Genomic DNA, 55,049 nt, shown 5'->3' with positions numbered 1-55,049 from the left:
GTTCATCACCGGTTCACGGCTGGTCTTCTGGTTACAGGCCAGCACCAGGGCGTTGAGGGTCAGCGGGTAGGTTTCCGGGCTGGTGGCTTGCTTTTCGATCAGTGAACCGAGCACGCGGATCTCGATGCTGTTGAAACGGCCTTCGCCTGCGGTTTCGTATTCTGACATGGCCCTGTCTCATTGCGAGGAAAAGGCCACTAGCCTAGGTAATGCGGCAGGCTTAATCAATCAGTCAATACTGCGGGAAAGCCCGCTCCGGTTGCCGGAGCGGGCTGGTGCCTCAGGCGTTGCGACGCTCCTGCCCCAGGCAAGCCGCTGCGGTGAACAGCACATCGGTCGAGGAGTTGAGCGCGGTCTCGGCCGAATCCTGTAGCACGCCGATGATGAAACCGACCGCCACCACTTGCATGGCGATCTCGCTGGGGATTCCGAACAGACTGCAGGCCAGCGGAATCAGCAGCAGCGAGCCACCGGCCACGCCCGAGGCGCCACAGGCGCACACGGCAGCCACCACGCTGAGCAGCACGGCGGTCGGCAGGTCCACCGGAATGCCCAGGGTGTGTACGGCGGCCAGGGTCAGCACGGTGATGGTGATTGCTGCGCCCGCCATGTTGATGGTCGCACCCAGCGGGATCGATACCGAATAGGTGTCCTCATGCAGTCCGAGCTTTTCCGACAGCGCCAGGTTGACGGGAATGTTGGCCGCCGAGCTGCGGGTGAAGAACGCCGTGATGCCGCTTTCGCGCAGGCACATGAATACCAGTGGGTACGGGTTGCGACGGATCTTCCAGAACACGATCAGCGGGTTGACCACCAATGCCACGAACAGCATGCAGCCGATCAGCACCATCAGCAGGTGCAGGTAGCCAAGCAGGGCGTCCAGGCCGGACTGGGCCAGCGTCGAGGCGACCAGGCCGAAGATCCCCAGGGGGGCGAAGCGGATGACCACGCGTACGATAAGGGTGACGCCGTTGGACAGGTCCTCGACCACGGTGCGGGTGGTTTCCCCGGCATGACGGATGGCGACACCCAGGCCGATGGCCCACGTCAAAATGCCGATGAAGTTGGCATTGAGCAGCGCATTGACCGGGTTGTCCACGGCGCTCAACAGCAGGCCTTGCAGCACTTCGCTGATGCCGCCGGGAGCGGTGAGCGAGGCATCGCCGGTGCTGAGCACCAAGTTGGATGGGAAGGCCATGCTGGCGACCACGGCCACGACCGCGGCGGCGAAGGTGCCCAGCAGGTACAGCCAGAGGATCGGTCTGATGTGGGTTTCCTGACCGTGGCGGTGGTTGGCGATCGACGCCATGACCAGGATGAACACCAGTACCGGTGCCACCGCTTTCAGCGCGCTGACGAACACTTTGCCGAGAAAGGCCAGGTCACGGGCCACGGCCGGGGCGAGCAGGGCCAGGGCGATGCCGGCCACCAGGCCGATGCAGATTTGCGTCACCAGACCGGTGCGGTTGATGAGACGAAGGACGGGGGTCATGTGCAGCGGAATCTCGTTTTTGTAAAACCGGCAACTTTAACACAGAGCTTTATAGGCCTGGTCTGAGCTCGGACGTTCGGGCCGCTTCGCATACTGCCGCGAGCTCCACGTTCTACCGGCTAATCCGTATTTCCCGTGGTGTGGGATCACCAATGAAACAGATCTCGCCGCGCCCCCTCGGTAATCGCCACGATCCCTGGATGGGTCACCTTGCGCTCCACCGAGATGGCATAGAACGACTCGTTCACCGCCTCGGTCTGCCCGATCAGCTCGACGCCATACTGGCGGCACACTTCCTCGGCGATCACGCTGGGCGCCACGAAAATCCCGCTACCGGACTGCCCGAAGGCTTGCATCAGGGCGCTGTCATCGAATTCGCCGATGATCCGTGGATGCAGCTGCTGTTCGGCCAGCCAGCGCAGCAACCGGCTGCGGACCACGGTCTCCTGGCCCGGGATCAACAGCGGGGCATCGTCCAGGCAGGCCGGGAAGGGCTGGGCATGCTGGCGCGCCAGCGCCGGGGTGGCGAAGAAGCTCAGGCCACACTCGCCCAGTTTCTGGCTGTAGCCCTTGATGTCCAGGTGGCTGGGCATCGGGCTGTCGGAGATCACTACGTCCAGCCGCTGGATGGCCAGGTCGGCCAGCAGGCGTTCGAGTTTGTCTTCGCGGCAGTTGATGCGCAGCACGTTGTCCAATTCCATGGTCGGGGCCAGCAGGCGATAGACGATGGATTTGGGAACGACGTCGGCGACACCCACGCGAAACAGGATCTGCTCCTGAGGCCCTGCGCGCAGCAAGGCTTCCAGTTCACCGCCGATCTGGAACATCTGTTCGGCATAGCCCAGCGTCTGGCGGCCGGTCTCGGTCAGCTCCAACTGCCTGCCGACACGCTGGAACAGCTCCAGGCCGTAGGCTTGTTCGAACAGGCTGATCTGCCCGCTGATGGTCTGAGGCGTCAGGTTCAGTTGCTCGCTTGCGCGGGCGATGCTGCCGGTCTTGGCCACCACCCAGAAGTAGTGCAGCTGGCGATAATTGAGCATCCGGCACTTTCCCGATTCGTAAAAACCGAAGTATAACCGCTGAAAATACGAATTTTCCTGATGTATGGCGTTCTCTAGAATGCCCACCCATAAGGCGCTGCAAGCAGCGCCGGAAATTGGACAAGCGAGGACCCCATGTTGCAACTCAAATCCATCGGCACGCCCTTGGTGCTGGCCTTGGCCCTGTTCAGCCTTGCTGGCTGCGACCAGGCCGAGAAGTCCGCCCAGCAGATGCTCGACCAGGCCGCCGAGTCGGCCAAGCAGGCGATCGACAAGACCAACGAAGCTGCCCAGCAGGCCCTGAGCGAGGCCATCGGCTCGGAGGGCGCCAAGCCCAAGGCTGCTGAAGACAAAAGCGACACCCAGGACATCTGACCCGGACCCGATGCAGGACTAAATCATGGAATATTTGCTGGAACTCGCTGCAAGCCCCGCTGCCTGGGTCGCCCTGGCCACGCTGGTGGCCATGGAAATCGTGCTGGGCATCGACAACCTGATCTTCATCTCGATCTTGACCAACAAGCTGCCTGAGGCCTACCGCTCCAAGGCGCGGCGTATCGGTATCAGCATGGCGCTGGTCATGCGCCTGGCGTTGCTCTCGACCGTGGCCTGGATCGTCCAGTTGACCGAGCCTGTAATCGATGTGTTCGGCCACAGCTTCTCGTGGAAGGACATGATCCTCATCGCCGGTGGCCTGTTCCTGCTATGGAAAGCGACCAAGGAGATCCACGAGAACGTCGACCCCCATGGCGCCAAGGAAGAAGCCAAGGCTGGATCCACCGTCACCCTGGGCTTTGCCGCCGCGATCGGCCAGATCCTGATGCTCGACATCGTCTTCTCGATCGATAGCATCATTACTGCCGTGGGCATGACCGAGCACCTGCCGATCATGATCATCGCCGTGATCAGCGCCGTGGTCGTGATGCTGGTAGCTGCCGACCCGCTGGCCAAGTTCATCAACGACAACCCGACCGTGGTGATGCTGGCGCTGGGCTTCCTGATCATGATCGGCATGACCCTGATCGCCGAGGGCTTCGGTGCCCATGTGCCAAAAGGCTACGTGTACGCCGCTATGGCCTTCTCGACCGCGATCGAAGTGCTCAACATCATGGCGCGCCGGGCTCGGCTCAAGCGCGAAGCTGCCGAGGGCTGATCGCTCGAAGCACAAACGAGGGGGCGCAGTGCGCCCCCTCTGCTATTCAGGGTTCAGGGGCTGGAGTTAGGGAGCGGTCTTTCCCGTGTGGGCCGCGCTGGCAGGCTGGGTTGAACGGTCAGTGCGCCCCTGCGTGCCGCCGCGCACGACGCGCCGGCTGTGGTTTGGGCAACGTTTGCGGTGGCAGGTGAGGGTGGGAATGCCGGCGCACGATGCGCAACACCCCCCACAGCATGGCGGCGGCGACGCTCAACCACATCCCCACCAACATCAGAAGCGCCATTGTCAGGCTCATGTGTGCCTCCTTCTCTCAGGCGGGCACGGGGCTCGCCTTCCAGACACTGCTTTAGTCTAGCCCGCCGGGCGGTGCGTTCCATTGACCGAAGGTCTATTCCCTTGGGCCATTTCGTTCCAAGCCGGTGACGGGCTATACCCAAACACGCGCCCAGCCTATGATCGGAACCCAGGGCCGGGCGCTGCCTGCCTGGCGACGGAACAAGCGAGTGCCCATGTTGCAAGAAACCTTCACTTCATCGCGCCGGCTGCTGGCTGCGTGCCTGGTCGCGGCCAGCTTGGTCGGTTGCGCCAGCGGTCCATCGCCTGTGGCGAAGGGCCAGGCGCAGCGGGTCGAGATCAGCAGCGTGCCGTTCTATCGCGGCAAGGCCAATCACAGCGGGGCCATGGCACTGGCGGCCCTGCTGTCGCAACAGGGCGTGGGCATCACGCCGGGCTTGCTTGAAAAGCCCCTCAACCTGCCACAGGGCGCCGACGCCCTGGGCACGGGCATTCCCAAGGTGGCGCGTGAGTACGGCATGGTCGTCTACCCGCTGGACAAGCGCCTGGAGGCCTTGCTGACCCAGGTGGCGGCAGGCAACCCGGTGCTAGTGCGTTACGAAGAAGGCTCGGCCTTTTGGAGTGAGCCACGCTACGCGGTGCTGATTGGCTATGACAGCTACAAAGGGCGGGTGCTGTTGCGTTCGGGGATGCAGCGTCGCCTGTTGATGGCGTTCGATGATTTCGAGGCCGCGTGGGCGAAGACGGGAAGTTGGGCAGTGCTGGTACAGCCACCGAAGCAGCTGCCGGCCCAGGTGGACCGTCAGCGCTGGCTGCAGGCCGCCGACGAACTGGCCCGGGCAGGCCAGGAAATCGCGGCGAAGCAGGCGGTCCGCAGCCTGGGCCAGTAATGCAATCGCGGGCCAAGCTCGCGCCTGCAGCCAGGAGCGGACTTGGCCCGCGATAGGACCGACAATACCTGGGGCGACGCTTTCGTCGCCCCGGCTCGTCTTAGATGCCCAGACGGTCGCGCAGGCTGTAGTACCAGGCGCCCAGGGCGCTGAACGGTACGCGCAGCAGCTGGCCACCCGGGAACGGGTAGTGCGGCAGACCGGCGAAGGCGTCGAAGCGCTCGGCCTGGCCGCGCAGGGCTTCGGCCAGAACCTTGCCCGCCAGGTGGGTGTAGGTCACGCCGTGACCGGAGCAGCCCTGGGAGTAGTAGATGTTGTCGCCAATACGACCCACCTGTGGCAGGCGCGACAGGGTCAGCAGGAAGTTGCCGGTCCAGGCGAAGTCGATCTTCACGTCTTTGAGCTGCGGGAAGGCTTTGAGCATCTTCGGACGGATGATTGCTTCGATGTTGGCCGGGTCGCGAGCACCGTAGACCACGCCACCGCCGAAGATCAGGCGCTTGTCGCTGGTCAGGCGGTAGTAGTCAAGCAGGTAGTTGCAGTCCTCGACGCAGTAGTCCTGCGGCAGCAGGGTGCGGGCCAGTTCCTCGCCCAGCGGCTCGGTGGTGATCACCTGGGTGCCGCATGGCATGGACTTGGCTGCCAGCTCTGGTACCAGGTTACCCAGGTAGGCGTTACCGGCAACGATGATGAACTTGGCGCGCACCTTGCCTTGCGGGGTGTGCACGACCGGGTTGGCACCACGCTCGATGCGCACGGCTGGGGTCTGTTCATAGATCACGCCACCCAGCGACTCGACCGCGGCAGCTTCGCCCAGGGCCAGGTTCAGTGGGTGAATGTGGCCGCCGCTCATGTCCAGCATGCCACCGACATAGTTGTCGCAGGCGACCACTTCGCGGATGCGCTTCTGGTCCATCAGCTCCAGCTGGGTGTGGCCGAAACGTTCCCACAGGCGCTTTTGCGACTCCAGGTGGCCCATCTGCTTGGCGCTCAGTGCAGCGAACACGCCGCCGTCCTTCAGATCGCACTGGATGTTGTACTTGGCCACACGCTCACGAATGATGCGCCCGCCTTCGAAGGCCATCTGACCCAGCAGTTGCGCCTGCTTGGGGCCGACAGTACGCTCGATGACGTCGATGTCGCGGCTGTAGCTGTTGACGATCTGGCCGCCGTTACGGCCCGATGCGCCGAAGCCAACCTTGGCAGCCTCGACGATGCTCACCTTGAAGCCGTTTTCCAACAGGAACAGGGCGCTGGACAGACCGGTGTAGCCGGCACCGATGATGCAGATGTCAGTCTCCACCTCACCCTGCAGCGCCGGACGTGGCGGCACCGGGTTGGCCGAGGCGGCGTAGTAGGACTGGGGGTAGGGGGTATTGGCCATGCTCGGGGAACCTCGTGTTTTATATTTTTAACGAATGTACCGATGCTATCAATAATAATAAACACCCGCTAGTCGTCTGTTGAAAATCCTTTACTCCCCCCGTCGCTTCGCGTCGGGTAAATATTTTTAAGATTCAGTGGGTTAGCGCGAAAAAAACAGTTGACAGCGATTTTGGAGCGCGTAGAATGCGCCCTCATCGACAGGCACATAGCTCAGTTGGTTAGAGCACCACCTTGACATGGTGGGGGTCGTTGGTTCGAGTCCAATTGTGCCTACCAAACAAAGCCCCGGGTTTCCGGGCACCGAAAAGGGCGATCCGAAAGGGTCGCCCTTTTTGCGTTTGCAAACCACCCGCCTGGAGCTTGTCCATGTCGACCTTGCCAGTCATCAGGTGGCGAGACAGGCGCTGTTCACCTGCGGCTCTGCGTATTGTCATGCTTCGCGGTGTTAATCGACTTACCTCGCTGCAAACCTGCCAGTGCCGAGGTCAGGGTCAGCATCGCACCGATGCCAAGGCCGATCTGGGGCACTGACTCGTGGCTGAATAGCGTGAACAGTGCGCTGATGATCACCCCGCCCGCAGATTGTCCGATCAATCGCGCCGTGCCTTGCAAGCCACCCATGGCGCCGCTTCGTTGGAGAGGGGCAGTCATGAACATGTTGCGATTGTTGGCCACGTTGAAGAGGCTGAAGCCAAAGCCACACAGCAGGCACAGTGGTACCAACACCAGGGCTGAGCCTGTTGTCTGGACCTGCGAAGCGGCGCCGAGCCCAATGGCAAGGCACAGGCCACCTAGCAAACACAGCGCTGTGGTGGGCGCTCGGTCTGCAAGGCGACCAGCGAACGGCGCCGTCAAGGCGACCATCAAGGGCCAGGGCGCCAAGAGTAGCCCTGCCATCCAAGCTCCCAGGCCAAGCGTTTGCTGCAGCAAGAACGACAGGGCGACCATGCCTGCCGTTTGGCCCGCGAAGCACAAGATCGAACTGACCACAGACACGCGCAAGGATCGGCAGGCCAATAGATCTAGCGGGAGTAGTGGTGCTGCCTTGGTCTTTTCTCTTTGCACTAACAACCACAGTTGAATGAGGGCGCCGGCCAGCAACGCACCAGCGGTCTGCGGGCTGCTGGTGACGACTCCGGCGGCGGTGATCAGTGTCGCGAAGCCCCCTGCGTTCAACAGCATGCTGATGAAGTCCAGAGGGTGCGATGTGCAGGACGAGTCGGGTAGCGCCCTGGTAGCGAACAACACGGCTGCCGCCAGTGGAAGGGGGGCTGCAAAGAGCCAGGGCCACTGCGCAATCGTTAGAAGGCCCGCACCGATCACCGGGCCGGTGGCCGATGACAGGGCAACGGCCAGGGCATTCCAGCCAATGGCGACACCCAGTCGCCGATGTGTGACCACTCGGCGTAGTAGCGCCATTCCCAAGGCCATCACCGCGGCCCCGCCCAGCCCTTGCAGTAAACGGCCAGCGATGAGGCATGGCAGGGAAGGGGAAAGGGCACAGAGCACGCTGGCGCCGGTGAACAGCCACACGCCCCAACCGAACACCCGACGATAACCAAGACGCTCCCCGAGTGCGGCGCAGGGCAGCAGTGCCATCAGCAGCGCTGCCTGGTAGGCGGTCAGTATCCACGTAGCGGTAGCCGGGGTGACCTGCAGGGCGTCGGCCATCGTCGGCAAGGCAACGGTTGCCATGGTCGTGTTCAGTACCACCAATACCATGGCCGCCAGCACGGCCCCGATCGCGATGGCGGGGGAAGGCTCAGGGCGGTTGCCATGTGCCATCGTGGCCGATGCGGGACCGTCCTGGTCGCAGGGGATGTTCACAGCCCTGTCTCGGGGATCCAGGTGCCAGCCTGGTCGACGTAGCGGGTCAGGCGGCCAGCCTCTTTTTCTTCTTTCTTCAGGTCTCTTTCGGTAAAGCGAAAGAGCAGCGCAGGGCCATCGATGCAGCGTGTGTCATGGATGTCTCCCGGCAGGTACAGCTGGCTCTGTCCGGCCCAGATCACCGTGGCTGCGCGCCTCACCAGCTTCATACTGCCGTCTGGGTCTTCAATCCGGGCATAGGTGGTCACTTCGATGGCACCTTGCTGGACTGCATAGATGACCCAAGCCCTGCCATGGTCATGAGGTGGGCGGTACAGTCCCGTGGGCTCGGTGTGTGCGAGCAGGACAAAGCCATGATCCGGGTCTCGGTGAAGCTCTCGTCGTTCGGAGGCTTCCAGGTGCAAGGTTGCCAGCCATGGCTCTGTCACAGGTGAGTTCACCAGGGTCTCCAAGTATTGCTGGCAGCCGGCAACCACCTCTGAACTCAACGGTCCCCATACGGACCGCACATCACCAATGAATTTTTCCAGCGTGTTCATATGGGCTCTCCAGGTCGATTTCGTTACGGATGTACCGATGGATCGACTGTAGGGAGCGCCAAGGGGTGGCGGAAGACGCACGGGTTGCACTTTATTGATGCACCAGACGCCATATCTGGACGTGGGTGCGCTAACATCCATCCATGACCACGCCAGACCTGAACTTGCTCATTACTCTCGACGCTGTCCTTGCCGAGGGCAGTGTGGCCGGGGCCGCCAAGCGCCTGCACCTGAGCCCTTCGGCCATGAGCCGTGCCCTTGCACGCCTGCGTGAGACGACAGGGGATCCGCTGTTGGTCAGGGCCGGGCGAGGGCTTGTGCCTACGCCCAGGGCGATCGAGCTACGCGAACGGGTCAGCCAACTGGTGAGCGAGGCGCAGACGGTCTTGCGCCCGTCCCAGACACTTGATCTTAAGGGACTGGTTAGAACCTTCACCCTCAGAACCAGCGAGGGCTTCGTGGAGTGTTTCGGACCTGCGCTCATTGCCCGAGTTGGCGAGCAGGCCCCCGGTGTGCGCTTGTGCTTCCTGCAGAAGCCGGACAAAGACAGCAAGGCGCTGCGCGAAGGCATGGTAGACCTGGAAACCGGTGTTATAGAGCCTTCGACAGCGCCTGAGCTATTCACTCAGGCGTTGTTCAGGGACAACCATGTGGGCGTCGTGCGCGCAGGGCACCCCCTGACTCGGGGCAAGGTCACCGCAGCCCGCTATGCCCAAGGCCAGCATATTCTGGTGTCGCGGACGGGAGCCGAGAGAGGGGAGATCGACGACGCGCTGCACGTGCTTGGGCTTGAACGCAAGGTGATGACAATCGTCGGCGGCTTTTCAACGGCGGTGGGGTTGGCCCGGGTGTCCGACCTTATCGCCAGTGTGCCCGAACGACATACTGCCAACCTACGCCAGGGCATGCACACATTCGCCCTGCCGGTACCCACACCAACGTTTACCGTGTCACTTCTCTGGCATCCGCGCTTCGCAGCGGACCCTGCCCATCAGTGGATGCGCAACGTGTTGCGAGAGGTCTGCGCTGACAGCGGTTGAACGCGGCGCTGTTCCACTTGAAGGTTCGGCTCCCATCCCATCGTGCCTTGGCCAACCCAAGGTGCACCGACTGATCAAGCGCAACCGACCTCGAGGTGCAAATACCTTTAACATGGTAGCGCACCGGTCCCCCATCGTTGAAAGAGACTTGTATGGAGTTACGCCAACTTCGCTATTTCCTGAGTGTGTTGGAGCACGGCAGCTTGGGCAGGGCTGCGCTCGAACTTGGGGTCGGCGCTTCTGCATTGAGCCAGCAACTGTCGAAGCTGGAGAGCGAGGTGAGTACCCGGCTTTTGACGCGTTCGAGTACGGGCGTCTCGCCGACGGCGGCGGGCCTGGCCTTCGAATACCATGCACGCCTGGCGCTTCGCCAGGCCGAGCATGCCGTTCTTGCCGCGCAAAGCGGGCGCATGAGCGGCTATGCCAGCGTGGGGCTTGCGCCGACCACCGCCTCGATTCTCGGCCTGGCCTTGATCGACAGGATGCGCGAACGCTATCCCGATATCCGTCTGCATCTGGTGGAAATGCTCTCCGGCTACCTGATGAACCAACTCAATGCCAGGCACCTCGACTTGGCGGTGCTGTTCCAGGCGGAGACGGGGCCGCGGCTGGATGTCCGGCCGCTTCTGAACGAGCGGCTGTTCGTCCTGATTCCCGCCCCGCTGGTCAAGGCCGATTGGGGCGAGTCCCTCACGCTGGAACAGATCGCTACGCTTGCGTTGGTGATGCCCAGCACACAGCATGGCCTGCGCACGACACTACGTTCGATCTTCGAGCGGGCCGGGCTGGAGGCCAACATCGTCATGGAAATCGATGGCCTGTCGCTGTTGATGGATTGTGTCTGTGCAGGTCACGCCGCCACCATCCAGCCCGGCGCGACGGTGGCCCGGGCGCACCAGGCGGGCTTGCGTGTGTTCGCCATCGATGAGGCTCAGGCGCAGCGGCGTAACGTGATCGTCAGCCTCACCGATGACGAACTCTCGCCGGCGGCGTTGGCGACCCGGATCGTCCTGCAGGAGCTCGCGCGGGAGCTGGTGGAGCAGGGGCGGTGGCCTGGCGCCCGGTTACTTTGAACCTGTGCACACCGTTGCCGTCGAGGACCCTTTAGCAAAACTGAATGCCTCCCCTCGGCGATCGCGTTTCGCCGTCCCTGTCCGCTCATTAGAGTCCCCGATCACGAGGAGCACCCGAACAGTCGGCTCCTCGTGATCTGGAGGCGAAATGATCGATGTGCTTGTCATCGGAGGGGGCAATGCCGCCCTCTGTGCCGCGCTGATGGCGCGGGAGGCCGGAGCCAGCGTGATGCTGCTCGAAGCGGCCCCTCGTGCCTGGCGGGGCGGCAATTCCCAACATACCCGCAACCTGCGCTGCATGCATGACGGGCCGCAGGATGTGCTGGTCGAGTCATACCCAGAAGAAGAGTTCTGGCAGGACCTGCTCAAGGTCACCGGTGGCCAGACCGACGAAGCGCTCGCGCGCCTGGTGATTCGCGCGTCCTCCAATTGCCGCGACTGGATGCGCCGCCATGGCGTGCACTTCCAGCCGTCGTTATCCGGTGCGCTGCATACCGCTCGAACCAACGCGTTCTTCATGGGCGGCGGCAAGGCGCTGGTCAATGCGTACTTTCGCAGTGCCGAGAACCTGGGCGTACAGATACGCTACGACACCCCCGTCGCCGATATCGAACTGCACAACGGACGCTTCGTTGCCGCGCATGTGCCGGCGCGTGAGGTCCAAGGCCGACACTTGCCTGCCGAACGCATCGAGGCGCGCAGTTGCGTGCTCGCCGCCGGTGGTTTCGAGTCCAACCGCCAGTGGTTGCGCGAGGCCTGGGGGCAGAACGAACGAGGGGAGTGGCCTTCGGACAACTTCCTGATTCGCGGTACGCGTTTCAACGATGGGGTTCTGTTGCGCCGCATGATCGAACAGGGCGCCGACACGATCGGCGACCCGACACAGGCGCACATGGTGGCGATCGATGCCCGGGCTCCGTTGTACGACGGCGGCATCTGTACGCGCATCGATTGTGTGTCGCTGGGCGTGGTGGTCAATCGCGACGGTCAGCGTTTCTATGATGAAGGCGAAGACTTCTGGCCCAAGCGTTATGCCATCTGGGGACGGCTGGTGGCCCAACAGCCCGGGCAGGTGGGCTTCTCGATCATCGACCAGAAAGCCCTTGGCCGGTTCATGCCGCCGGTCTTCCCGGGTGCCACCGCCGATAGCCTGGAAGCCCTGGCCGGCCTGCTCGGCTTGCCCGTACAGCCCTTCGTCGACACCGTGCAGGCCTACAATCGGGCCTGTCAGGCCGGCACCTTCGACCACACCCGGCTGGACGACTGCCACACCCTGGGCCTGGAGCCTGTGAAGAGCCACTGGGCACGACCGATCGATACCCCTCCTTACTACGGCTACCCGCTGCGCCCCGGCGTCACCTTCACCTACCTGGGGCTGCGCACCGACGAAACCGCCGCGGTCCATTTCGGTGGACGGCCCAGCCCGAACCTGTTCGTCGCCGGCGAGATGATGGCGGGCAATGTGCTCGGCAAGGGCTACACCGCGGGTGTCGGCATGTCCATCGGCACTGCCTTCGGCCGTATCGCCGGGACCAGCGCCGCGGCGGCCGCCGGCCATGTATATCCAGAACAAGAGAATCGCCATGACCGCGCAACTGCCTGAATCCCGCCAACCTGATGCCGCCCAGCCGGCCCTCGCTCTGATCCCGGTGTTGAACCTTGAGGAGCAGGAAGTGGACCGGCAAATGCGGATCTGCAATGCCTGCCGATACTGCGAGGGCTTTTGCGCCGTGTTCCCGGCCATGACCCGCAGGCTGGAGTTCGGCAAGGCCGATATCCATTACCTGGCCAATCTGTGCCACAACTGCGGCGCTTGCCTGCACGCCTGTCAGTATGCCCAGCCGCACGAATTCGCTGTCAACGTGCCCCAGGCCATGGCCAAGGTGCGCGGGCAGACCTATGCCGAATACGCCTGGCCGAGTCTCTTCGGGCGGCTGTATCGGCACAACGGCACTTATGTCGCCAGTGCCTTGGCAGTGGCCTTGTCGCTGTTTTTACTGCTGGCATTGTGGGCCAACGGTACGCTGTTGCCCGGGCGGTTGGCGGGGAATTTCTATGCGGTCTTCCCGCATAACACCTTGGCGTTGATGTTCGGCAGTGTCTTTGCCGCCGCAGGTGTGGCGCTGGCGGTGGCGGTGCGTCGTTTCTGGCGCTCGGTCTCGCCTGCCCAGGCCCAGGCGCAACCGGCCAAGGGAGCGGTGCTCGAGGCCTCGAGCGCGGCGCTGACCCTGAAGTATCTGGACGGTGGGCATGGCCAGGGCTGCAACAACGCCGATGATCGCTACACCCTCTGGCGCCGACGCTTCCATCACTTCACCTTCTACGGCTTCATGTTGTGCTTCGCCGCCACGGCGGTTGCCACCGGCTACCACTACCTGTTGGGCTACCCGGCGCCGTACCCGCTGCTGAGCGCACCGGTGTTGCTGGGGACCTTGGGTGGTCTGGGCCTGATCGTCGGACCCGCCGGGTTACTGGCGCTGAACCTGCGCCGGGCGCCGGAGCAGGGCGATGTTGCCCAGCGGCCCATGGACCGGGCGTTCATCCTGCTGCTCTTGCTGGTCAGCGCCACGGGCCTTGCCCTGCTGGGCCTGCGCGACACCGCCGCGATGGCGATCCTGCTGGCGATCCATCTGGGCACCGTCATGGCGCTGTTCATCACGCTGCCCTACGGCAAGTTCGCCCATGGCCTGTTCCGCAGTGCGGCACTGCTCAAGTTCGCGATCGAAAAGCGTCGACCCAATGACCTGGGTCTGGGAGGGGAGTGAACCATGAATGCCGCCGGTTTCTCCCCTATACCGTTCTGCGCGTTTCGCTCACCGGTTAGGCCATTTGTCCAACAGGATCGACACGAACTTCTCCGCCGCCGGCGACAGCGATGCCCCGCGTCGGTAGACCAGCCCCAGGGTGCGGGTGACCTGGGGTTCGATCAGCGGCACGCTGACCAGCGTCGGGTGATCGGCGCTGGGCATGGCGAGGCTGGGCATGGCCGACACACCCAGCCCGGCCTCGACCATGCCCAGCGAGGTGGACAGATGCTGGACCTCATAAAACCACTTGGGCCGCAGGTTGAGCCCGGACAGGGCATGGTCCAGCAGCATCCGGTTGCCGCTCAGGCGGCCTACGCCGATCAGTCGGTAGTCGGCCAGTTCTGTCCAGGTCACCGCGTCGCGGTTCGCCAGCTTGTGGTCCCGACGGCAGGCCAGGACAAAATGCTCCTGCACCAGGGAGACGAACTCGATGTCCGGGTGCTGGCCGCTCATCATGTTGATGCCGAAGTCGGCCTCGCCCCGCAGCACGGCCTCGAGCCCGTCGTTGGCGCTGAGGTCCAGCAGGCGGATGCGGATCTTGGGGTACTGCTCGTTGTAGTCGCGGATCACCGACGGCAGGAAATAAAACGCCGCGGTCGGGATGCAGGCGAGGGTGACCTGGCCGGTCTGTCGTTCGGCGAGTTCGCGAATGCTCAGGATCGAATCCTCGAAGTCATCCAGCAGGCGCCTGGCTTTGGGCAGAAAGTCCCGCCCGACACTGGTCAGGCTGACGCGGCGGGTCGTGCGCTCCAGCAGGGAGGTGCCCAATCCTTCCTCGAGCTTTTTTATCCGCCGACTCAGGGCGGGTTGGGACAGATGCAGCGCTTCAGCCGCTTCATGGAAGCTGCCCAGTTCGGCGATTTTCACGAAAGATCGTATGTCTTGCAGCTCGTATTCCATCTCGGATCGCTCTTTGGCCCTGGCTCTGGATTGATTCACCAATCGCAATAATAACTACGATATTTGCATTGGATTGATTTATCCATCCCTGTCAATCTTGTGTCCACAACATCAATGATGTCCATTGATCAACAAGAGTGCGAAATCATGCAACGAATTCCTTGCGTACTCATGCGCGGCGGCACCTCCAAGGGGCCCTTTTTCCATGCATGGGATCTTCCTGCCAATGTGGTCGAACGCGACGAATTGCTGATCAACCTGATGGGTTCCGGGCATGAACTGGAAATCGACGGGATCGGCGGCGGTAGCCCGCAGACCAGCAAGGTGGCGATCGTCAGCCCCTCGCTGCATGCCGACGCCGATGTCGACTACCTCTTCGTCCAGGTCATGGTCGCCCAGCGCCGGGTCGATACCGCCCCCAACTGCGGCAACATGCTCTGCGCCGTTGGCCCGTTCGCCATCGAGCAAGGGCTGGTCAAGGCCCAGGATGGCAAGACCCTGGTACGCATCCGTAACTTGAACACCAACACCTTTGTCAATTCGCTGGTGGAAACGCCCGGTGGCATCGTGCGTTACGAAGGCCGCACGGCAATCGACGGCGTACCTGGCACTGCCGCCCCGGTGCACCTGACCTTCCTCGACGCGGTAGGCAGCAAGACCGGCAAGCTGTTCCCCACGGGCCAGGCCCAGGATGTGATCGACGGCGTGCCGGTGACCTGCATCGACATGGCCATGCCGATGATGATCGTCGAGGCCAGCCAGCTGGGCGTGACCGGCTCCGAGACCCCCGCACAGCTGGATGCCGACACCCGCCTGCTGCAACGTCTGGAGGCCTTGCGCCTGAAGGCTGGCAAGGCCATGGGGCTGGGCGATGTCAGCGGCATGGTGATCCCAAAGCCCGTACTGGTTTCCCCGCCACGCTATGACGGCACGCTGCAAGTGCGCTACTTCATGCCTCACAACTGCCATCGCGCCTTGGCCATCACAGGTGCAATCGGGCTGGCGACTGCCTGCGTCATCCCGGGCACCGTGATCATGGACATGCTTGGCGAACAAGCACAGCACCTGGAGGAAGTCCGCCTGGAGCACCCCAGCGGCGGCATCGACGTCGCGCTTTCGCGCAGCGGCGCCGATGGCAAGACGCTCCAGGCTTCTGTGGTTAGAACCGCCCGCCGGCTGTTTTCAGGCTTCGTCTACGCCCCAACCTTGCGCAGGCTGGCGGGGTAGGCAGCTGCTTGCATCACATCGCAACCCGCACATCCGCACAATTTCAACAATGGGTGATGCCTCATGAAACTCGCGAAATCACTGTATTTCCAGATCCTCTGCGCCGTCCTGCTGGGCGTGGTGGTCGGTCACTTCTGGGCGCAACAGGCCGTTGCGCTCAAGCCACTGGGCGATGCGTTCATCAAGCTGATCAAGATGATGATCGCCCCGGTCGTCTTCTGCACCATCGTGACCGGCATCGCCGGCATGACCGACAAGCGCTCGCTGGGTCGGTTGATGAGCAAGACCTTGCTGTTGTTCCTGGGGCTGACGATCGTCAGCCTGATCATCGGCCTGGCAGCGGTGTACCTGTTCCGCCCGGGTGTGGGCATGAACATAGACCCGGCCACCCTCAGCACCGAGGGCCTTGGCCAATACGCCACCTCTGCGGCGAAGCTCAGCGTGGTCGATTTCTTCATGCACATCATTCCGGACACCTTCATCGGGGCGTTCAACAAGGGTGAAGTGCTGCCGGTGTTGTTCATCGCGGTGCTCAGCGGTTTTGCCCTGTCGTCCATGGGCGAGAAAGGCAAGCCGGTACTCGATGTGCTGGAGTCGGCCTCGACCATGGTGTTTCGCATCTTCGGCTACCTGATGCGCTTCGCCCCGGTCGGCGCCTTCGGGGCGCTGGCCTTCACCGTCGGGCAGTACGGCGTGACCTCCTTGGGCGCATTGGCCAAGCTGGTCGGCACGCTCTACATCGCCTGCGCGTTCTTCGTGCTGGTGGTGCTCGGTGGCATCTGCCGCGCGCACGGCTTCAGCCTGTGGAAGCTGCTGCGTTACTTCCGCGAGGAGTTTCTGGTGGTGCTCGGCACATCGTCCACCGAGCCGGTGCTGCCGCGCATGCTGGAAAAACTCGAGAAGCTGGGGTGCAAGAAAGGTGTGGTGGGGCTGGTGCTGCCGACCGGCTATTCCTTCAACCTCGACGGTACCGCCATCTACCTGTCGCTGGCGGCGGTGTTCATCGCCCAGGCCTGCAACATCGACCTGAGCCTCGGCCAGACGGTGACGATGCTGGCGATCATGCTGTTGTCGTCCAAGGGCGCTGCAGGTGTGACCGGCAGTGGTTTCGTGGCGCTGGCCTCGACCTTGACCGTCATCCATGACATCCCGTTGGCAGGGCTTGCCTTGCTGATCGGCATCGATCGCTTCATGTCCGAAGCGCGGGCCCTGACCAGCCTGGCCAGCAACGCCGTGGCCACCGTGGTCATCTCGCTGTCGGAGAACGCCTGTGAACGGGAAACCTTGCTGCGTCGCCTGAACGGCACCCCGGCTACACCGGTTGAGACGCAGATTGCACAGGCCGACTGGTCTGCCGAGCCTCGGCATCACGGCTGAAAGCCTCTTCCACCTCCCATCGTTGACGTAAAATCCCACTCGACATCCCAGCGATGCCGAGTGGGGTAGGGGGCCGTCTGCCTTGCCGATGGCCGCAACACAATAAAAACAAGAGAAAAGACCATGCTCGCACTCCTGGGCCTGATCATGGTGGTGACCTTCACCTACCTGATCATGAGTAAACGCCTGTCGCCGATCGTTGCGCTCACCGTGGTACCCATTGTCTTCGCGGTGATCGGTGGTTTTGCCCCCGAGCTGGGCAAGATGATGCTCGATGGCTTGAAGATGGTGGCGCCCTCGGCGGCACTGTTGCTGTTCGCCATCCTGTTCTTCGGCCTGATGATCGATGCTGGCCTGTTCGACCCGCTGATCCGCAAGATTCTCAAACGCGTCAATGGCGACCCGATCAAGATCGCCATCGGTACGGCGCTGCTGTCGCTGCTGGTGGCACTGGACGGTGACGGCACCACCACCTACATGATCACCTGTGCGGCCATGCTGCCGCTGTACAAGCGCATCGGCATGAACCCGATGATCCTGGCCACGGTATCCATGCTGTCGCTGAGCATCATGAGCGGCATGAGCCCCTGGGGCGGGCCGGCGACCCGGGCCATCGCCGCGCTCGGGCTGGATGCGACCGAGTATTTCATCCCGATGCTGCCGACCGTGATCGGTGGTGCGGCCTGGGTGGTGTTCACCGCCTACCTGCTGGGCCGTGCCGAGCGTCGACGTATCGGCAACATCGCCCTGGAGTCCGGTGGTGGCAATTGCTACATCAAGGAAATCCTCGGCGACAACCCGCACAAGCGCCCACGGCTGGCGTACGTGAATCTGGTGCTGGTAATTGCCGTCATGACGGCCTTGGTGATGGGTGTGATGCACTCCGCGCTGCTGTTCATGATCGGTTTCGTCGCGGCGCTGATGATCAACTACCCGCAGCTGGAGCTGCAGAAGGAACGCATCCTCGCCCACTCGGGCAATGCCATGACTGTGGTGCTGCTGGTCTTCGCCGCCGGTATCTTCGCGGGCATCTTCTCCGGCACCAAGATGGTCGATGCCCTGGCGCAGACCCTGGTCGACTGGATTCCCGAGGCCTGGAGCCACTGGTTCCCGCTGGTGGTGGCGCTGACCAGCATGCCGCTGACCTTCGTGCTGTCCAACGACGCCTATTACTTTGGCGTGGTGCCGATCCTGGCCAACGCGGCTGCCGCCTATGGCATCGACCCGGTCGAAATCGCCCGTGCCTCGGTGCTGGGGCAGCCGGTACACCTGATGAGCCCGTTGGTGGCTTCGACCTTGCTGCTGGTGGGCATGGTCGATCGCGATATCGGCGACTTCCAGAAAGCCACCGTCAAATGGGCGGTACTCACCTCGCTGGTGATCACGGCACTGGCGTTGCTCACGGGGGCGCTGTCCTTCTTCGTCTGATCTGCATGGGGCGCTCCTGGCGCCCACCTCTATCCAAGAACAACAACTAGAGTACCGAACATGTCCCGAGCTGTTTTCCGTGGGGCCACCTGTGGCCTGCTCTGCGGCTGGCTGCCTGTGGCCGGCGCTGCCGGATTCATCGATGACGGCAAGCTCAAGCTGCAGCTGCGCAATGTCTATTTCAACGAAAACTTCCGTGACGAACAGGGCATGAGCCCCCGCGCTGCCGCGAACGCCAAGAGTGAGCGGGTGGAATGGGCGCAAGGTTTCCTGCTCGATTACCAATCAGGGTTTACTCAAGGCCCGCTGGGTGTGGGGCTCGATGCCCTGGGGCTGGTCGGTGTCCGGCTCGATTCGGGCCGTGGGCGCAGCGGTACCGGCTTGCTGCCGGTCCACGACGATGGCCGTGCCGCAGACGAATTCGCCAGCGCCGGGGTGACGGCCAAGGCGCGCGTGGGGCAGACCGTGGTCAAGCATGGCACCTTGCTGCCCAAGACGCCGGTGTTGGTCTACAACGATGCGCGGCTACTGCCTCAGACCTACCAAGGCACGCAACTGACCAGTACCGATGTCGAAGGGCTGACCCTGACCGCCGGCCACCTGGATCGCTTCAAACAGCGGGACTCGTCCGATAGCACGGGCCTGTACCTGGATGGCTATGGTGGCGAGGAGTCTGGCGATTTCAGCTTTGCCGGCGCTGACTACGCCATCAACAAGCAACTGCGTGTGAGCTACTTCCACGGCCAGCTCGAACACTTCTACCGTCAGGACTACGCCGGCCTGGTACACGACCTGCCGCTGGCCGGCGGGGTGTTCACCACCGACGTGCGCTACTTCAAAAGCCGCGACAGCGGAGCCGCTCACGGCGGCAAGATCGACAACGACATGTTCAGTGGGCAGGTGTCGTATACCCACTCCGGGCACACCGTCGGTGCCGGTTACCAAGTGCTCGACGGCGATGCTGGGCTGCCATACATCAGCGGCGCGACGGTCTACTCGTTCAGCAACGTCGGCATCGGTAAGTTCATCGAGGAGGAAGAGAAAACCTGGATGGCAAGCTACGCCTACAACTTTGCAGCGGCCGGTATCCCCGGGCTGACCTTCATGGCGCGCTACCTGAGCGGGGACAATGGTCGCTCCGCTGACGCTGAGCTCAACGAATGGGAGCGTGATATGGAACTCGCCTACGTTGTGCAGTCCGGCCCCGTCAAAGGGTTGGGCGTGAAACTGCGCAACTATGTCTACCGTTCTGATTTTTCCCGCGGTCGCGACAGCAACCGAATCTACCTGACGTACGACATCGCGGTCTGGTAATGCAGCGACGCGAGCCGGCGCACCTCGGGGCGCCGGCTCGCGTCGTGTCGGAGCTTCTGAAGACGAACTACACGCCGGACGGCTGTGGCGCCTTCTTGCCCAGTCGGATCAGCTCGTTGGAGAAGCACAGGCCAAAGAGAATCAGGCCAGCCCCCAGGTACAGCGTGTCTCGCGGCACCTCATTGAGCATCACGAACGCCAGCAGTGCAGCAAACAGCGGCTCGGTCAGTTCCAGTGCTTGAACTTGCGATGGCTTTAAATATTCGATGGCCTTGGTGGTACAAAAGAAACCCAGGATGGTCGGCAATGCCGCCAATGCCAACAACGCCGTGATCGCCGCCAGCGACAGTTCGCCCAGGATGAAACCATCGGTCGCGGCTGGCATCAGCAGGTAAAGACTTCCGAAAAACAACAGCTGCCGCGTGAAATGCAGCCCGCCGGAAACACCCATGCGTTTCATGGCCACCGAAAATGCGCCATAACCGCAGCCGCCAATCGACGCCAGTATTGCGCCTTGCGGCGTGAAGCCTTGGCCCAGGTCTGCGCCGAAAATCACCGCAATACCGGCGATCGTCAAGCCGGCGCCTACCGTTGCGTTGGCGGTGATGGGGTCACGGAGGACCAGGCGTCCCAGCAGGATCGAGGAAATGGAAGCGCTCGCCATCAGAATCACGACGACACCCGCCGCGGCGTAATGGCTGTAGGCCGAGGTTTCAAAGTGGAACAGCACGAAAATGCCGAGAAAGGCACACACCGCTGCAGGGAACCACTTGGCCGTGGTCGCGGGCCGCTTGAGAAACATCAGCAGGACCGACAGCAGCAGGCAGCCGAGCACCGTTTTGATCAAGGCGATGCTGCTGGAGCTGAATCCACTGTTCATCAATACCTTGCTGAGAACGCCGATTGTTGCATTCAGGGCTGCGGCGCCCAAGGCAAAGAGGACGCCTTTGCCGAAATGAGACTGCATGAATACATTCCTTGTCATGGGTCTTTGGAGTGCCCAGGGCACTTGTTTCTATCGATGGGTACCGGCGTCCTGTGGCATGCGTTTGGAGCATGGGCCCGTTGTCACAGGTATTGTTCGAGCCCCTCTCAACCGGGTTGCCTCAGTGGGGCAAGTAACCTTTGACGTAGCGCACCGTCTTTTCCAGCGTCCGCGCCATGTCGGGGTGTGTGAACTGATACTTGTGCTCCAGATGCTCGCTAGGACGCATGTCGAAGCGCTGGGTCTGAATGAAGTCCAATGATTCGGCGCTGATCGCCAGTCGCGCCGCCAGGCCCGGAACCGTCAAAATCCACCTGAGCAATCCTATCGGTACATGGCGGCGAGGTGCCTTGACTTGCAGCGTTCCTGCGATCTGCTCGAGCATCCCTTGCAGGTTCGGGGTGTGCTCATAGAGCGCCAGGACCTGCCGGTTGGCCATCGAGGGGTCGAACGCCACGCAGGTTATCATCTTCACCAGGTAATCGACGCTGACCAATGGCAACCAGTGTCTGGCAGAGCCAGGGATCGCTTTGAACCGGCCTTGTGCCAGGTTTCGAATGAGGTCGGCCAGAGGTTGTCCTTGCGGGATGTGCCCAGTCTCGCTATGGCCACAGACCGTAGCCGGATGAACGACCGTGTAATCCGCGCCGGCATCCTGCATGTAACGGATGACTGCGAAATGGGATTCGATCTTGCTGCCTTCGTAGCCTCCCACACGGGCGTAGACTGCAGGCCAATCTGTGTTTTCAGGGCGCTCGTCATCAACGCCGATACTGGCAAGGTGGGCAAGGTTTTGCAGCATGAAGCCGCCCACCATGAGCAATCGGATGTCCTGGCTCGCCGCAAGCTTGGCGACTCTCAGCGCTCCTTGCACATTCACGGCGCGGGCGCGTTCCATCGTCAGCCCCCAGGAAAAATCCGCCGCAAGGTGAAAGACCACCGAGGCCGAAGACACGCACTCCTTGTCCGCCTCGCTGAGTCCAAGGTCCTCTGTGCTGATGTCGCCTTCAACGGCATGGACATACGCAGGGTCACCGCCCAGTCGGCTTACCTGCTCTCTGAGCCGCTCGAGGTTTCCAGGATTGCGCATGAGCACCCAGGTCTTGTGCCCTGTCGCAGTAAGACGGGCCAGGAGATGTTGGCCTACAAATCCGCTGCCGCCTGTGACGAAGCATTCCACGCTCATGCCTGATTCCTTGTTTGGATGATGGGCGCAGGCTAAGGTGTAGAGCGTACTCTACAGTCAAGGAGTTTTTACGGTGAATGTTGGAGAGTTGGAGCGCCGAAGTGGACTTGGCCGCCATGCATTGCGCTATTACGAAAAGCTCGGGCTGATCGTGGCCCATCGACAGGCCAACAACTACCGCAGCTACAGCGATCAGACCGTTATCGACCTGGCGTTCATTCAGAGTGCCCAGGGTGCGGGTTTTTCACTCGCCGAGATCGGGGATATCCTGGCGGCCAAGCGGGGTAACACGATCAATTGCGCGCAAGGCGCAGCCTTGGTTGCCAGCAAGATGGCCGAAATACAAGCGAAGATCGCCACCCTGCAAGCCGCGTATGTTTTTCTGGACGCGGAGCGTGCGAAGCTTGAAGCCAGTGCCATTGCCCAAGGGCTGACTATCCCTCCACCTTCGACTGTGTCGTTGCCTCTAAGCGTCTAAGCGCCTTCAGCTTTCCAGGCAGGCTCGATGCTGGCAGGCCGGGCCCTTGCGACAGGCACGTCGGACTGCCCGGGTATATTCGGTCGAGCCGGTCAACTCAGTATGTAGCCTACCGGTTGCAAGGGCGGTGGCAGGTCCTGGCATCCAAGCGCACCGAGCACATCCCGCTCGATGACGCGGACCATCGCATCCGTGGGCAGGTCGTTCTCATCTCGTCCAAATGGGTCTTCCAGTTCATTGCTGATCGCATCCAGCCCAAAGAACGTGTAGCTCACGATCAGGGTGAAAATCGGCGCCATCCAACCTAATGGTTCGGCCATGGCGAAGGGCAGCAGTATGCAGAAAATGTATATGGTGCGATGCAGCAGCAGCGTATACGGAAAGGGTATCGGTGTTGCTTTGATCCGTTCGCAGGTGCCTTGCGCGTGGGTGAACGCGCTCAGACGTTGCTCCAGCAGCATGTATCGCCACTCACTGATGAGCTTGTCCTCGGCGAGTTGGGAGCAGACCTTGCCCACGTGCAGCAGGATACCGTCGGAAATGTTGTGTGCGGCGATGGGGACGTCATTGGCAAGCCAAGGACGGGCTGCGCTGAGTTCGTCTTCGTTGCGCAGACGGGCGTTGAGCGCGTGGGCGAATCCGCAGAGGCTGTGCAGCAGTTTTTCTCTGACGGCCTGATCGGGGATTACCGCACTCTCACGGATGAATGTCCGCATTTCGATGACGACCTCTCCCCAGGTCTTGCGTCCTTCCCACCAGCGGTCATAGCAGGCGTTGTTGCGAAAACTCATGAAGATGGACAGTGACAGCCCGAGCAGGGTGAACGGTGTGGCATTCACCTTGGAGAAAAATGCAGGGTGTTGGCTCTCGACCAGGACAATGAGAGACGCCAGAAGGGTGACCAGCAAGCTGCGCACGACAATACGTTTGGCGACAGATCCTTTGAGCGTGAACATGACACGCAGCATGTTAGGTTGGTTCTGAACAATCATGGGGGTCTCGAAAGAGCGGTCAACTGCCGGTCATCTTCATGAAACGGAGAATTTGCAGGTCTCCCGTTCGCGCCAAGGCCTTAAAACACTCACGCCGAAGGCTATCGATGCTGAAACTCAGCGTCATACAGCGGTTTGGCCCGGCGCTTGAACTGGGAGCCGTTGCTGCTCATGCAGAGTGACCTGCAAGCCGATCAGTGATAACCATCACCCACTTTCACCTTGCCGCGGAACACGTAGTAGCTCCACGCGGTGTACACCAGAATGAACGGCAGGATAAACAGCGCACCGATCAGCGCGAACAGCTGGCTGGCCACGGGGGACGCTGCCTGCCACAGGGTGATCGACGGCGGGATGATGTTCGGCCAGATGCTGATGCCCAGGCCACTGTAGCCGAGGAAGATCACCACAAGGGTGAGCAGAAATGGCGAAGCGGTGGCTCGGTGTGCCAGCGTGGTCAAGGTAGCGAAGAAACAGAACAGCAGTAGCAATGGCACAGGCAGGAAATAGAACAGGTTGGGCAGGCTGAACCAGCGCTGGGCGATCTCGGGGTGGGCCAGCGGTGTCCACACGCTGATCACGGCGATGACGCCCAGCAGACCCCAGATGAAATACGAGGAGTAGCGGTACATCTCTTCCTGTAAGCGACCCTCGGTCTTCATGATCAGCCAAGTGCTGCCCAACTGCGCATAAGCCAGCAACAACGCGAAGCCGCAGAACAAGGGGAAAGGTCGCAGCCAATCGAGTGGGCCGCCGGCATACATGTTGTTCTCTACCGGAATGCCATCAAGGAATGCCCCCAGGGCGACACCCTGGGTGAAGGTGGCGACGATCGAGCCGCCGATGAATGCCTTGTCCCACCAGTGGCGACTACGCTCGCTGGCCTTGAAGCGGAATTCAAAGGCCACGCCACGGAAAATCAGGCCCAACAGCATGAGCACCAGCGGCAGGTAGAGGGCGCTGAGGATCACTGAATAGGCCAGTGGGAAGGCGCCAAACAAACCCGCACCGCCCAGCACCAGCCAGGTCTCGTTGCCGTCCCACACCGGCGCGACGGTGTTCATCATGACGTCGCGTTCTTCCTTGTCCTTGATCGCCAGGAAGAGAATGCCGATGCCGAGGTCGAAGCCGTCCATGATGACGTACATCATGACCCCAAAAATAATGATCAATGCCCAGATCAGCGTGATATCGACGCCCATAGCAGTCGCTCCTCAAGTTCCAATCGCCTTGTGCACGCTCAATGATCGTCTGCTGCGGACATAGGGCGTGCCGGCGTCTTCGACAGGCCAGCATCGCCTTCAGCCGAAGGTGCGGCTTCATGTGGCTGAGGCCCTTTGTGCACCAGCTTGAGCATGTAGGTGATACCCGTGCCGAACAGCACGAAGTACACCAGCACGAAGAGGACCAGGCTGATGCTCATTTCTCCCACTGTCAGCGGTGATACCGCATCCTTGGTGCGCATGAGGCCATACACGACCCAAGGCTGGCGCCCCATCTCAGTCGTCACCCAGCCCGCCAGCAGGGCGATCAATCCGGAAGGCCCCATGCACAGCATGAATTTCAGGAACAGTGGCGTGGTGTGCAGCCGGTCGCCACGGCGCAGCAACAGGCTCCAAAACCCAGCCAGGATCATCAGCAGGCCCATGCAGACCATGAGCCGGAAGGTCCAGAAGATCACCGTTGAGTTGGGGCGATCCTCGGGTGGGAACGACTTCAACGCCGGGATCTGGCGGTCGAGACTGTGGGTCAGAATCAGGCTACCCAGGTAGGGGACCTCGATGGCGAAGTGGGTTTTCTCGGCGTTCATGTCCGGCCAGCCGGCCAGGATCAGCGGCGATGGTTCGCCGGGGATGTTTTCCCAGTGTCCTTCGATGGCAGCGATCTTCGCTGGCTGGTGCTCCAGGGTGTTCAGGCCGTGCGCGTCACCGACCACGGCCTGGATCGGCGCCACGATCAGGGCCATCCAGCAGGCCATCGACAGCATGGTGCGGGCCGGTTCGATGTGCTTGCCGCGCAGCAAGTGCCAGGCCCCGGAGGCGCCTACGAAGAACGCGGTGGCGAGAAATGCGGCGATGGCCATGTGTGCTAGACGGAACGGGAACGACGGGTTGAAGATGACCGCCAGCCAATCCACCGGGACCGCGTGGCCATCGATGATTTCGTGACCTTGGGGGGTGTGCATCCAGCTGTTGGAGGAAAGAATCCAGAACGTCGAAATCAGCGTGCCGATCGCAACCATGGCGGTGGCGAACATGTGCAGACCTCGGCCCACGCGATCCCAGCCAAACAGCATCACGCCGAGAAAGCCCGCTTCGAGGAAGAACGCAGTCAGTACTTCGTATGTCAGGAGGGGGCCGGTGATACCGCCGGCGAAAAGGGAGAACTGCGACCAGTTGGTGCCGAACTGATAGGCCATCACCAACCCGGAAACTACACCCATGCCGAAGTTCAGCGCGAAGATCTTTATCCAGAATATATAAAGTTCACGATACACATCGCGCCCGGTCTTCAGCCAGAGTCCCTCTAGGACGGTGAGGTAACTAGCGAGGCCGATGGTTATTGCAGGGAAGATGATATGGACAGCGACAGTGAAGGCAAATTGTAACCGTGCCAGATCAAGTGCCAACGTATTGTATGTATCCATGCTTTCTCTGCCTCAGTCGAATGTGGGGCAACTTCGCAAGTGCGAATGAGATGGATCATTGACTGCTCATCAGGATCGACTCATGCGGCATTCAGGATGGCGCGCATGGTGGGTGAAGGATAGATCATGCGTGGGATCGCATTGCAAAAAAAATAGACCGGGACAGGCGTAACCCGAGACATCAACTTTAATTTGCCTTTCCTTAATGAGGTTGTATCTTTTTACTTCCTAAGTGATGCGCAGCCTTAATCAGCCGCTAGTGCGGAATTCGACCATTCGACACGGATTTATACCTGTTGGGTATAAGTTGTATTTGGAGCAGCCATGGCTAATCGACGCAAGGTACCAGGTGTTCGAAATTACGATGGCCCCGCAGGAGGCTGGGGTGCGCTTAAAGCGACCGCGACGGCGGTACGGGAGCAGATGGACACCCTGAAAGCCCCCCTCACGCTGATGCGCACCAACCAGCCGGACGGTTTCGATTGCCCAGGCTGCGCCTGGCCGGACAAGGAGCACAGGTCGACCTTCCAGTTCTGCGAGAATGGCGCCAAGGCGGTGACCTGGGAGGCAACCAACAAACGCGTCACTCCCGAGTTCTTCGCCAACCACCCCGTGGCCACACTGCTGCACCGTACGGATTACGAACTCGAAGACCTTGGGCGCCTGACCCATCCCATGGTCTATGACCACGCCAGCGACACCTACAAGCCTGTGGAGTGGGAGCACGCCTTCGCCCGCATCGGCGAGATCCTCCGCGGCCTGGAGCCAAACCAGGTCGAGTTCTACACCTCTGGACGCGCTTCCAACGAGGCAGCCTACCTGTACCAGTTGTTCGCCCGGGCGTTGGGCACCAACAATTTCCCCGACTGCTCGAACATGTGCCACGAACCGACCAGCGTCGGCCTGCCGCGTTCGATCGGCATGGGTAAGGGCTCGGTGTCGCTGGACGATTTCGAGTCGTGCGAGCTGTTGATCTCCATCGGCCACAACCCCGGCACCAACCACCCGCGCATGATGGGCACATTGCATGAGCTATCGCGGCGCAAGGTGCCGATCATGGTCATGAACCCACTGCGCGAGCGGGCGCTTGAGCGTTTCGCCGACCCGCAGGACATGATCGAGATGGCCACCTACGGCTCGACCCGGATCGCCTCGACCTACCTGCAGGTCAAGGCTGGCGGCGACGCGGCGGCCATCAAGGGGGTGATGAAGTCGTTGCTGGAGATGGAGGATTCGGTCGGCCAGGTGCTCGACTATGCGTTCATCGAGCATCACACCAATGGTTTCGAGGCACTCAAGGCGGACCTGCTGGCCACCGAATGGCTCGATATCGAACACGCCAGCGGCCTGTCCAAGGCCGAGATGGAAAAGGTCGCGGCGGCCTACGCCAAGTCCAATGCCACCATCGTCACCTATGGCATGGGCATCACTCAGCACAACGAAGGCACCGCCAATGTTCGCCTGATCTGCGACTTGCTGATGCTACGTGGCAACTTCGGCAAGCCCGGCGCCGGTATTTGCCCGCTGCGCGGCCACTCCAACGTGCAGGGCAACCGCACGGTGGGTATCACCGAGAAGCCCTCCGCCGAGTTCCTCAACAAGATCGAGCAGGTGCTGGGCTTCAAGCCACCGGCAGCCCATGGGCACGACTCGGTCCAAGCCATGCAGGCGATGATCGCCGGCACGTCGAAGGCGCTCATTTGCCTGGGCGGCAACTTCGCGGTGGCCTTGCCCGACCCGGCCCAGTGCTTCCCGGCCATGGGCAAGCTGGACCTGAGCGTGCATATCGGCACCAAGCTCAACCGTACCCACCTGCTGGTGGGTAAGGAAACCTATCTGTTCCCGTGCCTGGGGCGCACCGAACTGGATGTGCAGAACGGCGAGCGCCAGTCGATCACCGTCGAAGACTCGATGTCGATGGTGCACGCGTCAGCCGGCAAATTGTTGCCCGCATCGGAGTTCCTGCGCTCGGAACCTGCAATCGTCGCCGGTATGGCCAACGCCACCCTGCCGGACAGCCCGGTGCCCTGGCTGGAGCTGAGCGCCAATTACGACAAGATCCGCGACCTGATCGAAAAGACCCTGCCAGGCTTCGACGACTACAACGCGCGCATCCGCGTGCCGGGCGGCTTCCGCATGCCGCTGCCGGCCACTGAACGCATCTGGATGACGCCGTCGGGCAAGGCCGAGTTCTTCGTGTTCCCGGGCCTGCACGAGGACAAGGAGGTCGATGGCGATGATGTGTTGCGCCTGATTACCTTGCGCAGCCACGATCAGTACAACACCACCATCTACGCCATGGATGACCGTTACCGCGGCGTGTTCGGTCGCCGCGACGTGTTGTTCATGAACCCGGCGGATTTGCAGGCTCGCGGCCTGGCCCACGGCGATCTGGTCGACATCGAAACCGTCACCCATGGGCGCAAGATGCGCTACGAGCGGATCACCGCCATCGAGTACAAGATCTCCCCCGGTTCGGTCGGCGCCTATTACCCCGAGGCCAACCAGCTGGTGCCATTGGACTATATCGACGTGGACAGCGGCACGCCCTCGTACAAGTCGGTTCCCGTGCGGGTGATGCGTTCGGAACTCAACTAACCAACGGTCGGAAGGGGCGCAGGAGGCGCCCTTTCGTGTCGTGCTGCCCGGCAGGTCATTCGTCGGTTAGAGGCCGCATCGACCGGGCATTGGGTGCGTTTGCAACTAAGGTGAACGGTTACCTCGACGATTCACCTGAAAGCGCACCCCCATCTCATCTGTCGTGCTCCCCACATCCTGCTCGGCGGGGCGTCGTTTCCCACCAGCGGTTGCCCACTTCCGTCGGACTTGTCCGCGAACCCTGGAGCCTATCGATCATGGCCACGCTCTGTGAGATCTGCAACGCAAGACCCGCCACCGCTCGCGTGACGGTATCGCAAAACGGACAGCGCAAGACCATGTCCATCTGCGACCACGATTACCGCCAACTGCTGCGCCATCAAAGCATGCTCAACCCCTTCGACTCGTTGCTTGGAGGCGGTTTGTCCAGCCTCTTCGGCGGCATGGGTGGTTTGCCGGATCACTTTGCCGACAGTGCCGGCCTGTCCGCTGAAGTCCAGCGCGACTCAATTGATCCGACCGATGCCTTCAGCGAGCAGACCCTGGAAATCCTTCAGCGCGCGGCCGAAAAGGCCCATGAGCTGAACCGCAGCGAAGTCGATTCGGAACACCTTCTGTACGTATTGGCCGACACCGATGTCGGCATGGCCCTGCTCAAAGAGCTGAAACTGTCGCCCAGCGACATCAAGGGCTACATCGACCAGCACGCCCAGCCCGGCAGCGGCGAAGTGGCGCCCGACAAGATGACCATCTCCCCCCGCCTGAAGAAGGCTTTCAATTTCGCCTTCCAGGCCTCGCGTGATCTTGGTCACTCCTATGTTGGCCCCGAGCACTTGCTGATCGGCCTGGCCTCGGTGCCGGACAGTATCGCCGGCACCTTGCTCAAGAAGTACGGCGTCACCCCCGAGGCGTTGCGCCAGAAAGTGCTCAAGGTCGTCGGCAAGGGCGCCGAGGACGGCCGCGTCGACACCCCCACCGGTACGCCGACCTTGGACAAGTTCGGCCGAGATCTGACCGCCATGGCCCGCGAGGGCAAGCTCGACCCGGTGCTTGGCCGCGCGCAGGAGATCGAAAGCACGATCGAAGTCCTCGCCCGGCGCAAGAAAAACAACCCCGTGTTGATCGGTGAACCCGGCGTGGGCAAGACCGCCATCGTCGAAGGCCTGGCGCAACGTATCGTCAAGGGTGAGGTGCCGGAGGTACTGCGCGGGCGGCGTCTGATCGAGGTCAATCTCAACTCGATGGTCGCCGGTGCCAAGTACCGAGGAGAATTCGAAGAGCGTGCCAAGCAACTGATCGATGAGGTCACCGCCAAACCGGACGAACTGATTCTGTTCATCGACGAACTGCACACCATCGTGGGTGCCGGGCAGGGCGGCGGCGAGGGTGGGCTGGACATCGCCAACGTGCTCAAGCCGGCGCTGGCCCGGGGTGAACTGAGCCTGATCGGCGCCACCACGCTTAACGAGTACCAGAAGCACATCGAAAAGGACGCCGCGCTGGAGCGGCGCTTCCAGCCGGTGCTGGTGCCTGAGCCTTCGGTCGAGCAGACCATCGTGATCCTGAGGGGGCTGCGTGACAGCCTCGAGGCCCACCACCAGGTGACCTTCGCCGACGAGGCGTTCGTCGCCGCCGCGGAGCTTTCGGACCGCTACATCACCACGCGTTTCCTGCCTGACAAGGCCATCGACCTGATCGATCAGGCCGCCGCCCGGGTGCGCATCGGCGCGACTTCGCGGCCAGCCGATATTCAGGAACTGGAGGCAGAAATCGCGCAGCTCAAACGCGAACAGGACTACGCCACCTCACGCAAGCGTTTCGACGAAGCCAAGGATTTCGAAGAGCGGATCAAATCCAAGAACGCGCAATTGGAAGAGCAGACCGAGGCCTGGCAGCGCAAGACCGGCTCGCAAACCCTGGAGGTCACCCTGGCGTCGATTGCCGAGGTGGTCTCGCGGCTGACCGGCGTGCCGGTGGCCGAGCTCACCCAGGAGGAGCGGCAGAAGCTGCTCAAGCTCGAAGACACCCTGCGCGCACGCCTGATCGGTCAGGGCGACGCGGTGCAGGCGGTGAGCGACGCCGTGCGCCTGTCGCGAGCGGGGTTGGGGCAAGCCCACCGACCGATCGCCACCTTCCTGTTCCTCGGTCCGACGGGTGTGGGCAAGACCGAGTTGGCCAAGGCCCTGGCTGAGGCGGTATTCGGCGACGAGCAGGCGATCATCCGCATCGACATGTCGGAGTACATGGAGCGCCACGCCGTGGCCCGGCTGATCGGCGCGCCACCCGGTTACGTTGGCTACGACGAGGGCGGGCAATTGACCGAACGGGTGCGGCGCCGGCCCTACAGCGTGATCCTGCTGGACGAGATCGAAAAGGCTCACCCGGACGTCAACAACGTGCTGTTGCAGGTGTTCGATGATGGCCGGCTGACCGATGGCAAGGGGCGAGTGGTGGACTTCAGCAACACCATCATCATCGCCACCAGCAACCTGGGGGCGCCATTGATCATGGCCAACCTGGAACGGCCCGAGGCCGAGCGCACCGACGAGAAGGCGCTCAAGGACGAACTGATGGGCGTGCTGAAGGGGCACTTCCGCCCGGAGTTCCTCAACCGCATCGACGACATCATCGTGTTCCACGCGCTGTCCCGCGACGATATCCGCGCGATCGTCAAGATCCAGCTGGAGCGGGTGGTACGCACCGCGTCGGCCCAGGATATCCATCTGATGGTCGAGGACTCGCTGGTTGATCATCTGGTGGAGGTCGGGTACCAGCCGGAATTCGGGGCCCGTGAACTGAAACGGCAGATTCGCCAGGCGGTGGAAACGCGGTTGGCCAAGGAGATACTCGGTGATCACGTCAAGGCGGGAGACAAGGTGATGCTGGGCTGGGACTCGACGAACAATCGGGTGACATTCCGCCCCGAGACAGACAGCCCTGCTCCTTGAGGCTCTATAGCGGCGCATTCAGATCTGGCCTCCGGGTGGGGATTCCTCACCTGGAGGCTAACAATCGTTTCAATTGCCGGTGATCGTCTGAGCTCGACCGGGTCACGAGCACAGCTTCAACGATGCGGGTAGGTGTCAGCCTTCAGGTGGATTTATTCCGCAAACGAAGTCATCCGTGCCCAGGCGGTGCGAGCCATATTCCACGACATAGCCATCACCGCGACGCTCGGCCTCTGCCTTGGCGGTTGTCTGGTCGGCATACACATCCACAAAATGCCAGGGATAGCGATCTCTTAGTACACCCCAGCCCAGCACACAGCCCTCATTGCCAGGATCGGCTGGAAGATTTTTGGCCAGACTGCGAATGGTCATTTCGCTCTCCTTGAAACGGTGTTCGCGGGGCGACGGTGCTCGTGTTTGAGCGGGTTTACCCGCGAAGCAGTCGCCACGGTGCAATTCCCATCAGCCCCGCGCCAAGGGCGCAGGGCTGGATCAGCGAGGGCTAGCTGCGGACAAAGGCCAGCAGGTCAGCGTTGATCGTCTCGGCGTGTGTGGTCGGCATCCCATGGGGGAAGCCGGCGTAGAGCTTGAGCGTGCTGTTCTGCAGCAGTTTGGCCGAGAGCACGCCGGCGTTCTCATGGGGCACGATCTGGTCGTCGTCTCCATGCATGACCAGAACGGGAAGGGTGATGCGCTTGAGGTCTTCGGTGAAATCGGTTTGCGAGAATGCAACGATGCCATCGTAGTGAGCCTTGGCGCCGCCCATCATGCCCTGGCGCCACCAATTGAGGATGATGCCTTGCGAAGGCTTCGCGCCCGGGCGGTTGTAGCCGTAGAACGGGCCTGCGGGGACGTCGTGGTAGAACTGCGCGCGGTTGGCGGCAAGCTGGGCCTGCAGGTCGTCGAAGATCGATTTTGGCAGGCCGCCGGGGTTGGCGTCGGTCTTGACCATCAACGGCGGCACCGCACTGATGATGACAGCCTTGGACACGCGATCCTGCCCATGGCGGGCAATATAGTGCACGACCTCGCCGCCGCCTGTGGAGTGGCCGACATGAACGGCGCCATGGGTGCCCAGGTGATCGACCACCGCAGCCACATCATCGGCATAGTGGTCCATGTCATGGCCATCCCATACCTGGCTCGAGCGCCCATGGCCGCGGCGGTCGTGCGCCACCACACGAAACCCTTGGGCCAGGAAGAACAGCATCTGGGCATCCCAGTCATCGGCACTGAGCGGCCAGCCATGGTGGAAATGGATAACCTGCGCATCGCGGGGGCCCCAGTCCTTGTAGAAGATCTCAACCCCGTCTTTCGTCGTGACGTATCCCATGCTTGCATCTCCTGTGTAGGTGAAGTTCGGCACTGCCCATCAACTGTAGGATTAAAATTCAGATTGGGCTCAACTCGATCGCGGAGGATGCGATGACAATTGATTGGATGGCCTTCACACCCTGGTCGGCCTTGGCTGGCGGCGCACTGATCGGGCTGGGGGCTGGCCTGTTCGTGGTCGCCAACGGACGCATTGCGGGAATCAGCGGTTTGCTCAGCTCGGTGTTTCAGCGTCGGGCTGAGGGGCGTGGCGAGAAAATCGCGTTTCTCCTGGGCCTGCTGGCAGCGCCGCTGCTGTGGACGATGTTTGCCATGCTGCCGCCTGCGCATTTCGCCACCACCCCTTGGGTGCTCGTGATTGCGGGTCTGCTGGTCGGTCTGGGTACACGCTATGGCAGTGGATGCACCAGTGGTCATGGTGTCTGCGGTCTTTCTCGTCTGTCGCCCCGTTCACTGGTGGCCACGCTGTGCTTCATGGCAACGGGCTTTCTCACGGTCTTTGTCGTTCGACATCTTCTACAAGGAAGCTGACATGTCCCGTATCAGTGGCTTTATCGCAGGGGTTCTGTTCGGCATGGGGTTGTTGCTGGCGGGTATGGCCAATCCTGCCAAGGTGCTTGGGTTTCTCGACCTTGCCGGGCAGTGGGATCCCTCACTGGGGTTGGTGATGGTCGGCGCTATCGGTGTGGCGTTGCTGCCCATGGCCTGGGCGCGCAAGCATGGCGTGGCGGTGTTGGGCGGCAAGATGCAACTGCCTGACCGGCGTGATGTGGATCGCCGGCTGGTCGGGGGCAGCCTGCTGTTTGGCGTCGGATGGGGGCTTGCGGGTGTCTGCCCAGGGCCGGCGCTGGTCCTGCTGCCTGCCGGGTATTGGCAGGCTTGGTTGTTCGTGGTTGCGATGCTCGCCGGGATGGCGCTGTTCCAATGGGTCGAGGCGCGTCGTGGCAATTGATGGCTGGAACGCACCTACACCGTGACCAGAAGGCCCAGCCACATTGCGCCGAGCACCGTCAATTGCCCTGGAACGAGGTATCGGGTGAAGGGCAGCCCACCGCGGATCAACGCCAGGACGCATTTGGACAGCGTATTACCGGTCAATACCATCATGGCGGGTACGACCAGGCTTGGTATGGTCATTTGGCCGGCGGCCACCAATGACGCAATGGACGCAGTAGCCGCGTGCGCATCCCCCACGCCACTGATGAAGGCCGCCAGGTTGACGCCCTGTTGGCCAAGGTGCCGCAGCAGGAAGGTGGAAAACAACGCGATGCCTGTAATGGCCAGGGTTATGGCGAACGCGACCCATAAACTGAAGGCGCCATCCGCCAGTTTGGCGGCTGAAGGCGATGACGCCGTATGCCAAGGGGCTAACAGGATGACGCCAGCGCAGAAGGTCGCAATCACCCCCAGACCGATCGATGGCCAGAACGGGGTTATCAAGCGCGGATCCACGATGCCAAGGACCAATGCGAACTGGGTGATCGTGGCAAAGTTGGACAGCACAGCCGCTGCTGCGAGCGATCTGGCATTTCGGTTGTCGGTTCGGGCCTGTCGAGCGAGCACCGCGATGGTGGCAGCGCCAGAGGCAAATCCTGACGCGATCGCGCTTATCGGCAGGCCATAACGAGGCCCCATCACACGCATGGCGATGTGTCCGAGCGCTCCGACAGCCATCAACAGCACGACCAGGGTGCAGATTACATGTGGATTCAGTGCGCCGTAGGGGCCCATGAACCGGTCTGGCGTCAATGGCAGCACGACCAGGGTGATGGTCAGTAACGTCAACCCGTCCCGAACTTCCGCTTCGCTCAATTGCTGCAACACGAAATGATGAAGTTCGCGGCGCAGGGTCAGCAGCACCGTCAGGACGACACCGACGGCCGTTGCCAGCTCGGGTTGTTCCAGGCTCAGCGCGCCCAGCACGAGCACCAGCAGCAAGGCCACTTCGCTGGTGATTTCAGGCTCTTTCTGCGCATGTTTGCGATAGTACATACACACCAGCAGTGCCAGACAAACGAACGCGACAGCTGCCAGTATCGGACCTGCCAGGACCATGCTCAGGTAGCCCAGCAAAGACGTGATGGCGAAAGTTCTCAGCCCTGCCGCGGTCTGATCTTCGCTGCGGCTTTTCTTGCGCTCGCGCTCCAGGCCCACGAGCATGCCGATTCCCAGCGCCACCGCGCCATGGGCCAGGGTCGCGGAATCGAGCATGGTGGCTAGGTGCTGGCAGGACGCTGGGCGTCGCCACAGCCCTGTTCCAGGGCCATCAGTGCTGGCATGTCCAGAATCTCGACGAGGCGGCCGTGCAAGTCGACGATACCCAGGGCGCGCAAGCGGGCGACCGATCGGCAGATCGTTTCCAGGCGTAGTCCCAGGTAGGAGGCCATGTCTTCCCGCGACATGCGTAGCATGAAGCCATGAGCGGAATAGCCCCGGCTGACGAAGCGCTTGGACAAGCCCAGCAGGAAACTGGCAAGCCGCTCCTCGGCACTGAGGTTGCACAGCATCAGCACACGTTCGTGCTCGCGTACGATTTCCCGGCTCATCAAGCGATTCAGGCTTTGCTGCAGGACGGGAAAATCCCGTGCCAGCGATTGCAACCGCCGGTAGGGAATGGGGCAGACTTCGCTGTCTTCCAGGGCGATGGCGTCACACACGTGAAACTCGGTGGCAATGGCGTCGAGCCCCAGCACGTCGCCTGGCATCCAGAAGTTGATCACCACACCCAAGCCTTCGGCATTGTTCAGGCTCGTCTTGAAGCTGCCGCAGCGCACGGCGTAGAGGGTATCCAACGGTGCATTGGCATTGAACAGCGCAGCGCCTTTCTTGATGCGTATGCGTGGGCCCACCAGGCTGCCCAGACAGGTGCTGTCGCTTACCGGCAGGCCGGTTGGCAGGCACAGCCCGCTGACCCGGCATTCCTGGCACGGGGACGCCAGCGGCTTGAGGTGGATGGGGGTTGCCTTGGCTGCGGGGATGGGCTGCTCGAGCATCCGGACCCTGATCTGACTGGTCATTTCAGGCCTCCTTCACGCATCGCCCGAGCGATGGCATTGCCTGGTCGGCATGCGGCTGCATACCCGCCACGTGGTGCCAGATCGGGCAGTCGGCGAGCATGTCCAGCGAATGGGGGGCGTTGAGCCGGGCCGTGAGCCGTTCGACGAACTGTTCGGCCTCATCCGGCGTTCTGAAGCCAACGTGCCATTGGTCCATGTGGACACACCAGCGGTGCTGATCGGCGTTTACCTCGATATAGACGTTCATCGGAACCTCCAGAGCGCGCGTGAGCAAGGACATGCGTATCGATTCGTAGTGCGATGGCGTCCTGCCGACGGCCCTGAAGACCAGGGGGGGCATTGCACGATTGCTGTTGCTGTGGGGTTAGCGTGCGCCGTAAATGCTTTGGAGCTTTGATCCGTGTCAAATTCCCGGTTCGCCGGCGCCGCCGTTTGTCTGAGCCGTTCGAGTTGATAAACATCAAGTCGGGCAGGCGCCGGTGGCAGATGATCGAGGCACGCTTCCCCAACCGCAGAGGTGTGTCATGGACAATCAACGACTCTTGCTCATCGTGTCGCCCTTGATGCGTCGCACGCCGGTCTATGACCGAGCCGCCGCGCTGGCCAAGGCCAAGGGCATGCCCCTGCACATCGTGGCCTTCGACTACCTCGAAGGGCTTGCCACCGCGGGGCTGGTCAACGACCAGGCCCTTGCCGTCATGCGTGATGGGTATGTGCGCCAACACCGTGAGTGGCTGGAAACCCAGGCACTGTCGATGCGGCGCAATGGTGTGACGGTCACCACCGAGGTGGTGTGGGTCCAAAATCCGCTGGACGAGATCCTGGTGCATCTGCGCGAGCAGAAATTCGCCATGCTCATCAAGGCGCTCGAGCACGAGCCGTGGTGGGTGCGCGCGATGTTCACCTCACTGGACATCCAGCTGCTGCGCGAAACCAGCATTCCCCTGCATCTGGTGAACAAGGCCAGTCATGCACTGCCACGCAAGATACTGGCGGCAGTGGACCTGTCCCGGCCCGAAGATCAGATCGAGGGGCTCAACGACCAGATCATCAGTGAAGCGCTCAAGCTGGCGTTGCAATGCAATGCCCAGATCGACCTGCTGTACGTCTATGACCTGGGCTCGATGTATGTTGACGCCGGCGGTGGTCGCGAGCACTCGTTCCTGTTCGACACGAACCTGTTCAAGACCCTTCACGAAGCCCAGAGCGAGGCGTTCCAGGCGCTGGCCGAGCGCAATGGTATCGCCGCCGAGCACCGTCACATGCGCGTCGGCGATCCGGCCAAGGGCCTGGCGTTGTACATGCAGAACAACGACACCGACGTGCTGGTGATGGGCAGCTATCACCATCATGGTATTGGCTGGTTCATTGGCAGTACGGCAGAGCGGGTGCTGCACCGGCTCGACAGCAGCGTGCTGGTGATCTCGCCGGAACGCTCCCGAGGCTGACATCCAAGGCCCGCAAGGGCCTTGTTTCAGGTTCTGAGATCCAGCTCGTGGAGGATCTCGCTGACATCGCCCCCCAGGTAACGTGAGGTGAAGCCCAGCGCCTTGGTCAGTCGGTGCATGGCATAGTTGTTTGCCAGGTCCCTGGACACCATGCAGTGATAGCCATTGCGCCGGGCCGCGTCGATCAGGTGCTTGAGCAGCAACCTGCCCAGGCCCTTGCGTTGCCATTGTTCGCTGACTGCGACTGCGCATTCGCAATTGTGGCTGCCGGGAATCCCTGCATAGCGGCTCACGCCGACCTGTCTGAGTTGGCCGTCCTCATGCGCAAGTGCCACGTATGCCATGCACCGGTGGTAGTCCACCGGCATCAGCCGTGCATCCAGGTTGGGCAAGCCGCTGCTGAGCCCGGCGATGAAGCGAAAGCGCCGTGACTCATAGGTGATCGTGCTGAGAAAGCGCTTGTCCCGTTCATGATCTTCATCGCGCAGTGGGCGGATCAGTACGACAGCGTCATCCGCAAGATGCTCCACCCAATGTTCCTCCACGTCCGGCTGCTTGACGGGTTGCTTGTTCATGTCGCCTCCGATGATCCGGTCGATACCCTGCGAACCGTTGTACCGCGGTGGCCCGGTCCGGTTCTGACAATCGTCAAGTTCATGCGGGACGAGTGGTTTTCTGATCTGCATCAAGCGGCGAGGGGGCTGTTTACCGAAGATCGATTGTATCCCCACTCCTGCCGTGCAAGCCCGGAGGTCCGCCATGGGTCAGTATCGACAACTGCTGGTGCTGCTTACCGACATCGATCCGCATTCCGCGGCCCTGCGCAGGGCGCTTGCCCTGGCCCATGTCAGCGGGGCCAGCGTGCATGTACTGGGGCTGTTCGAACCCAGCGAAGAGCACCTGCTACGGGAGGAGCGACTGAACGAGGCGGATATCAAGCGCCAGTTTAACCACTACCGCGAGCGCCTCGCGCAGCTGGTCGACCGGCACCGGGCCAGCGGTGTCGCGCTGACGGTCGACAGCCTTCATGCCGAAGACATTCGCAGCCAGGCCATCGATTACCTGTGCGAAATGCAACCCGACATGGTCATCAAGGACAGCGAAGCGGCGCCGGCGCTGGCGCGGCTGTTCGGCACGCCGCTGGACTGCGCGCTGATGCGTGGGTTCAAGGGAATGGTGCAATTCGTGCCAACGGCGGCGGTGTCGCTGCCCAAACGCATCATGGTTGCCGTGGACACCGCCTTCAGCGATACCCCTGAGGCCCAGGCGCTGTTCAATCGCGGGCTGGTCCGGGCCGCGCAAGCGCTGGCCCTGCAGTGCGATGCGCAGCTGCACCTGCTGTCGGCGTACAACCTGGCGGGGGTGTTTGCCTCGGACATGAACGTGACCCAGGCGTGGATCGACGAAATGCACAGCGCCCTCCAAGAGCCTTTCGACACCCTGGCCGATGCCGAAGGCGTCCCCCAGGATCGTCGGCTTTTCAAGGAAGGTGGGCCTGTGCAGGTCATTCGCGAGCAGGTGGCCGTGCTGGATACGGACGTGGTGGTCATGGGCGTCGTGCAGCCCAAGGGATTGGACAAGCTGCTGGGCGATACCACTGAACGCATCGTCAGCCGACCGCCTTGCAGTGTGCTGGCGGTTCATCCCCATGTGATCCAGACCTGGGAGCCGCAGCCATGCAACTGACCTTCCTAGGCGGTACCGGCACCGTTACCGGCAGCAAATTCCTGTTGACCCGCGACAGCACCCGCGTGCTGATCGACTGCGGGCTGTTCCAGGGCTACAAGCAGTTGCGCCTGCGCAACTGGGAGCCCTTGCCCGCCCCCCTGCGTGCGCTCGATGCCGTGGTGCTGACCCACGCTCACCTCGATCACAGCGGGTACCTCCCGGTGTTGGCACGCGAAGGGTATTGCGGGCCGATCTATGCGACGCCGGCTACCTGCGCCTTGGCCGAAATCCTGCTGCTCGACAGCGCCCGGTTGCAAGAAGAGCAGGCCGAGCACGCCAACCGGCATGGCTATTCCAAGCATTCACCGGCGCGCCCGCTCTATACCGAGCAGGATGCCAAGCGCGCGCTGGCGCTGTTTCGCCCGGTAGAGTTGCACCACAGTACCGTGGTTGCCGAGGGCATGGAGCTTCTGCTACGTACGGCCGGGCATATTTTGGGCGCTGCGACCGTGCAGATCACCGCCGACGGCCAGCGATTGCTGTTTTCCGGCGACCTGGGACGCCCGCAGGACCCGATCATGCACGCGCCCGAACTGGTCAGGACGGCAGATGTACTGCTGGTGGAGTCCACCTACGGGGATCGCAAGCATCCTGACGAATCCACCGAGCAGTACCTGGCCCAGGTCATCAACCAGACGCTCCTGCGCCATGGCATCACCTTGGTGCCATCCTTCGCCGTGGGCCGAGCCCAGCTACTGATGTACTACCTGTACAAGCTCAAACGCGACGGGCTGATACCGGACATTCCGGTCTATCTCAACAGCCCGATGGCGACCGATGCCACCGTCCTGTACCAGCAGTTCAGGAGCGAGCACCGCCTGTCACCGGCGGAGTGCGCTGCGATGTGCAGGGGCACACACATCATCCGCACCGTCGATGAGTCCCGGCGCCTGGACCAGCTGCGCGAGCCGGCGGTGATCATTGCCGCCAGCGGTATGGCGACCGGCGGGCGGGTGCTGCATCACCTCAAGGCGCTGGCGCCCAATCCCCGCAACAGCATCCTGTTTTCGGGTTTCCAGGCCGGTGGTACACGCGGCGCCGATATCGTCGCCGGCGCGCACAGCGTGCGCGTACATGGCGAAGATGTGCCCATCAGGGCGCAGGTGTATGCGATGGAGAATCTTTCGGCGCATGCCGATGCTGACGAAATCATGGAGTGGTTGCGCGGGTTCGCCCGACCGCCTCGCCAGACCTATGTCATCCATGGCGAGCCGCACGCGGCCGACACCTTGCGCCGGCGTATCAGCCTCGAGCTCGGATGGCAGGTCTGCGTACCCGAACATCAGGAAACCGTTGCCATAGACCCTGTGCGCTAGCCAGGCGCGGGAGGCTGTCATGGATACACAAGCAGGGGCAAAACTCAAAGCATGGATGCAGCGGCCCAAGGGGAGTCTGGGTTGGATCATGGCCATCGTCACCTGGGTGGTGGCCGCCTCCGCCTACCAGGCGTTGGGCCCGTCCTGGCGCCTGCCGATGCGTGATCCCGCGGTCTTGTTGACGTTGCTGGCCTTGAGCATCGCGGTGGGCTGGGCCGTGCAGCGCGGCGTGAGGCGCACAGTGGGCAAAGCCATTTTCGAAGGGCAGACCACCGGCTGGCAGGCCAGGCTCGCCTTCATCCGGGCGGTAGCCCGGGAGTCGAATGTGCTGCTGGGCATGCTGGCGCTCTTGGCTGTGCTCGGCGCCAGCACGCTCTGGCTGGCAGGCCGCTCCGTGGAGCGTATCGTGGATAGATGCCAGGCCAACTTGCAGGCCCAGGTGGAGGCGCCCGAGGACGAGCCCCTCGCCACACGGGTGGGCAGGCCGGTGTGCTCATGCCTGGCGCAGGCCTTTCTGGACCGCAATGGCGTGATCCGACTGGCGTTGTTCGCGACACCGTTGCAGCAAGCGAGCACCTTCAAGGCCCTGACGCCCGCGGATGAGCGGCGGTGTCTGGCGCAGTTCGACTTGCTGCCCGAAGAGGCCGCCAAGACGATGCCCTAGACGCGCGATAGGCGATCGAATCAACAGGCGTCCTTCGCGACGCAGGAGGTTCCCATGACTCAGGATCTTGCACGGCAGACCACCTTTGCGAACCGCACCGAAGCCGGTCGAGCCCTGGTGGAGCCGTTGCGTGGATACGCCAACAGGCCTGATGCGATCGTGCTCGCATTGCCCCGTGGTGGTGTGCCGGTGGCGTATGAAGTTGCCACGGCCCTCGGGCTTCGCCTGGACCTGCTGGTGGTGCGCAAGCTCGGCCTGCCTTCGCATCCGGAGTACGCCATGGGCGCGATTGCCAGCGGGGGCATCCGCATTCTCAATGACGATGCGCTCCGGGCGTACCCCATCGACCGCACCCGTTTCGAGGCTGTGCTGGCCCAGGAAACCCAGGAACTGCTGCGACGGGAAAAGCAATACCGGGGCATTCGCCCACCGCTGCAGCTCAAGGACCAGGTGGTGATCCTTATCGACGACGGCCTGGCCACAGGCGCCTCGATGATGGCCGCCGTTCAGGCGGTGCGGGTACAGGCGCCTTCGCGCATCGTGGTTGCGGTGCCGGTCTCGCCCCCGGACACACTCGACGCCTTGTACGCAAAGGTGGAACAGGTCATTTGCCCGCTGGTGCCGGAGCGGATGGTCTCGGTCGGCTATTGGTACCTGGATTTTCCACAGACCACCGACGAAGAAGTCCTGGCGCTCATGCACAAGGCAAGCTTGCGTGAGTCAACGTGAGATTGCCGGTCGTAGAGTTTCTCCAGCAAGCTGTTCTAAGGTGCGTTCATCAACGTCATCCCCCCAGGTGGATAGCTGACGGCGGCCCAGCAGGACCGCCGCGACACCGTTTCAGACCAGCGAGAGGCGATGGATGACTTGGCTGGCGTCATCCGGATCCCGGGTCGTGGTGAACCCCGCCGCCTGGGCAAGATCACGCATCGCTACGTTCGAGGCGGCATCGATCGAATACATCGCTCGCAGGCCTCTGCTGCGGGCATGGTCGATCAGGTGTTTGAGCAGCAGACGGCCCAGACCGTGATGCTGCCAGCTGTCGAGGACCGATACCGCGCATTCGCACTCGTCGTCCTTCTCGCAGGCGGCATAGCGGGAAATGCCCACTTCCTGCAGTTCGCCATCGACGTGGGCAAGCGCGACATAGGCGGCGTGCCGGTCCTGGTCGACATTCATCAGTTGGTTGAGCATTGCCTCGCCAGGCTCTTTGAGCTGGCACAGGAAGCGGAAATGACGCGATTCTGGGGATAGCCGTTCGATAAAGGCCTTTTCGCGCTGGCGGTCCTTGGGTTGCAAGGGCCTGATCAGCACATGGGTGCCATTGTCGAGTGCTTCGATCCAGTGCTCGCCGGAGGGCACGAGGAACGAGGGTGCGGTGTGCTTAGGGGTCATATCGGCGGTCGCCATGGCAATTTCCTCGTTTGCAAAAGGACGATGGAAATCCAGTTTCAACGTTCAGGACTTGATCGACTTGATCGTTATCAAGTGCGCGGTTGCCGGTCATCGCAGGTCGCTCGACCGCATTCCTGCCTCACCTGGTGCGGCGCATTCGCCCTCATGGTTCGGCTCAGGTACCCGTTGGGGCCACCGGAAACGATTGCCTGGCGCATGACCATGACGAGGGCTCGCGGTCTTGTCTTGATCTTGTTCAGGTTCAGGCAGGGAGGCAGATGACCCTTGGTCGGCCATGGCGCATGGCTCAGGCGAAGCGGCTAGTTTTTATATATGCCCTGCATGAGAAAGCGGAGGCATCGTCATGACAGGCTCTGAAGATTTGGGGGCAAGGCCCCAGGTGAAGTGCCTTGCGTGCTCATTGAGCCGGCTTTGCCTGCCCGCCAGCCTCAGTGCCGACGAAGTGGACAAGCTCGAGCGCATCGTGCGCCGGAATCGCCCGCTAAAGAAGGGCGAGTACCTGTTCAAGGCCGATGAGCCCATGGATCACGTGTTTGCCCTGCGCTCAGGGGCCATCAAGAATTTCCTGCTCGACGCCGAAGGCAACGAGCGGGTCAGCGGATTCATCCTGCCGGGGGAAATGCTGGGCCTGGATGCCATCGGTGCCAGTCATTACCGAAGCTACGCCCTGGCGCTGGACGTATCGCTGGTCTGCTCGATCAAGCTCGATCAACTGGTTGACCTGTCGGGGCAGATTCCCGGCCTGCGCTACCAGCTGTTGCACATGCTCAGCCTGGGGATCCAGGGCAAGGATGAACACCTGCGCTGCTGCCATGGGCGTGCCGACCAGCGCCTTGCGATATTCCTGCTGGGCATGTCGGCTCGGTATCACCAGCGGGGCCTACGTACCGACCTGTTCAGGCTGCCCATGTCCCGAGGCGACATTGCCAACTACCTGGATCTGACGCTCGAAACCGTCAGCCGGCTGTTCAGCCGATTCACCCAGGCAGGGTTCATTGAATGCGTCGGTCGGGAAGTCAGGCTTGTCGACCAGCAAAGCCTGGTCAACCTCACCCGGGTGGAGGAGGCCGGCTGAGCATCGCGAGCACCCGGTCATAGCGTTGCACCGGGCCTTCCAGCGCAGATCGCCAGCGCTCTGCTTGGGGCGCCACTTGATCCGTACGTAGCCAGATACGCTGTGCAGGTACGCCGTGTTGCCAGCACAGGCGGGCGGCTTGGCGGGCGATGTGCGCCGGCGCGCAGCAGTAGACGGTGTCGGGCTTGAAATGCGTCAGTTGGCCTGCAATTTGCGCCCATCCGCTGCAGCTGTTGCGGGGCAGGGGAGACAGCGTCGAGAGCCTGTGGAGACAATCATCGGGTAGCTGATCGTGGGGGAAGCCTTCGTGCGACAGTTGCACCTGCACCCAGGGGAGCCAGCAGAGGATTTCATCCAGGCAGCCAAGAAGCGCCAGGATCCCTTCTCCTCGGGTGATCGCCAGCAGCCGCGCACTGTGCAACGGAATCGGCCAAGCGCTGCCCAGCGGCCCTGAGTAATCGAGAACATCACCTGCCTGCCCCAATGCTTGGGTGCGATGCGTGGTCACGATGAAGCGCCTGGCCATGCCTGGCAGGCTGACGTAGCTGCACGACAGGTCAACGCCTTGGCTGCCCAGCAGGCAGTACTGGCCCGGCATCGCTTCCGTGAGCTGCGAGCCGCACAGCTCCAGGCGCAAGCATTGCTGGATGCCTGGGCCCGGTAACACTTCCAGTAACCGGACACCTCCGCTGTCTTCCCGCCTCATACGCGCCTCGAACGTGCAAGCGTTACGTGCTTGCTTCAGGCTAGGCCTCTGCCACAGGCGCACTTTGATCAGGGTCAAACCGGCATCCGAGGGCTTCCTTCAGCCGATGACGCATCGCTACTTGGCCTTCCAGTACTTTTGCATCTCCAGGAACAGGAACGATGCCGTCCAGGTGATCAACACCAGGCCTGTCAGCGCTTGCAGGCCTGTGAGGTACTTGAGATTGCCCGTGGGGGCGATGTCGCCGAAGCCGATGGTGGTGTAGGTGGTGAAGGAGAAGTACACGCAGTCCATGAACGTGCCGTCGAAATTGCCACTGAACGAGCCCCAGCCTTCGGCATTGGCCATCAGGTAGTAGGCCAGGGCGAAGCACCACACCTCCAATGCATGGGCTAGCAGCGCCCCGAACACACCGACCACGATCCGGAAGCGGCTCCATAGCTTCAGCCGTGGCAGCCAGTCGTTCAGGCGCAGAAGGCATTCGTAGTGAATGATCACCACAAGAATCACGACCAGTGTGTTGATCAGCGTGACGGTGAGCATGGCAGGCACCCTGGCCGAGATCGGATGATTATTTTGCAGTGCCGATCAATGGAGATGCCACAGGCTCCTTGAGCTGCGGCTGCAGGGCGGGAAACTCCTCGGGCGTGAGGGTTTCTTTGGCCAGCAGCAAGCGCGCGCCTGCGTCCAGATCGGCGCGGCGTTGCTCAAGCAATGCCTGGGCTCGCTTGTAGGCCTGCTCGAGCAGCTCACGAATGCCAAGGTCGATTTCCCGCGCCGTTTGCTCGGAGTAATCCTTGTGCTCCTGACGCAACAGGGCGTCTCCAAGGTAACTGGCCTGCTGGCGCTCCAGCACCGCCTGGCCCAATTCAGGGCTCATGCCGAACCGGGTGATCAGTTGTCGGGCAATATCGGTGGCGCGGCCCAGGTCATCGGCGGCCCCGGTGGACACCTGGCCGAATGCCAGGCTTTCGGCCGCACGTCCTGCCATCAATACGACGATACGGTCCCTGAGCATCTGCGCGCTGATCAGGAAGCGGTCGTCCGTCGGCCTTTGCAGGGTATAGCCCAGCGACCCCGCGGCCCGTGGGATGATCGACACCTTGTGGACCGGATCCATCGCCGGCAGGCTGCTGGCGGCCAGGGCATGGCCCATTTCGTGATACGCCACGACCTGGCGTTCGTCTTCACGCAGCACGGTGCTCTTGCGTTCCACCCCGGCGACCAGACGCTCGACCGCTGCAGTGAAGTCTTGCAGTTCGACCCACTGACTGGCGCGCCGGGTGGCGACGATGGCCGCCTCGTTGACCAGGTTGGCCAGGTCGGCGCCGGTCAGGCCAGGCGTGATATCGGCGATGCGTTCGCAATCCAGGTCGTTCTTGTAGACGATCTTGTGCAGGTGCACTTTCAGGATCGCCAGGCGGCCCTTGCGATCGGGCCGGTCTATCAGGATCTGCCGGTCGAATCGTCCCGCGCGCAGCAACGCCGGGTCCAACACCTCGGGGCGGTTGGTGGCTGCCAGCAGCACGACGCCTTCGCGCGGATCGAAGCCGTCCAGTTCGGCCAGCAGTTGGTTCAGCGTCTGCTCCTTCTCGTCATTGCCACCCAGGTTGCCGATACCGCGCATCTTGCCCAGGGCGTCCAGCTCATCGATGAAAATGATGCACGGTGCCGCGTGTCGGGCTTGGTCGAACAGATCGCGCACTCGGGCGGCGCCCACGCCCACGAACATTTCCACGAACTCCGATCCGGAGATCGAGAAGAAGGGGACTCCCGCCTCTCCGGCGATGGCCTTGGCCACCAAGGTCTTGCCGGTTCCGGGGGGGCCGACCAGCAAGGTGCCTTTGGGGACGTGGGCCCCCAGGCGTGCGTACCAGGCCTGGTTTTTCAGGAACGAGACGATTTCGATCAGTTCATCCTTGACGTCATCGATCCCGGCAACATCGGCGAAGGTGACCTTGATGTCCCGCTGGGCATAGACCCGCGCACGGGACTTGCCGACACTCATCAAGCCCCCCAGCCCTTGCTTTTCCCCAAATCCACGGAAGATGAAGAACCAGGCGCCGAGCATGACCACCAACGGCAGCAACCAGCCCGCCAAGTCAGCGACCGTGTTGTCTTCTGCCAGACCGGTGAACGCCACCCCGGACCGGCTGAGTTGCGCCGACAGCGCCGGATCGACGCGGACGGTGGAAAACCGCTCGCGCCCATCGATGGGCTCCTGCAGCCTGCCCTGGATACGATTGCGCTTGATTTGCAGATCACTGACTTTTTGCTGTTCGAGCAGTTGCAGGAACTGGCTGTAAGGGAGGGTTGCGACAGCCGAGCGGTCGAACAGACTGAACAGCAGTGCGGTGAGCAGCGCGAGCGCGATCGCCAGGTAATACAGTTTCGATGGCTGATCTTTGTTCATGGCCGCAGTTCCTCGAGACGATCATCGGACGGGGCCTCGTGCCACGCATTCTATGAAGCGCTTCAGGCGATCAGCAGATCATCGTCGACCTTCCTCTCGCCGGGCACCGCCCCCTGAAAGCGTGACGACGCCATTGCCTTTAGTCCTTGTTTGTACCCGTCGATGGCCCGGCGCGATTGACAAAGGTCAAGATCGACGTGCTGCCCACGCCGCAGGAGCTTGATAAATGTCAGGCCGCTGACCGCTGCGCTACGGATACTCAAGTCATCTTGGGCACCTGCGAGGGCATGGACATGCAACGTTATCTGCTTATCGGGTTGTCGATCGTGCTGGTAACCGTTTCAGGCTGCAGTCCTTGGCGTACCGAGGAAATCGATGCGCGCCTGGAGTCGGCGGAGAACAACGCAGCCACCGCAAGGCTGCGCGCCGACGAGGTCTGCTACCGGATCGATCTGGTCGAGCAGACTGCCAACCAGGCGCTGCGCATCGCGACCCAGACCCAGCAAGAGGTCCAACGGTTGCAGCGGCAGGCCAAACAGAATTAACCGCCATGTCACGTCGTTGGCTGGACCTGGGCCTGTTGCTCGTGAGTGCAGTGGCCTTGCTGTTTGGCGGGGTCGCCTATGCCGCGCAGCAGCCTGCCTGGGCGGCGCTGATCTGGGCGGGAGGCAGCAGTGTGATGGCCCTGGTGCTGGCCGTGGAAATCGCCAGGCGCCTGGCCAGGCGCGAAGCTGGCATCGATCTCATCGCCCTGGTGTCGATCCTGGCGGCGCTGTGGCTGGAGCAGATGCTGGTCGGTGCGGTGGTCGCGCTGATGCTGGCGACCGGGCGTGCATTGGAGGCGCTCAGCCTGCAACACGCCGAGCGCGAACTGCGGGCCTTGATCGAGCGGGCTCCCCAGCGTGCCTGGATTCAAGAAAACGACGGGCTGCGTGAAGTACCCGTGGACGAAGTTCAGCCCGGTCAAATCGTATGGGTGCGCCTGGGCGAGGTGGTGCCGGTCGATGGTCGTCTGCTGAGCGATCAGGTGATACTGGATGAGGCTGCGCTCACGGGCGAGTCCTTGCCGGTCACACGCTATTGCGGTGAGCTTCTGGCCAGTGGCGTGACCAATACCGGCGCGCCAGTGCTGCTACTGGCCACGCGCACGGCAGCGCAGAGCACCTACGCTGGCATCGTACGTCTGGCCGAAACGGCGCGTCGATCACGCGCGCCATTCGTTCGCTTGGCCGATCGTTACGCCTTGGGCTTCATTGCGTTGACGTTGCTGGTCGCAGGGGCCGCCTGGTGGCTCAGTGGCGATGTGTATCGCGTGCTCGCAGTGTTGGTGGTCGCCACACCCTGTCCGCTCATATTGGCCGTGCCCATCGCCATCATCTCCGGTATTTCCAGGGCCGCGCGACGCAACATCCTCGTGCGTGATGGCCAGGTTCTGGAAGCGCTTGCCGGGATCCGGCAGGTCTTTCTGGACAAGACCGGTACCTTGACCGGTGGTCATGCCCAGGTGCAATCGATCGAGCTGCGGGGTGAAGGGCTGCCGCTGCAGCTTCTGCAGTGGGCCGCTTCGCTGGCACAGGCCTCTTCGCATCCGATCGCCCAGGCCATTGTCCAGGCCGCTCGTGTGCGCGGTTTGTCGCTGACACCTCCACAGGATGTGCAGGAGACCCCCGGGCAGGGGCTTGCCGGAACCGTACAGGGGCATGCCGTGCGCTTGGGAGCCGTGGGCTATGTGCAAGGCGAAGCGCAAACCGATGCCTGGGCGCAGGCGCGCTTGCAGCAGCTGGATTACCTGGCCAGCAGTGGCAGTTTTGTCGCGGTCGACGGTCAACTCAAAGGGATGATCAGGCTGGCCGACAACTTGCGCCTGGAAGCGCCCCAGAGCCTGCGCTTGCTCCGTGCCCGAGGTATCGAAAAGATCGTCATGCTCACGGGGGATCGCCTGGAAACGGCACAGACGATCGCACTGACCGCGGGCATCGACGAACTGCATTCTGGCCTGACGCCCGAGGACAAGGTACGTCTGGTGCAGGAAGGCTGCCGCCGCGAGCCAACGTTGATGGTCGGCGATGGCATCAACGATGCTCCCGCCCTGGCCGCTGCCGATGTCGGCGTGGCCATGGGGACGTCTGGCGTCACCGCTTCGGCACAGGCGGCGGGTGTGGTGCTGCTGGTGGACCGATTCGACCGGCTGGTCGAGGCACTGGATATTGCCCGGCATGCCGTGCACATCGCGCGGCAAGGGGTGTGGGCCGGGATGAGCCTGTCGTTGCTGGCCATGCTCATCGCCGCGGCAGGTTATCTGCCGGCCTTGCTCGGCGCCATCCTGCAGGAAGGGATCGATCTGCTGATCATCGGCAATGCCCTGCGCGCATTGGGGCCCTGGCCCGGTAGGCGGCGCGCCGGGATCGACGTCGCAGCGATCGACCGGCTCGAGGATGAGCATCGGCAACTGGATGGAGTGCTGACGGACCTGAGCCAGATGGCCCGCGACTTTTCCAGTCGTCCTCTCGACAAGGCACAGGCCGACTTGCGCAACTTGGTCGCGGCACTGCACAACCTGTTGGAGCGTCACGAACGCGATGACGAACGCCGGCTCTACCCGCTGCTCAGCCGCTTCATGCCAGGTGAAGATCCGCTGTCGACCATGAGCCATACCCACCGCGAAATCTTTCGCCTGATTCATCTGCTGTCACGCATGAGCGACGATTTCAGCCAGGCAACGCGGCCCCCAAGCGCAGAAGAGATACAGCACCAGCTTGTTCGCCTGGATACCTTGGCGAAGCTTCATTTCGACCAGGAAGACGCGCTGTATCGCTCCCTGGATCGACGCTGAGCTTGGGTGTGGGCGGTTGATAAAGCACCTGCTGTATCAGGTGCCCTGCAACCTCTTGGCGGTATGGCACCGAGCACTGGAATCAGTGGGCCGGACCGTTGCCGTTTTCAAGCAGCAGTTCGGCGACCAGGACGGTCGTGTCGATGATCTCCAGTTGTCGCTGGCAGTGCGCGGGCAGGCGAAAGGGCGGGACACTGTCGGCGACCAGGACGCGTTCGAACACGCCGGCCTCGAACAGCTGGCCTTCGGTGGTGAAAAGCCCATGGGTGGCGGCGGCCAATACCCGGGTGGCGCCAGCCCGCAGGCACGCTTGCCCGGCACGCAGCAGTGTCTGACCGGTGCTGATCAGGTCGTCGAAAACGATGACGGTTCTACCGGCCACGTCACCTATCAGGTGCTCGCCCCTGAGCCCTGTCGGGTCCCGGTGTTTTTCCATCATGGCACCCGATACCGGTTGGGCCAGCAGGTCAGCCAACGTTTGGCGAAAATGCTCGGCACGTTTGGCCCCTCCCAGATCGGGCGAAACCACAGCAACCGGCTGTTCAGCCAGCAGCGTGACCAAGCGTTGCGCGAACGCCTGTGCGCAGTGCAGGTTCCAGGTCGGAATGCGATAGGCGTTATCGAACGCGCTGGGGTTGTGCACATCCAGGGCCACGATCCGATCCACGCCACAGCATTCCATCAGGCGCGCGACATGGCGGGTAATCGTCGAATCCTGGAACTCGACCTTGCGGTCCTTGCGGCCATAACACAGATAAGGCGCCACCACCGTGACCTGGCTTGCGCCTGCGTCTTTCAGGGCCGCGCAGAAAAACAGCAGCCGGCACAGCTTGTCATGCGCACTGTGGCGCTCGTCACCGTACAACGAATGGAAAACGATCGTGTGGCGACCGTTGACCGACACGGTTGGCCAGCATTTGTGCTCGCCGTCTTCGTACTCGCGCTCCTCGTGGGGTGACAGCATCAAACCTAAACGGTGCGCCACTGCATGGGCATAGGCTTGGCTGCCTTGCAAGGCGAACAGCAGTGGACCGATAGCGTTCATGCCCTGCGCTCCAGACCGGGTTTTCATCTCAACATAAGGGGCGAGCAGCCCCCAAGTTTGACCATTGTCAAGTCCAGCATAGACAGCCTGCGGACACTGGACAGGCCAACGCATGCTTACGCCTGCGCCCCACACACCCTTGTGGTCTACCCTCGGGAGGTGGCCGATGAGCCCTTACCACCGGATTCTCTTGATCATGACCCAGGCAGAGCCACGTCCGGCCGCCTTGCTTCGGGCGCTGGCATTGGCGGATGCTTCGGGCGCTGCGTTGCATGTGCTGGGTGTCCATGAGCCCACGGAGCTGCGACTGCACCACGAACTGCAGCAAGCCCCTGCAGCGACAGCATCGTTCGTGCATTTCAATGCCGAGCTCAAGGCGTTGCTCGACGAGCAGTGCACCCACCGGCCCCGTCCATCGTTCGAGACCGTGCAGACTCTCAACCCGCGTGATTTCCTCCCCACCTATATTGCGAAGTTCGCACCTGATCTGGTGATCAAGGATTGCCCCGCCAGCTCGATGTTTGGGCAGATCGCGCAGACCTCGCTCGACTATGCGTTGTTGCATGCCTGCCAAGGGCTGTTCCAGTTCGTGCCCGCCAATGCCCCGGCCATGCCGGCCCAGGTGTTGATTGCCGTGGATGTGGCCAGTCCCGAGCCTGCTCAGCACGTGCTCAACCACCAGTTGATAGAGGCCGGCCAGCAACTGGCGCGCCAATGCAATGGGCACGCGCACCTGTTGTCGGCCTACGACCTGCCCATGGCCATGCTGGCCAATGCAGAGCTCGCCGAGCCATGGGCACAGGAGGTGCGAGCGTCACTGAGGGTACCGTTCGACACCTTGGCCGATGCGCACGGTATTGCCTATTCGCATCGGTACTTCGTCGAGGGGGCGCCACTTCGCATCATCAAGGCGCACATCAGCTCGCTGATGATCGATGTGGTGGTGGTGGGCGTGGTGCAGCCCAAGCGTTGGGCCAAACTGATTGGGGACACCACCGAAAGACTCATCGGCAGTGCCCCCTGCAGCATTCTGGCGGTCAAGCCGACACCTGCGGGCTGACAGTGACGGCGCTGTGTGCACCGCCATGGCGCACCGGTTCAACATCGGGCGTACTCCGGAGCAGGGGGCGGCATGCCTTACCTTAATCCGCGACGTCCTGGCGGTTTTGACCAAGGTTAAGTCTTGCGCCGTTCATTGCACGGTGGCCCAGAGGGGGGCACCGAGGCGCCCTTGTGGCCGGCCGCGCGGCCGCTCGGAATGGTGCTAATGCGCCGCGGCAACCCCCTTGGCATGCCTTGGCAACGCGACCGAAATCAAGGCCGCCAGCAGCACGAAGGCGCAGGAGATCCACAGGCACGCCTGCAGGCCATACGCCTGGAACACCCACCCCGAAAGCAGAGTGCCGACCAGCCGCCCCAGGGCATTGGACATGTAGTAGAAGCCCACATCCAGCGATACGCCGTCTTCCTTGGCATAGCTGACGATCAGATAGCTGTGCAGCGACGAATTCACCGCAAACAGCACGCCGAACAGCATCAGCCCGCCGAGCAGCACGACCTGGGCTGGCGCCCCGGCAGCCAGGCCCAAGGCAATCAGCGCGGGCACGCCAGAGAGGGCGGTGGCCCAAGCAAAGGCCGCCCGGCCGTCGGGAACATGACCGCGCGCCTTGCCGGTGAGGCGAGGGGCAAGCGATTGGACGATGCCATAGCCGATGATCCAGCTGGCCAGGAAGCCGCCGACCTGCCAGAAATCCCAGCCAAAGGCAGTGCTCAGGTACACCGGCAGTGCCACGACGAACCACACATCGCGGGCGCCGAAGAGAAACAGTCGTGCACCCGAGAGCAGGTTGATCGCCCGGCTCTTGGACAGCAGGTCGCGGAACTTCGGTTTGGCCTTGGCCTTGCCCAGGTCCTTTTTCAGCAGGATCAGGCTGGCGAGCCAGATCAAGCCCAGTACTGCCGCCATGGCCAGCACCGCCTGGGTGAAGCCGAGCAGGGCAAGCAGTGCGCCGCCAAGGAAGAACCCCACGCCCTTGAGCGCGTTTTTCGAGCCCGTGAGGAGGGCAACCCATTGGTAGAGAGTGCCTTGTTGGCTGTCCGGTACCAGCAGCTTGATAGTGCTCTTGGCACTCATCTTGTTGAGGTCCTTGGCGATGCCGGACAGCGCCTGGGCGGCCATCACCCAAGGCACCGTCAGCCAGGCGGCCGGCACCGTGAGCATCAGCAAGGCCAGCACCTGCAGGCCCAGGCCGATGTTCATGGTGCGGTTGAGCCCCAGGCGGGCGCCCAGGTAGCCGCCCACCAGGTTGGTGATCACCCCGAACACTTCGTAGAACAGGAACAGCGCCGCGATCTGCAGCGGCGTGTAGCCCAGTGCATGGAAGTGCAGCACCACCAGCATGCGCAAGGCGCCGTCGGTGAGGGTGAAAGCCCAGTAGTTGCCGGTCACCAGCAGGTACTGACGGACTTGCGAAGACAGGGCAGACAACGCCTTCATGATCGTTGCTTACTCCGCCGTGCCGACCAGCCGGGCCAGCTCCGCTGCGCGGTTGGCATAGCCCCATTCGTTGTCGTACCAGGCGTAGACCTTCACCTGGGTACCGTTGACCACCAGCGTCGACAAGGCATCGATGATCGAGGAGCGTGGGTCGGTGCGGTAGTCGATGGACACCAGGGGACGTTCTTCATAGCCCAGGATGTCCTTGAGCGGGCCTTCGGCGGCTGCCTTGAGCAGCGCGTTGACTTCTTCGGCCGTGGTCGCGCGTTCTACCTCGAACACGCAGTCGGTCAGCGAGGCGTTGGCCAGCGGGACGCGCACGGCATGACCGTTCAGCTTGCCGCGCAGTTCGGGGAAAATCTCGGCGATCGCAGTGGCCGAACCTGTGGTGGTGGGGATCAGGCTCATGCCCGAGGCGCGGGCACGGCGCAGGTCCTTGTGCGGCGTATCGAGAATGCTCTGGGTGTTGGTCAGGTCATGGATGGTGGTGATCGAGCCGTGGCGGATGCCCAGGTGCTCGTGAATCACCTTGACCACCGGCGCCAGGCAGTTGGTGGTGCAGGAGGCGGCGGTGACGATGCGGTGCCGGGCCGGATCGAACAGGTGCTGGTTGACGCCCATCACCACGTTCAGCGCGCCGCTTTCCTTCACCGGCGCACAGACCACCACGCGTTTGACGCCTTGGTCGAGGTATGCCTGAAGCACGGCCACCGATTTCATCTTGCCACTGGCCTCGATCACCAGGTCGCAGCCCGACCAATCGGTGTCGGAGATCGTCTTGTTGGCGGTGACCTTGATGCGCTTGCCCTCGATCACCACCGATTCGCCTTCGGCACTGGCTTGGCGGTGCCAGCGTCCGTGGACCGAGTCGAAGTTGATCAGGTGGGCGTGGGTTTCGGCGTCGCCGGCCGGATCATTGATCTGCACGAACTCGAATTCTGGCCATTCCCAGGACGCGCGCAGCGCCAGACGTCCGATACGTCCAAAACCATTGATGCCTACTTTGATTGTCATGTTCTTGTGCTCGAAGTGGGATAAACCCACCTCCAACGGAGGTGGGGAGAGGTCGTGAAGGGTTCAGATGGAACGTTGATTGACGCGTTCGGACAGTGCTTCGGCCGACTCCTTGCGCTCGGAATAGCGGTCGACCAGGTAATCGGCGCGGTCGCGCAGCAGCAGGGTGAATTTCACCAATTCCTCCATGACATCGACGACGCGGTCGTAGTACGCAGACGGCTTCATGCGGCCGGCTTCGTCGAACTCCAGGTAGGCCTTGGGCACTGACGACTGGTTAGGGATGGTGAACATGCGCATCCAGCGGCCGAGCACACGCAACTGGTTCACCACGTTGAACGACTGCGATCCACCGCAGACCTGCATCAGTGCAAGGGTCTTGCCCTGGGTCGGACGCACGGCGCCCATGCTCAAGGGAATCCAGTCGATCTGCGACTTGAACACGCCGGTCATTGCGCCGTGGCGCTCAGGCGAGCACCAGACCATGCCTTCGGACCAGAGCACCAGTTCGCGCAGTTCCTTGACCTTGGGATGATCGTCCGGGGCGTCATCGGCCAGCGGCAGGCCCGAGGGGTTGAAGATGCGCGTCTGGGCACCGAAGTGTTCCAGCAGGCGGGCCGCCTCTTCGGTCAACAGCCGGCTGAAGGAGCGCTCGCGGGTCGATCCGTAGAGCAGCAGGATCCGTGGTTTGTGCGTTGAGGTCTGCGCGCGCGCCAGTTTGTCCACGGTCGGCAGGTCAACGAGTGCGTTGTCCAGGTTGGGGATAGGGTGTTCAGTCATGATTTCACTCTTGGGAGCGGGGCGGCGTTCTGTGCTCGCAAGCCAATGGGAGCAATCAGCAGCAGGAGGCGATGCGCTGGGGGCGCTCGCCCATGACATCCAGGCGCCGGGTGCTGGTGCTCAGCCATTCGCGGTTGGCCTCCA

General features: G+C 62.4%; 54 protein-coding genes and 1 tRNA gene (2 of these 55 cut by a window edge). 26 read left to right on the top strand and 29 right to left on the bottom strand.

All coding sequences use genetic code 11. The annotated features are described in order from the left end of the window. From ABOA88_RS04825 to nhaR, 3 genes are all read right to left on the bottom strand, one after another. Positions 1-168, bottom strand: the beginning of a protein-coding gene (locus tag ABOA88_RS04825; RefSeq protein WP_196168692.1) for a YceH family protein. 477 nt of this gene lie to the left of the window's left edge; only the first 168 of its 645 coding nucleotides appear in the window; the start codon lies at positions 166-168; its stop codon lies off the left edge, out of view. A 112-nt stretch (positions 169-280) separates the two neighbouring features. Then, on the bottom strand, positions 281-1,492 hold the full coding sequence (gene sstT, locus ABOA88_RS04820) for a serine/threonine transporter SstT (protein ID WP_196168691.1): 1,212 nt from the start codon (positions 1,490-1,492) through the stop codon (positions 281-283). Positions 1,493-1,638: 146 nt separating this feature from the next. After that, positions 1,639-2,532, bottom strand: coding sequence for a transcriptional activator NhaR (nhaR, locus tag ABOA88_RS04815; RefSeq protein WP_196168690.1), 894 nt, complete (start codon positions 2,530-2,532; stop codon positions 1,639-1,641). A gap of 135 nt (positions 2,533-2,667) precedes the next feature. Between nhaR and ABOA88_RS04810 the strand changes: the two genes are divergently transcribed. Both ABOA88_RS04810 and ABOA88_RS04805 read left to right on the top strand, forming a co-directional pair. Next, positions 2,668-2,907 (top strand): hypothetical protein, encoded by a 240-nt coding sequence (locus ABOA88_RS04810; RefSeq protein WP_196168689.1) that lies wholly within the window; start codon positions 2,668-2,670, stop codon positions 2,905-2,907. A 25-nt stretch (positions 2,908-2,932) separates the two neighbouring features. Further along, positions 2,933-3,685, top strand: coding sequence for a TerC family protein (locus tag ABOA88_RS04805; RefSeq protein WP_196168688.1), 753 nt, complete (start codon positions 2,933-2,935; stop codon positions 3,683-3,685). A 118-nt stretch (positions 3,686-3,803) separates the two neighbouring features. Here the strand turns inward: ABOA88_RS04805 and ABOA88_RS04800 are convergent, their stop codons facing one another. Next, the gene (locus ABOA88_RS04800; RefSeq protein ID WP_196168687.1) at positions 3,804-3,980 is read right to left on the bottom strand and encodes a hypothetical protein; all 177 of its coding nucleotides are present in this window, start codon (positions 3,978-3,980) and stop codon (positions 3,804-3,806) included. 157 nt (positions 3,981-4,137) lie between these two features. Between ABOA88_RS04800 and ABOA88_RS04795 the strand changes: the two genes are divergently transcribed. Beyond that, positions 4,138-4,869, top strand: coding sequence for a peptidase C39 family protein (locus ABOA88_RS04795; RefSeq protein WP_367851025.1), 732 nt, complete (start codon positions 4,138-4,140; stop codon positions 4,867-4,869). A 100-nt stretch (positions 4,870-4,969) separates the two neighbouring features. Here the strand turns inward: ABOA88_RS04795 and ABOA88_RS04790 are convergent, their stop codons facing one another. Next, positions 4,970-6,253, bottom strand: a complete 1,284-nt coding sequence (locus ABOA88_RS04790) for an NAD(P)/FAD-dependent oxidoreductase (protein WP_043211788.1) — start codon at positions 6,251-6,253, stop codon at positions 4,970-4,972. 201 nt (positions 6,254-6,454) lie between these two features. On the opposite strand from ABOA88_RS04790, the gene ABOA88_RS04785 reads away from it, so the two are divergent. Then, a tRNA-Val gene (locus ABOA88_RS04785) sits at positions 6,455-6,531 on the top strand. A gap of 132 nt (positions 6,532-6,663) precedes the next feature. Here the strand turns inward: ABOA88_RS04785 and ABOA88_RS04780 are convergent. After that, positions 6,664-8,082, bottom strand: a complete 1,419-nt coding sequence (locus ABOA88_RS04780) for an MFS transporter (RefSeq protein WP_328326468.1) — start codon at positions 8,080-8,082, stop codon at positions 6,664-6,666. After that, positions 8,079-8,621: a hypothetical protein gene (locus ABOA88_RS04775; RefSeq protein ID WP_367851024.1), complete on the bottom strand. Its 543-nt coding sequence runs from the start codon at positions 8,619-8,621 to the stop codon at positions 8,079-8,081. Before ABOA88_RS04775 ends, ABOA88_RS04780 begins: the two co-directional genes overlap by 4 nt. Positions 8,622-8,764: 143 nt before the next feature. Here ABOA88_RS04775 and ABOA88_RS04770 point away from each other — a divergent pair, with 143 nt between their 5' ends. The 4 genes from ABOA88_RS04770 (at position 8,765) to tcuB (ending at position 13,499) form a co-directional block, all read left to right on the top strand. Continuing rightward, complete coding sequence (locus ABOA88_RS04770; protein ID WP_196168684.1) at positions 8,765-9,661, top strand: LysR family transcriptional regulator; 897 nt, start codon at positions 8,765-8,767, stop codon at positions 9,659-9,661. Between the two features lie 152 nt (positions 9,662-9,813). Next, positions 9,814-10,734, top strand: coding sequence for a LysR family transcriptional regulator (locus ABOA88_RS04765; RefSeq protein WP_367851023.1), 921 nt, complete (start codon positions 9,814-9,816; stop codon positions 10,732-10,734). A 148-nt stretch (positions 10,735-10,882) separates the two neighbouring features. Further along, on the top strand, positions 10,883-12,337 hold the full coding sequence (gene tcuA, locus ABOA88_RS04760) for an FAD-dependent tricarballylate dehydrogenase TcuA (protein ID WP_367851022.1): 1,455 nt from the start codon (positions 10,883-10,885) through the stop codon (positions 12,335-12,337). Continuing rightward, positions 12,318-13,499, top strand: a complete 1,182-nt coding sequence (tcuB, locus tag ABOA88_RS04755) for a tricarballylate utilization 4Fe-4S protein TcuB (protein ID WP_230387668.1) — start codon at positions 12,318-12,320, stop codon at positions 13,497-13,499. The genes tcuA and tcuB overlap by 20 nt, the downstream gene beginning before the upstream one ends. A 48-nt stretch (positions 13,500-13,547) precedes the next feature. Here the strand turns inward: tcuB and ABOA88_RS04750 are convergent, their stop codons facing one another. Continuing rightward, positions 13,548-14,441, bottom strand: a complete 894-nt coding sequence (locus tag ABOA88_RS04750; RefSeq protein ID WP_043215830.1) for a LysR family transcriptional regulator — start codon at positions 14,439-14,441, stop codon at positions 13,548-13,550. Between the two features lie 147 nt (positions 14,442-14,588). Here ABOA88_RS04750 and ABOA88_RS04745 point away from each other — a divergent pair, with 147 nt between their 5' ends. The 4 genes from ABOA88_RS04745 (at position 14,589) to ABOA88_RS04730 (ending at position 19,787) form a co-directional block, all read left to right on the top strand. Next, positions 14,589-15,668, top strand: coding sequence for a 4-oxalomesaconate tautomerase (locus ABOA88_RS04745; protein ID WP_367851021.1), 1,080 nt, complete (start codon positions 14,589-14,591; stop codon positions 15,666-15,668). Positions 15,669-15,731: 63 nt separating this feature from the next. Next, entirely contained in the window at positions 15,732-17,045 is a 1,314-nt protein-coding gene (locus tag ABOA88_RS04740) for a dicarboxylate/amino acid:cation symporter (protein ID WP_196168680.1), read from the top strand. Between the two features lie 123 nt (positions 17,046-17,168). Then, complete coding sequence (locus ABOA88_RS04735) at positions 17,169-18,473, top strand: CitMHS family transporter (protein WP_043215617.1); 1,305 nt, start codon at positions 17,169-17,171, stop codon at positions 18,471-18,473. A 60-nt stretch (positions 18,474-18,533) separates the two neighbouring features. Further along, positions 18,534-19,787, top strand: coding sequence for an OprD family porin (locus ABOA88_RS04730; RefSeq protein WP_367851020.1), 1,254 nt, complete (start codon positions 18,534-18,536; stop codon positions 19,785-19,787). A gap of 67 nt (positions 19,788-19,854) precedes the next feature. Here ABOA88_RS04730 and ABOA88_RS04725 read toward each other — a convergent pair whose 3' ends face one another. Then, on the bottom strand, positions 19,855-20,754 hold the full coding sequence (locus ABOA88_RS04725) for a DMT family transporter (RefSeq protein WP_196168678.1): 900 nt from the start codon (positions 20,752-20,754) through the stop codon (positions 19,855-19,857). A gap of 139 nt (positions 20,755-20,893) precedes the next feature. Beyond that, entirely contained in the window at positions 20,894-21,958 is a 1,065-nt protein-coding gene (locus ABOA88_RS04720; protein WP_367851019.1) for an SDR family oxidoreductase, read from the bottom strand. A gap of 73 nt (positions 21,959-22,031) precedes the next feature. Between ABOA88_RS04720 and ABOA88_RS04715 the strand changes: the two genes are divergently transcribed. Beyond that, entirely contained in the window at positions 22,032-22,436 is a 405-nt protein-coding gene (locus tag ABOA88_RS04715; RefSeq protein WP_367851018.1) for a MerR family transcriptional regulator, read from the top strand. A gap of 92 nt (positions 22,437-22,528) precedes the next feature. Here the strand turns inward: ABOA88_RS04715 and ABOA88_RS04710 are convergent, their stop codons facing one another. The 3 genes from ABOA88_RS04710 to ABOA88_RS04700 form a co-directional block, all read right to left on the bottom strand. Beyond that, positions 22,529-23,428, bottom strand: a complete 900-nt coding sequence (locus tag ABOA88_RS04710; RefSeq protein ID WP_367851017.1) for a bestrophin family protein — start codon at positions 23,426-23,428, stop codon at positions 22,529-22,531. A 194-nt stretch (positions 23,429-23,622) separates the two neighbouring features. Further along, on the bottom strand, positions 23,623-24,630 hold the full coding sequence (cydB, locus tag ABOA88_RS04705) for a cytochrome d ubiquinol oxidase subunit II (protein ID WP_196168674.1): 1,008 nt from the start codon (positions 24,628-24,630) through the stop codon (positions 23,623-23,625). A 38-nt stretch (positions 24,631-24,668) separates the two neighbouring features. Next, positions 24,669-26,075, bottom strand: coding sequence for a cytochrome ubiquinol oxidase subunit I (locus ABOA88_RS04700; protein WP_367851016.1), 1,407 nt, complete (start codon positions 26,073-26,075; stop codon positions 24,669-24,671). A 324-nt stretch (positions 26,076-26,399) separates the two neighbouring features. Here ABOA88_RS04700 and ABOA88_RS04695 point away from each other — a divergent pair, with 324 nt between their 5' ends. Then, entirely contained in the window at positions 26,400-28,673 is a 2,274-nt protein-coding gene (locus ABOA88_RS04695) for an FdhF/YdeP family oxidoreductase (protein WP_196168672.1), read from the top strand. Between the two features lie 254 nt (positions 28,674-28,927). Beyond that, positions 28,928-31,621: an AAA family ATPase gene (locus tag ABOA88_RS04690; protein WP_437437078.1), complete on the top strand. Its 2,694-nt coding sequence runs from the start codon at positions 28,928-28,930 to the stop codon at positions 31,619-31,621. Positions 31,622-31,756: 135 nt separating this feature from the next. Here ABOA88_RS04690 and ABOA88_RS04685 read toward each other — a convergent pair whose 3' ends face one another. Next, positions 31,757-31,993 (bottom strand): hypothetical protein, encoded by a 237-nt coding sequence (locus ABOA88_RS04685; protein WP_196168670.1) that lies wholly within the window; start codon positions 31,991-31,993, stop codon positions 31,757-31,759. A gap of 130 nt (positions 31,994-32,123) precedes the next feature. After that, positions 32,124-32,954 (bottom strand): alpha/beta fold hydrolase, encoded by an 831-nt coding sequence (locus tag ABOA88_RS04680; protein WP_367851014.1) that lies wholly within the window; start codon positions 32,952-32,954, stop codon positions 32,124-32,126. A 92-nt stretch (positions 32,955-33,046) separates the two neighbouring features. On the opposite strand from ABOA88_RS04680, the gene ABOA88_RS04675 reads away from it, so the two are divergent. Together ABOA88_RS04675 and ABOA88_RS04670 are read left to right on the top strand one after the other, a co-directional pair. Continuing rightward, positions 33,047-33,484, top strand: a complete 438-nt coding sequence (locus ABOA88_RS04675; protein ID WP_367851012.1) for a YeeE/YedE family protein — start codon at positions 33,047-33,049, stop codon at positions 33,482-33,484. Position 33,485: 1 nt separating this feature from the next. Next, positions 33,486-33,905 (top strand): DUF6691 family protein, encoded by a 420-nt coding sequence (locus tag ABOA88_RS04670; RefSeq protein ID WP_196168667.1) that lies wholly within the window; start codon positions 33,486-33,488, stop codon positions 33,903-33,905. Between the two features lie 14 nt (positions 33,906-33,919). Here ABOA88_RS04670 and ABOA88_RS04665 read toward each other — a convergent pair whose 3' ends face one another. The 3 genes from ABOA88_RS04665 to ABOA88_RS04655 are packed head-to-tail and all read right to left on the bottom strand — an operon-like array spanning position 33,920 to position 36,217. After that, a complete protein-coding gene (locus tag ABOA88_RS04665; RefSeq protein WP_196168666.1) occupies positions 33,920-35,164 on the bottom strand; it encodes an MgtC/SapB family protein in 1,245 nt (414 codons plus the stop codon). 5 nt (positions 35,165-35,169) lie between these two features. After that, positions 35,170-35,970 carry a helix-turn-helix domain-containing protein gene (locus tag ABOA88_RS04660; RefSeq protein WP_196168665.1) on the bottom strand — a complete coding sequence of 267 codons (801 nt, stop codon included), beginning with the start codon at positions 35,968-35,970 and terminating at the stop codon, positions 35,170-35,172. A gap of 1 nt (position 35,971) precedes the next feature. Further along, positions 35,972-36,217: a hypothetical protein gene (locus ABOA88_RS04655; RefSeq protein WP_196168855.1), complete on the bottom strand. Its 246-nt coding sequence runs from the start codon at positions 36,215-36,217 to the stop codon at positions 35,972-35,974. Positions 36,218-36,494: 277 nt separating this feature from the next. On the opposite strand from ABOA88_RS04655, the gene ABOA88_RS04650 reads away from it, so the two are divergent. Continuing rightward, positions 36,495-37,418: a universal stress protein gene (locus ABOA88_RS04650; RefSeq protein ID WP_196168664.1), complete on the top strand. Its 924-nt coding sequence runs from the start codon at positions 36,495-36,497 to the stop codon at positions 37,416-37,418. Positions 37,419-37,444: 26 nt separating this feature from the next. On the opposite strand, the gene ABOA88_RS04645 is transcribed toward ABOA88_RS04650, so the two are convergent. Continuing rightward, entirely contained in the window at positions 37,445-37,993 is a 549-nt protein-coding gene (locus tag ABOA88_RS04645) for a GNAT family N-acetyltransferase (RefSeq protein ID WP_196168663.1), read from the bottom strand. Between the two features lie 184 nt (positions 37,994-38,177). On the opposite strand from ABOA88_RS04645, the gene ABOA88_RS04640 reads away from it, so the two are divergent. The 4 genes from ABOA88_RS04640 to ABOA88_RS04625 are packed head-to-tail and all read left to right on the top strand — an operon-like array spanning position 38,178 to position 41,855. Then, complete coding sequence (locus ABOA88_RS04640; protein ID WP_196168662.1) at positions 38,178-39,104, top strand: universal stress protein; 927 nt, start codon at positions 38,178-38,180, stop codon at positions 39,102-39,104. Next, entirely contained in the window at positions 39,095-40,462 is a 1,368-nt protein-coding gene (locus tag ABOA88_RS04635) for an MBL fold metallo-hydrolase RNA specificity domain-containing protein (protein ID WP_196168661.1), read from the top strand. Before ABOA88_RS04640 ends, ABOA88_RS04635 begins: the two co-directional genes overlap by 10 nt. A gap of 19 nt (positions 40,463-40,481) precedes the next feature. Further along, a complete protein-coding gene (locus ABOA88_RS04630) occupies positions 40,482-41,126 on the top strand; it encodes a hypothetical protein (RefSeq protein ID WP_367851011.1) in 645 nt (214 codons plus the stop codon). A gap of 54 nt (positions 41,127-41,180) precedes the next feature. Then, on the top strand, positions 41,181-41,855 hold the full coding sequence (locus ABOA88_RS04625; protein ID WP_196168660.1) for a phosphoribosyltransferase: 675 nt from the start codon (positions 41,181-41,183) through the stop codon (positions 41,853-41,855). 111 nt (positions 41,856-41,966) lie between these two features. Here the strand turns inward: ABOA88_RS04625 and ABOA88_RS04620 are convergent, their stop codons facing one another. Then, a complete protein-coding gene (locus ABOA88_RS04620; protein WP_367851009.1) occupies positions 41,967-42,536 on the bottom strand; it encodes a GNAT family N-acetyltransferase in 570 nt (189 codons plus the stop codon). Between the two features lie 349 nt (positions 42,537-42,885). Between ABOA88_RS04620 and fnr the strand changes: the two genes are divergently transcribed. Next, positions 42,886-43,617, top strand: coding sequence for a fumarate/nitrate reduction transcriptional regulator Fnr (gene fnr, locus ABOA88_RS04615; RefSeq protein ID WP_367851008.1), 732 nt, complete (start codon positions 42,886-42,888; stop codon positions 43,615-43,617). On the opposite strand, the gene ABOA88_RS04610 is transcribed toward fnr, so the two are convergent. The 4 genes from ABOA88_RS04610 to ABOA88_RS04595 form a co-directional block, all read right to left on the bottom strand. After that, positions 43,592-44,323, bottom strand: a complete 732-nt coding sequence (locus ABOA88_RS04610; RefSeq protein WP_440127972.1) for a hypothetical protein — start codon at positions 44,321-44,323, stop codon at positions 43,592-43,594. The two genes, fnr and ABOA88_RS04610, sit on opposite strands and share 26 nt — an antisense overlap. A gap of 117 nt (positions 44,324-44,440) precedes the next feature. Then, positions 44,441-44,866 (bottom strand): potassium channel family protein, encoded by a 426-nt coding sequence (locus ABOA88_RS04605; RefSeq protein WP_070571236.1) that lies wholly within the window; start codon positions 44,864-44,866, stop codon positions 44,441-44,443. Positions 44,867-44,894: 28 nt separating this feature from the next. Then, entirely contained in the window at positions 44,895-46,736 is a 1,842-nt protein-coding gene (gene ftsH, locus ABOA88_RS04600; protein WP_196168656.1) for an ATP-dependent zinc metalloprotease FtsH, read from the bottom strand. Positions 46,737-46,798: 62 nt separating this feature from the next. Beyond that, positions 46,799-46,999, bottom strand: coding sequence for a hypothetical protein (locus ABOA88_RS04595; RefSeq protein WP_367851005.1), 201 nt, complete (start codon positions 46,997-46,999; stop codon positions 46,799-46,801). 30 nt (positions 47,000-47,029) lie between these two features. On the opposite strand from ABOA88_RS04595, the gene ABOA88_RS04590 reads away from it, so the two are divergent. Both ABOA88_RS04590 and ABOA88_RS04585 read left to right on the top strand, forming a co-directional pair. Next, positions 47,030-47,281: an Lpp/OprI family alanine-zipper lipoprotein gene (locus ABOA88_RS04590; protein WP_367851003.1), complete on the top strand. Its 252-nt coding sequence runs from the start codon at positions 47,030-47,032 to the stop codon at positions 47,279-47,281. A gap of 5 nt (positions 47,282-47,286) precedes the next feature. Beyond that, entirely contained in the window at positions 47,287-49,569 is a 2,283-nt protein-coding gene (locus ABOA88_RS04585; RefSeq protein ID WP_196168654.1) for a heavy metal translocating P-type ATPase, read from the top strand. An 82-nt stretch (positions 49,570-49,651) separates the two neighbouring features. On the opposite strand, the gene ABOA88_RS04580 is transcribed toward ABOA88_RS04585, so the two are convergent. Continuing rightward, positions 49,652-50,614 (bottom strand): ribose-phosphate diphosphokinase, encoded by a 963-nt coding sequence (locus ABOA88_RS04580; RefSeq protein ID WP_196168653.1) that lies wholly within the window; start codon positions 50,612-50,614, stop codon positions 49,652-49,654. A 166-nt stretch (positions 50,615-50,780) separates the two neighbouring features. Between ABOA88_RS04580 and ABOA88_RS04575 the strand changes: the two genes are divergently transcribed. Beyond that, positions 50,781-51,674: a universal stress protein gene (locus ABOA88_RS04575; protein ID WP_367851002.1), complete on the top strand. Its 894-nt coding sequence runs from the start codon at positions 50,781-50,783 to the stop codon at positions 51,672-51,674. A gap of 204 nt (positions 51,675-51,878) precedes the next feature. On the opposite strand, the gene arsJ is transcribed toward ABOA88_RS04575, so the two are convergent. The 4 genes from arsJ to ABOA88_RS04555 all read right to left on the bottom strand — a co-directional run. Further along, positions 51,879-53,111 (bottom strand): organoarsenical effux MFS transporter ArsJ, encoded by a 1,233-nt coding sequence (gene arsJ, locus ABOA88_RS04570; RefSeq protein WP_196168651.1) that lies wholly within the window; start codon positions 53,109-53,111, stop codon positions 51,879-51,881. Between the two features lie 9 nt (positions 53,112-53,120). Continuing rightward, positions 53,121-54,125, bottom strand: a complete 1,005-nt coding sequence (locus ABOA88_RS04565; RefSeq protein WP_367851001.1) for an ArsJ-associated glyceraldehyde-3-phosphate dehydrogenase — start codon at positions 54,123-54,125, stop codon at positions 53,121-53,123. A gap of 63 nt (positions 54,126-54,188) precedes the next feature. Next, entirely contained in the window at positions 54,189-54,905 is a 717-nt protein-coding gene (gene arsH / locus ABOA88_RS04560) for an arsenical resistance protein ArsH (protein ID WP_367851000.1), read from the bottom strand. Positions 54,906-54,960: 55 nt separating this feature from the next. After that, positions 54,961-55,049: the final stretch of a metalloregulator ArsR/SmtB family transcription factor gene (locus ABOA88_RS04555; RefSeq protein ID WP_196168648.1), read on the bottom strand. The gene runs 268 nt beyond the window's last position; the window shows 89 of its 357 coding nt (coding positions 269-357); the start codon falls outside the window, past its right edge — the gene reads right to left on this strand; it ends in the stop codon at positions 54,961-54,963.

Origin of the sequence: Pseudomonas sp. PKS, from assembly GCF_051913525.1 — a bacterium.
Lineage (GTDB): Bacteria > Pseudomonadota > Gammaproteobacteria > Pseudomonadales > Pseudomonadaceae > Aquipseudomonas > Aquipseudomonas guariconensis_D.
This window is presented reverse-complemented; position numbering and strand designations above follow the sequence as displayed.

Excerpts from the sequence above, each read along its gene's own strand:
- sstT (WP_196168691.1), bottom strand. The coding sequence starts at position 1,492 with ATGACCCCCGTCCTTCGTCTCATCAACCGCACCGGTCTGGTGACGCAA.
- nhaR (WP_196168690.1), bottom strand. The coding sequence starts at position 2,532 with ATGCTCAATTATCGCCAGCTGCACTACTTCTGGGTGGTGGCCAAGACC.
- ABOA88_RS04810 (WP_196168689.1), top strand. The coding sequence starts at position 2,668 with ATGTTGCAACTCAAATCCATCGGCACGCCCTTGGTGCTGGCCTTGGCC.
- ABOA88_RS04805 (WP_196168688.1), top strand. The coding sequence starts at position 2,933 with ATGGAATATTTGCTGGAACTCGCTGCAAGCCCCGCTGCCTGGGTCGCC.
- ABOA88_RS04800 (WP_196168687.1), bottom strand. The coding sequence starts at position 3,980 with ATGAGCCTGACAATGGCGCTTCTGATGTTGGTGGGGATGTGGTTGAGC.
- ABOA88_RS04795 (WP_367851025.1), top strand. The coding sequence starts at position 4,138 with ATGATCGGAACCCAGGGCCGGGCGCTGCCTGCCTGGCGACGGAACAAG.
- ABOA88_RS04790 (WP_043211788.1), bottom strand. The coding sequence starts at position 6,253 with ATGGCCAATACCCCCTACCCCCAGTCCTACTACGCCGCCTCGGCCAAC.
- ABOA88_RS04775 (WP_367851024.1), bottom strand. The coding sequence starts at position 8,621 with ATGAACACGCTGGAAAAATTCATTGGTGATGTGCGGTCCGTATGGGGA.
- ABOA88_RS04770 (WP_196168684.1), top strand. The coding sequence starts at position 8,765 with ATGACCACGCCAGACCTGAACTTGCTCATTACTCTCGACGCTGTCCTT.
- ABOA88_RS04765 (WP_367851023.1), top strand. The coding sequence starts at position 9,814 with ATGGAGTTACGCCAACTTCGCTATTTCCTGAGTGTGTTGGAGCACGGC.
- tcuA (WP_367851022.1), top strand. The coding sequence starts at position 10,883 with ATGATCGATGTGCTTGTCATCGGAGGGGGCAATGCCGCCCTCTGTGCC.
- tcuB (WP_230387668.1), top strand. The coding sequence starts at position 12,318 with ATGACCGCGCAACTGCCTGAATCCCGCCAACCTGATGCCGCCCAGCCG.
- ABOA88_RS04750 (WP_043215830.1), bottom strand. The coding sequence starts at position 14,441 with ATGGAATACGAGCTGCAAGACATACGATCTTTCGTGAAAATCGCCGAA.
- ABOA88_RS04745 (WP_367851021.1), top strand. The coding sequence starts at position 14,589 with ATGCAACGAATTCCTTGCGTACTCATGCGCGGCGGCACCTCCAAGGGG.
- ABOA88_RS04740 (WP_196168680.1), top strand. The coding sequence starts at position 15,732 with ATGAAACTCGCGAAATCACTGTATTTCCAGATCCTCTGCGCCGTCCTG.
- ABOA88_RS04735 (WP_043215617.1), top strand. The coding sequence starts at position 17,169 with ATGCTCGCACTCCTGGGCCTGATCATGGTGGTGACCTTCACCTACCTG.
- ABOA88_RS04730 (WP_367851020.1), top strand. The coding sequence starts at position 18,534 with ATGTCCCGAGCTGTTTTCCGTGGGGCCACCTGTGGCCTGCTCTGCGGC.
- ABOA88_RS04725 (WP_196168678.1), bottom strand. The coding sequence starts at position 20,754 with ATGCAGTCTCATTTCGGCAAAGGCGTCCTCTTTGCCTTGGGCGCCGCA.
- ABOA88_RS04720 (WP_367851019.1), bottom strand. The coding sequence starts at position 21,958 with ATGAGCGTGGAATGCTTCGTCACAGGCGGCAGCGGATTTGTAGGCCAA.
- ABOA88_RS04710 (WP_367851017.1), bottom strand. The coding sequence starts at position 23,428 with ATGATTGTTCAGAACCAACCTAACATGCTGCGTGTCATGTTCACGCTC.
- cydB (WP_196168674.1), bottom strand. The coding sequence starts at position 24,630 with ATGGGCGTCGATATCACGCTGATCTGGGCATTGATCATTATTTTTGGG.
- ABOA88_RS04700 (WP_367851016.1), bottom strand. The coding sequence starts at position 26,075 with ATGGATACATACAATACGTTGGCACTTGATCTGGCACGGTTACAATTT.
- ABOA88_RS04695 (WP_196168672.1), top strand. The coding sequence starts at position 26,400 with ATGGCTAATCGACGCAAGGTACCAGGTGTTCGAAATTACGATGGCCCC.
- ABOA88_RS04685 (WP_196168670.1), bottom strand. The coding sequence starts at position 31,993 with ATGACCATTCGCAGTCTGGCCAAAAATCTTCCAGCCGATCCTGGCAAT.
- ABOA88_RS04680 (WP_367851014.1), bottom strand. The coding sequence starts at position 32,954 with ATGGGATACGTCACGACGAAAGACGGGGTTGAGATCTTCTACAAGGAC.
- ABOA88_RS04675 (WP_367851012.1), top strand. The coding sequence starts at position 33,047 with ATGACAATTGATTGGATGGCCTTCACACCCTGGTCGGCCTTGGCTGGC.
- ABOA88_RS04670 (WP_196168667.1), top strand. The coding sequence starts at position 33,486 with ATGTCCCGTATCAGTGGCTTTATCGCAGGGGTTCTGTTCGGCATGGGG.
- ABOA88_RS04665 (WP_196168666.1), bottom strand. The coding sequence starts at position 35,164 with ATGCTCGATTCCGCGACCCTGGCCCATGGCGCGGTGGCGCTGGGAATC.
- ABOA88_RS04660 (WP_196168665.1), bottom strand. The coding sequence starts at position 35,970 with ATGACCAGTCAGATCAGGGTCCGGATGCTCGAGCAGCCCATCCCCGCA.
- ABOA88_RS04655 (WP_196168855.1), bottom strand. The coding sequence starts at position 36,217 with ATGAACGTCTATATCGAGGTAAACGCCGATCAGCACCGCTGGTGTGTC.
- ABOA88_RS04650 (WP_196168664.1), top strand. The coding sequence starts at position 36,495 with ATGGACAATCAACGACTCTTGCTCATCGTGTCGCCCTTGATGCGTCGC.
- ABOA88_RS04645 (WP_196168663.1), bottom strand. The coding sequence starts at position 37,993 with ATGAACAAGCAACCCGTCAAGCAGCCGGACGTGGAGGAACATTGGGTG.
- ABOA88_RS04640 (WP_196168662.1), top strand. The coding sequence starts at position 38,178 with ATGGGTCAGTATCGACAACTGCTGGTGCTGCTTACCGACATCGATCCG.
- ABOA88_RS04635 (WP_196168661.1), top strand. The coding sequence starts at position 39,095 with ATGCAACTGACCTTCCTAGGCGGTACCGGCACCGTTACCGGCAGCAAA.
- ABOA88_RS04630 (WP_367851011.1), top strand. The coding sequence starts at position 40,482 with ATGGATACACAAGCAGGGGCAAAACTCAAAGCATGGATGCAGCGGCCC.
- ABOA88_RS04625 (WP_196168660.1), top strand. The coding sequence starts at position 41,181 with ATGACTCAGGATCTTGCACGGCAGACCACCTTTGCGAACCGCACCGAA.
- ABOA88_RS04620 (WP_367851009.1), bottom strand. The coding sequence starts at position 42,536 with ATGGCGACCGCCGATATGACCCCTAAGCACACCGCACCCTCGTTCCTC.
- fnr (WP_367851008.1), top strand. The coding sequence starts at position 42,886 with ATGACAGGCTCTGAAGATTTGGGGGCAAGGCCCCAGGTGAAGTGCCTT.
- ABOA88_RS04610 (WP_440127972.1), bottom strand. The coding sequence starts at position 44,323 with ATGAGGCGGGAAGACAGCGGAGGTGTCCGGTTACTGGAAGTGTTACCG.
- ABOA88_RS04605 (WP_070571236.1), bottom strand. The coding sequence starts at position 44,866 with ATGCTCACCGTCACGCTGATCAACACACTGGTCGTGATTCTTGTGGTG.
- ftsH (WP_196168656.1), bottom strand. The coding sequence starts at position 46,736 with ATGAACAAAGATCAGCCATCGAAACTGTATTACCTGGCGATCGCGCTC.
- ABOA88_RS04590 (WP_367851003.1), top strand. The coding sequence starts at position 47,030 with ATGCAACGTTATCTGCTTATCGGGTTGTCGATCGTGCTGGTAACCGTT.
- ABOA88_RS04585 (WP_196168654.1), top strand. The coding sequence starts at position 47,287 with ATGTCACGTCGTTGGCTGGACCTGGGCCTGTTGCTCGTGAGTGCAGTG.
- ABOA88_RS04580 (WP_196168653.1), bottom strand. The coding sequence starts at position 50,614 with ATGAACGCTATCGGTCCACTGCTGTTCGCCTTGCAAGGCAGCCAAGCC.
- ABOA88_RS04575 (WP_367851002.1), top strand. The coding sequence starts at position 50,781 with ATGAGCCCTTACCACCGGATTCTCTTGATCATGACCCAGGCAGAGCCA.
- arsJ (WP_196168651.1), bottom strand. The coding sequence starts at position 53,111 with ATGAAGGCGTTGTCTGCCCTGTCTTCGCAAGTCCGTCAGTACCTGCTG.
- ABOA88_RS04565 (WP_367851001.1), bottom strand. The coding sequence starts at position 54,125 with ATGACAATCAAAGTAGGCATCAATGGTTTTGGACGTATCGGACGTCTG.
- arsH (WP_367851000.1), bottom strand. The coding sequence starts at position 54,905 with ATGACTGAACACCCTATCCCCAACCTGGACAACGCACTCGTTGACCTG.